Origin of the sequence: Mycobacterium sp. IS-1496 (assembly GCF_001499995.1) — a bacterium.
In the GTDB taxonomy this organism is placed as follows: Bacteria; Actinomycetota; Actinomycetes; order Mycobacteriales; family Mycobacteriaceae; genus Mycobacterium.
This window is the reverse complement of record NZ_LQIU01000005.1, coordinates 1-56,746: the sequence shown is the minus strand read 5'-3', so window position 1 is coordinate 56,746 and position 56,746 is coordinate 1. Positions and strand designations below refer to the sequence as shown.

Below are 56,746 nucleotides of genomic sequence, written 5' to 3'. Positions count from 1 at the left end.
CTGCGCTCGCCCCGACATCGAATATCACGTCGAGCAGCGGCTTTTCGAGGACGTCGGCGACGGCGGCCGCGCACCGCCTCATCGTTTCGGCGAACACCGGCTCGGTGTCGAACAGCTCCCGGGCCATCCCCGGGTACTGGCTGCCCTGTCCGGTGAACAGCCACGCCGTCTTCGGGGTGTCGTAGGACTCGCCCCGAACCAGGCCGGGCGCGGGCCGATCGTCGGCGAGCGCGCCGAGCAGGTCGACGGCCGATTCCCTGGAATCGACCACCAATGCCGCCCGGTGCTCCAGGTGGGCGCGCCCCACGCCCGCGGTGTGGCAGACGTCGGCCAGGGTGGCCTCCGGATGCGCAGCCAACCACGTGCGGTACCGATCGGCGATCTGCACGAGAGCCGCTGGTGTCCGCGCCGACAGCGGAAGCAGGCGCAACCTCTCACCGGTCTGCGCGGAGGCGGCCGGCGCGACGGTCGGCTCGGGAGCCTCTTCGAGGATGACGTGCGCGTTGGTGCCTGCGAACCCGAACGAGCTCACCCCGGCGATGCGGGGCGCCCCGTTGCGCTCCCAGGGGGTGGTCTCCTTCACGACCTCGACCGGGAGCCGTTCCCAGGGGATGTGTGGGGAGGGGTTGGTGAAGTTGAGGTGCTTCGGCAGCGTCTCGTGTTCGAGCGAGAGGATCACCTTGATGACGCCGGCGATGCCCGCGGCCGCCTCCAGGTGTCCGATGTTCGTCTTCGCTGAGCCGAGCAACAGCGGACGGTTCGGATCGCGTCCGGCGCCGAGCGCCTCACCTGCGGCCTGGGCCTCGATCGGGTCGCCCAGCGATGTTCCGGTGCCGTGGGCCTCCAGGTATCCGACGTCGGCGGGCCGGACACCGGCGCGCTTCAGGGCGTCGGCGATAACCCTTTGCTGGGCAACACCGTTGGGCACGGTCAAGCCGCCCGACGCACCGTCCTGGTTGATTGCGCTGCCGCGGATGACCGCCCGGATCCGGTCACCGTCGCGCAGCGCGTCCTCGAGCCGCTTGATGACGACGACGCCGCAACCCTCACCGCGTACATAACCGTCCGCGGCCGCGTCGAACGTCTTGCACCGGCCGTCGGGCGCGAGCATGTGCGCGTTGGAGAACGTGATCATGGTGGCCGGGGTGAGCAGCACGTTCGCCCCACCGGCCAGCGCGAGGTCGCATTCACCCAACTGCAGCGCCTGGCACGCCTGATGGATGGCCACCAGCGACGAGCTGCAAGCGGTGTCGACGGCGACCGCCGGCCCCTGCAGCCCCATCCGGTAGCTGATCCGGCCGGCCGCCGCCGCGTTCGACGTGCCGATGGCCATGTAGGCCTCGATCTCGGGGTAGGTGAGCTCGTCCGATGCCATTCCCAGGTAGTCGTGGGTGGCGAGGCCGACGAACACGCCGGTGTTGCTGTCGGCCAGATCCGTTGGCGCGGTGCCCGAATGTTCCACGGCGCGCCATGCCGTCTCCAGCAACAACCGGTGCTGCGGGTCCATCAATCTGACCTCGCGCGTCGACATCCCGAAGAACGGCGCGTCGAACCCGGTCACGTCATCGACGAAACCCGCACGACGGGTCACGACCTTGCCGGGCGCCCCCGGTTCCGGGTCGAAGAAGTCGTCGGCGTTCCAGCGGTCCTGAGGCACTTCCGAAATCGCCTCGCGGCCTTCTCGCAAAAGGTCCCAGAACTGGTTCGCGTCCTGTGCGCCGGGAAATCGCGCCGCGTAGCCGACGATGGCAAATCGGTTGGCCGGTTCGTTCGGGTGTGCGGCAGATTCCATGCCGTTCTAGTCCTCCCTTGCGTCGCGGTGTGAGACGACCCCCTGCGTGACATCCGCTGTCGCAACGCAAAAATCAACTTCCGGGACGCACACTAGGCCATGTTCGGGCCACATGTGCGCGGTGCGGCGGTCCGATTGTCCGGTCGGCATGGGCCGCTGCGGTCGATGCGAGGGTATGTTGATCCGGCGACGGCTCATGCCGGATCCGAAAACCGGCTTGAACCGGCCGAAGCGGGAGGAAAACGCTTTGCGCATAGGCAAGATCACAATTGGCGGCCTCGATGAATGGGCGCTCAAACCTGGCTCCGTCACGTCCTGGCATCCGACCGCGGCGGCCGTCGAAAAGGCGGGACGAGCGCCGGTCAGTTCCGTGCCGATCAGTTACATGCAGCGCCAACATCTTCGGAATTACCGCGAGCGGACGGCCGCGGGGTTGAACTTCTCCCGGCAGATCATCGCGAGTTGTGAAGTGGCCGGCGAGTGTGAGATCGCCGCGATGGACCACGCCGTGAACAACTATCTACGGCGGCACGACACTTTCCGCAGCTGGTTCGAGGACACCGGCGACGGTGAGTTCGTCAGGCATGCGCTCGAGGATCCGGCCGACATCGAATTCGTGCCCGTCGATCACGGCGACATGACGGTCGACGAGATACTGGCCCATGTCGTGGGCATTCCGAATCCACTGGAGTGGGCCTGCTTCACATTCGGAATCATCCAGAACGACGGCCATTTCACCTTTTTCGCCGCCATGGATCATGTTCACGGGGACGCGACATTGATCGGCACGACAATGCTGGAAGCCAATGGGATGTATTCGGCGCTCAGTGGTGGCGGCGAAGCGCTCACGCTGCCCGAGGCCGGTAGCTTCGACGAGTTCTGCGTGCGCGAGCGCGAGCGCACGGCGGAACTGACCGTGCATGACAAGGATGTGCAGGCCTGGATCGACTTCGCCGACAGCAACGGCGGTGGCTTCCCGGAATTCCCGCTTCCGCTGGGCAATCCGCAGGAATCGACCAGAAGCAGCATGGCCACCGAGGTCCTGATGGACGTTGCTCAAACGGAGCGCTTCGACGCCGCGTGTTCGGCCGCGGGCGCGCGTTTCGTCGGCGGTCTGTTTGCCTGTCTCGCGCAGGTGGAGCATGAGCTGACGGGTGCGCTCACGTATTACGGCCTCACGCCGAGGGATTCGCGCAGCGCCACCGACAATTTCATGACCCAGGGCTGGTTCACCGGTCTGATTCCGATTACCGTGCCGATCGGCGCGGGTTCGTTCGCGGATGCCGCGTGGTCGGCGCAGACTTCTTTCGACACGAATTTGAATATGGCAAGAGTTCCGTACTACCGGGTGCTCGAATTGGCGCCGGGGTTGAACTGGCCGCAGGCCAATTTCCCCGTGTCGAACTTCTTCCACGCCGGTGCCGCACCGCTCAACGCCGTTCTGGCCGCGGCGGATATGGGTCTTGCGGACAACATCGGGATCTACCCGGACGGCCGGTTCTCCTATCAGCTCACGATTTACATATTCCGATACGGCGAGGGCACGGTGATGGCGATCATGCATCCCGACAATCCGGTCGCCGAGAAATCGGTCATCCGATATATGCAGGCGATGAAGTCCGTTTCGGCAATGGTCGCCGACAGCGGGCACTGGGGACGCGTCGCATAGCGTGAGGCGGCGAGGGTGAGGGCGATATGCGGCGGTTAGCCGACTTTGTGGTGCGGTGGCCCTGGGCGGTGATCGGGGTCTGGGTGGCGTTGGCCGTCGCCCTGCCGTTGTCGTTCCCCTCCCTCGGCCAGATGGCCGAGAAGCACCCGCTGGCCATCCTGCCCGCCGACGCGCCGTCGAGTGTGACCGCGCGGAACATGGCGGAGGCGTTCCAGCAGTCGGAGTCGGACAACCTGCTCGTCGTCGCCTTCATCAACGAGTCCGGGCTCGAACCCGCCGACGAGGAGACCTACCGCGAGGTGGTCGACGCCCTGCGCGACGACGTCGCCGACGTCGTGTCGGTGCAGGATTTCGTCAGTACGCCGCAGCTGCGCCAGTTCCTGACCAGCGAGGACAAGACGACCTGGGTGTTGCCGGTCAGCCTGCAGGGCGAGCTGGGCACCCCGCGGGCCTTCGACTCGTTCAACCGGGTGTCCGACATCGTCGAACACAACGTCCCCGATGGCCGTTCGGGCGACGGACTCGACGTCTACCTGACCGGCCCGGCCGCCACCGTGGCCGACCTGACTGTCGCCGGTGAACAGGATCGCCTGCCCATCGAGATCGCGATAGCCGTCCTGGTGCTCGGGGTGCTTCTGCTCGTGTACCGCAGCGCGGTGACCATGCTGCTGCCGTTGGTGACGATCGGGTCGTCGCTGATGATCGCGCAGGGTTTGGTGGCGGGCTACTCGCACCTGACCGGCGCGGGCGTCTCGAACCAGTCCATCGTGTTCCTGAGCGCGATCATGGCCGGCGCCGGGACGGACTACGCGGTCTTCCTGATCAGCCGCTACCACGACTATCTGCGGTCCGGTGCCGGATTCGACCGGGCCGTGCGGTCGGCGATGATCTCGATCGGCAAGGTGATCACCGCATCCGCCGTCACCGTCGGACTCACGTTCCTCGTCATGAACTTCGCCCAGATGGGGGTGTTCAAGACCATCGGGGTGTCCGCGGCGATCGGCATCGGCGTGGCCTACCTGGCCGGGATGACGCTGCTGCCCGCGATCCTCGTGCTCGCCGGGCCCCGCGGGTGGGTGAAGCCCAGGCGGGAACTGACCGCGCGGTTCTGGCGGCGGTCGGGGATCCGCATCGTGCGCAGGCCGGTGCCCCATCTGATCGCCAGCGTGCTGGTCCTGCTGCTGCTGGGCGGCGCTGCGGGGTTCGCGCGGTTCAACTACGACGATCGCGAGGTCGTCTCCGATTCGGCGCCCAGCTCGATCGGCTACGCCGCGCTGGAACAGCACTTCCCGATCAGCCAGTCGGTCCCGCAGTACATCCTCGTGCAGTCGCCGCGTGATCTGCGCACCCCGCAGGCGCTCGCGGATCTGGAGCAGATGGCGTCGCGGATCGCGCAGATGCCCGATGTCGCGCGGGTCGCCGGGGTGACCAGACCGCTCGGTGAGGTGCCGCCGGAGTTCCGCGCCACGTTCCAGGCGGGCATCGTCGGCGACCGGCTGGCCGCCGGATCCGCGCAGATCGGTGAGCGCTCCGGTGACCTCGACCAACTGGCGGCCGGGGCGACCACGCTCGCCGACACGCTCGGCGACGTGCGCGCCCAGGTCAACGAGGTCGCCCCGAGCCTGCAGACGCTGCTGGACGCCGTCACGAAGGTGCGGGTTGAGTACGGCGGCGAGCGGCTGGTGCGCGACGTCGACACCGCCGCCAAGCTCGTCAAGAGCGTCAACGAACTTGGCCTGTCGATGGGCATCAACTTCGCCGCGGTCCGGGACATGTTCGGGTGGATCGGTCCGGTCCTGATGGCGTTGAACGGCAACGCGGTCTGCGACGCGAATCCGTCCTGCGTCAACACCCGGATGCAGTTCGAGCGGCTGATGGACGCGCGCGAGGACGGGCGGCTGGAGCGGATCAACACCCTCGCCGGGGAGTTGGAGGGCCTCGACGACCGGCAGTCGCTCAACACGACGGTCAAGACGCTCAACGCGGCGATGACCAACATCGTCAAGGCGGTCGACGAGCTGGGCCTGGACTCCCCGAGCGAGGCGCAGCAGGGCCTGCGAGAGGTCCGGCAGGGCGCCGACCGGCTGGCCAGTGGAAGCCGGCAGGTGGCCGGCGGTGTCGGCGAGGTCGTCGAGCAGATCAAGGTGATGGCCGACGGCCTCGACCAGGCGTCGGCGTTCCTGTTGACGATGCGCAAGGACGCGGCGGGTTCGTCGATGGCCGGGTTCAACATCCCGGCCGAAGTGCTCAGGGCCGTGGAGTTCCAGAAGGCCGCCGAGACCTTCATCTCGCCGGACGGCCACTCGGCGCGGTATCTGGTGCAGACCGAACTCAATCCGTTCAGCCCCGAGGCGATGGATCAGGTGAACGCGATCAGCGACGTCGCCAGGGGCGCCCAGCCGAACACCACCCTGGCCGACGCCTCGATCTCGATGGGTGGGTTCCCCGCCTCGCTGCGCGACACCCGCGACTATTACGAGCGCGACATCCGCTTCATCATCGTCGTCACCCTCATCGTCGTGCTGTTGACCCTGGCCGTGCTGCTGCGGTCGCTCATCGCCCCGCTCTATCTCGTCGGTTCGGTGGTGCTGTCGTATTTCGCGGCGATCGGTATCGGGGTGTTGACGTTCCAGGTGTTACTCGACCAGGAGTTGCACTGGAGCGTGCCCCCGCTGGCGTTCGTGGTGCTCGTCGCGGTGGGCGCCGACTACAACATGCTGTTCGTCTCCCGATTACGGGACGAATCGCCACACAGCGTGCGGTACGGCGTGATCCGCACGTTGAGCTCGACGGGCGGGGTGATCACCGCGGCCGGTCTGATCTTCGCGGCCTCGATGGCCGGTCTGTTGTTCGCCAGCATCGGCATCGTCGTACAGGGCGGTTTCGTGATCGGGGTGGGGATCCTGTTGGACACGTTCGTCGTACGCACCATCACGGTGCCCGCCATCGCCGCGCTGGTCGGGCGGGCGAACTGGTGGCCGTCACGCGTCGCCACGCCGCCGCGCACCGAGCAGATCGGCGCGCACACGTGATGGCGGCGACATCGGAGTCGTCGATCCTGTCGATGCTGCACGGGCGTGCCAGCATGCGCCCCGACGAGGTCGCCTTCACCTTCACCCACTACGACCGCGACCCGGCGGGCGTCGTCGAGAACCTGACGTGGGCGCAGCTGGCCCGGCGGACGATGAGTGTGGCGCGCGAGATCCGGCGGCACGGGGCCGTCGGCGACAGGGCGGTGATCCTGGCCCCGCAGGGGCTGGAATACGTCCTGGCGTTCCTGGGGTCCATGCAGGCCGGGCTCGTCGCGGTGCCGTTGCCGCTGCCCCACCCCGGCTCGGGTCACGACCGGGTGAGCGCGGTTCTCGCCGACACCGAACCCTCGGTGGTGCTCACCACGTCGTCGGTCGCGGCCGACGTCGGGGACTTCGTGGCCCGGTCCGGTTCATCCGCCGCGCCGACGGTCCTCGAGATCGATGCGGTCGATCCATACGCCCAGGGCGCGAGCGGGTTCGAGCTGACCGAGCTGCCGAGCATCGCCTACCTGCAGTACAGCTCGGGCTCGACCAGGGCGCCGACCGGGGTGATGGTCTCGCACCGCAACCTCACGGTGAACTTCGAGCAGTTGATGCGCAGCTTCTTCGCCAGATCCCCGTTGCCGCCGGACGCCACGCTCGTGTCCTGGCTGCCCTTCTACCACGACATGGGGCTGGTCCTGGGAGTGTGCGCGCCGATCCTGTGCGGCCGGCGGGCCGACCTGACCAGTCCGGTGGCGTTCCTGGAGAAGCCGGCCCGCTGGATGCGGTCGCTGGCCCGCAACCCTCACGCCTGGTCGTCGGCGCCCAATTTCGCGTTCGACCTGGCTGCCCGCAAGACCACCGACGACGACCTCGCCGGCCTCGACCTCGGTCAGGTGGTGGGCATCATCAGCGGCGCCGAACGGGTCGAGCCGGCCACCCTGCACCGGTTCGTCGACCGGTTCGCCCACTTCAACTTTCGCGACCACATGATGCGCCCCGCGTACGGCATGGCGGAGGCGACGGTCTTCGTCGCGACGGGCACCTGGGACGAGTCGGCGCCGGCGTCCTACTTCGACGCCGACGAACTCGGGGCAGGCCGGGTCCGGGCCTGCGCCGCGGGGAAGGGCACGGCGCTGGTCAAGTACCGCCTGCCGCAGTCCCCGGCGCTACGGATCGTCGACGGCGACACCGGACGCGAATGCCCGCAGGACGTGGTCGGCGAGATCTGGGTGCACGGCGAGAACGTCGCCGAGGGCTATTGGCGCAAACCGCCCGACGAGCAGACCTGTTTCGGCGCAACACTTCTCGACCCGGCACCGGGTACACCGGAGGGGCCGTGGCTGCGCACCGGCGACCTCGGGTTCGTCTGCGACGACGAGCTGTTCATCGTCGGCCGCATCAAGGACCTGTTGATCATCCGGGGCCGTAACCACTACCCGGAGGACATCGAGGCGACGGTCGGGGAGGTCACCCGCGGCCGGGTCGCGGCGATAGCCGTACCGGTGGACAGCACCGAGCGGCTGGTCGCCGTCATCGAGCTGAAGAAGCCCGGCGGCTCCGACGAGGACGCCACGCGCCGGCTCGAGGCGGTCAAAAGCGATGTCACCGCGGCGATCTCCACCGCACACGGCCTGAGCGCCGAGGACCTCGTGCTGGTACCGCCGGGGTCGATTCCCACGACGACCAGCGGCAAGATCCGGCGCGCCGCATGCGCCGAGCAGTACCGGCAGGACGGGTTCACCCGATTGGACGCCGGGAAGGGGCAGCACGGTGCCGTGGCGGGGTAAGGTCGGGTCCGGTGCGGCCGAGCACGGCGGGAAGGTGCGCGAAACGGTATGAGACGACTTCTCGCGTTCGGTTCTGCGCTGACGATCATCGGCGCCGCAGGCGGATTCGGCTTCGGCAGTGCATCCGCCGACGAGCCGCCGGTGCCGCCGCCACCGCCCACCCACCCGGCCGACGGTCCGCCGCCGCTGGGCACACCGGGCAGGGCGTATGCCCTCGGCGGCGCGCACGTGCTGGGCATCCCCTACGACGAATACATCATGCGCACCGGCGCAGACTGGTTCCCGGGACTGGACCGGCAGATCGTCGACTACCCCGCCGGCCAGGTACAGGGGCACACCCTGGAGCGGCTCTTCCCCGGCATCGGACGGTTGGACGACTCCTTCCCCGGCCTGGGGATCGACGGCCCCAGCGTCGGCGAGTCGGTCGACGTCGGGACGCCGAACGTCATCAACGCGGTCCGTGAGGGCGGCCGCGGCACCGCGATCGGGCTGTCCGAGGGTGCGATGGTGCTCAACGACGTACAGGCGAAGCTGGCCTACGACCCGGCCGCGCCGCCGCCGAGCGAGTTGAGTTTCGCGATGTACGGCGACCCGGTGGCGCGGCACGCCTTCGGCGAGAGCTTCCTGACCCAGGTGTTCCCGGTGGGCAGCGTCGTCCCGTCGCTGGACTATCGCATCCCGCCGCCGGTGGAGAGCCAGTACGACACCTACCAGTTCGTGTCCGCCTACGACAGCATCGCCGACTGGCCGGACCGGCCGGACAACTGGATCTCCGTCGCCAACGCGATCGTGGGTCTGGCGACCGGTCACACCGCGGTCGCCTTCACCAAACCGAGCATGGTGCCGCCGCAGAACATCCGGACCACCGTCAACTCCCGCGGCGCCAAGACCACCACGTTCATGATCCCCGAGGAGCACCTCCCGCTGGTGCTGCCCTTCAAATACCTCGGGGTGGACAAGGGCACGCTGATGGAACTCGACGCGGTCCTCAAGCCCTACGTGGACGCCGGCTACTCCCGGCACGACGATCCGCTGACCGCCCCGATCACCGTGGACCCGGTGAACGGCTACGACCCGGCCGAGGTCACCGCGCCGGCCACCCAGGCCGCCTTCGGCGGCGCCGCCGATCCGGTGTCGCAGCTGCTGTCCGGGCTCCAGTACGTGCTGAACAACCCTCCGTAACCCGCCCGCGGGCCGGCTCTACAAGCCCGCGAGCCCGGCGGCGAGCAGCACGAAGCCGATCACGGCCAGCAGCGCGCCGAGCCCGCGCCGGCCCTGCGCGCGCAACCACTCGTACAGCGCCGACAGTGCCGCGCGGGTGCGTTCGGGCGCGACCAGGTAGCACAGCAGCGGGATCTCCACGAGCGCGAACGCGACCACGTTGAACACGACCAGCGCCCCGAGTTGGACGGTGGTCGCGGCGCCGGACGCGACGATGAGCGCCAGCGCCGCCAGGTAGTCGACGGACGGCAGTGCGATGCCGAGGCCCGCGATCCCGGCCGTCCACGGGGAGCCGCCGTTGAGCAGCTGCCGCGCGCGCGTCGCGAGCGGTCCGAACCTGGTCTGCGACAGGTTCGCAGCGTCGCGACCGCGCCCCCACACGCCGGTGGCCACCAGCGCGGCGTTGACGAGCACCACGGCGCCGACGACGATCTGCACCATCGGGAGAGTGAGCCGTGCCGAACCCAGCGCGGGTCTGAGCACGAACAGGGCGACCACGCCGACGGTCAGGCCCATCGCGAAGCCGCCGGCGAGCAGGGCCACCAGTTGCCTGCGCGGCTGGGGGCGGTTGATCATCAGGACCGTCATCCCGACCCGGAACGGCTCCAGGCTGACCGCGACGGCCATCGCCAGGAGCGGGATCCACATGATGAGCGTCAGGCTACCGCCCCGGCGGTCCGCACCGGGCTTCCGCTCACCGGGAGCGGGACCATGGCCGCGGGTCGGCGCGCGTGTGAAGATGGACGGCGATGAGCGCAATTGATCTGAACCCGGCGACGCTGCGCGAGGCCTTCGGGCACTTCCCGACGGGCGTCATCGCGATCGCGGCGGAGGCCGACGGCGTCCGCGTCGGCCTGGCCGCGAGCACGTTCGTCCCGGTGTCGCTGGACCCACCTCTGGTGTCGTTCTGCGTGCAGAACACCTCGACGACGTGGCCGAAGCTCAAGAACCTGCCCCGCCTGGGTATCAGCGTGCTCGGGGAGTCACACGACGCTGCCGCGCGCACGCTGGCGGCCAAGGCCGGTGACCGGTTCGCCGGGTTGGAGACGACGTCGACCGACGACGGCGCCGTGTTCATCCACGGCACCAGCGTATGGCTGGACAGTTCGATCCACGACCTCGTCGAGGCGGGCGATCACACGATCGTGATCCTGCGCGTCGAGGACATCACCGTGCACCCGGACGTCGCGCCGATCGTGTTCCACCGCAGCACTTTCCGCCGTCTCGGCGGGTGAGGGCGAACGGTCAGGGACGCGTGGCCAGTTCGTCGCGGTAACCCTGGATCCGCCGCTCGATCTCGGCGGCATCCCCGCTGCGGCCCTCTTTGCGGGCCAGGTCGGCGCGCGTGGACAACTCCCGGATCGCCGTGCGGATGTCGTTGAGGCTGTGCGTGTGACTGAGGGTCATCAGGCTGCCTTTCGTCGTTGATTGGCCGCTTGACACGAGGCTACCCGACACCTGTGACGTGGCTCACCCTCGGTGGAAGATCACTTCCGCCGGAACAACTTGTTGCCCAGCCACACCACCGGGTCGTACTTCTGGTCGGCCACGCGTTCCTTCATCGGGATCAGCGCGTTGTCGGTGATCTTGATGTGCTCGGGGCAGACCTCGGTGCAGCACTTGGTGATGTTGCAGTAGCCGAGGCCGTGCACTTCCTGGGAGTCCTCGGCGCGACGCTCGTGCACGTCGAGCGGATGCATGTCCAGTTCGGCCATCCGCATCAGGTAGCGGGGACCGGCGAACTCCTTCTTGTTCTCCTCGTGGTCGCGGACCACGTGGCAGGTGTTCTGGCACAGGAAGCACTCGATGCACTTGCGGAACTCCTGTGACCGGTTCACGTCCTCCTGCGCCATCCGGTACTCACCGGGCTGCAGATCCTTCGGCGGGGTGAACGACGGGATCTCGCGGGCCTTCTCGTAATTGAAGGACACGTCGGTGACGAGGTCGCGGATGACGGGGAACGCACGCAGCGGCGTGACCGTGATCGTCTCGTTCTCGCCGAACGTCGACATCCGGGTCATGCACAGCAGCCGCGGACGGCCGTTGATCTCCGCCGAACACGATCCGCACTTGCCGGCCTTGCAGTTCCAGCGCACCGCCAGGTCACCGGTCTGGGTCTGCTGCAGGCGGTGGATGATGTCGAGGACGACCTCGCCCTCGTTGACCTCGACGGTGTAGTCCTGCAGGGCGCCGCCCTCGTCGTCGCCGCGCCACACCCGCATGTTCGCCTGGTAGGTCATGAGCCCCTCCTTGCCGGGTGGTTGGCGAGTTCCTCGTCGGTGAAGTACTTCTCGAGTTCTTCGATGTCCAGCAACTCGAGCAGGTCGTCGCGCATCGGCACCTGGTCCTCCCGGGTGACGGTGACGCTCGGGACGACGACGTCGTCGTCCTGCGCGCGGCACACCAGCAGCGTCTTGCGCCAGCCGGCCTCCATCGACGGGTAGTCGTCACGGGTGTGCCCGCCTCGGCTCTCCGTGCGCTCGAGTGCCGCCTTGGCCACGCACTCGCTGACCAGGAGCATGTTGCGCAGGTCGATCGCCAGGTGCCAGCCCGGGTTGAAGTGCCTGCCGCCCTCGACCTTCATGCGCTTGAACCGCTCCCGCAGTTCGGTGAGTTTGCCCTGCGCCTCGGTGACCTCGTCGGCCGTGCGGATGATCCCGACCAGCTCGTTCATCGTGTCCTGCAGGTCGAGCTGCATGGTGTACGGATTCTCCGGTTCGCCCTCGCTCGGCCCGTCGAACGGCGCGAGCGCGAGCTTGCGGGCCGCCTCGACCGCCTCGTCGGACACGGCGGGCCGACTGTCGAGCGCCCGCACGTAGTCCGAGGCGCCCAGCCCGGCCCGGCGGCCGAACACCAGCAGGTCCGACAGCGAGTTGCCGCCCAGCCGGTTCGATCCGTGCATACCGCCCGCGCACTCCCCGGCGGCGAACAGGCCCGCGGTCTTGGCGGCGCCGGTGTCCGGGTCGACCTCGATGCCCCCCATCACGTAATGGCAGGTGGGCCCCACCTCCATCTCGTCGGTGGTGATGTCGACCTCGGCGAGTTCCATGAACTGGTGGTACATCGACGGCAGCCGGCGCTTGATCTCCTCGGAGCTCATGCGCGAGGCGATGTCGAGGTAGACACCGCCGTGCGGGGTGCCGCGGCCCTCCTTCACCTCGGTGTTGATCGCGCGCGCAACCTCGTCGCGGGGCAGCAGGTCCGGCGTGCGGCGGGCGGAGTCGTTGTCCTTGAGCCACTGATCGGCCTCGTCCTCGGACTCGGCGTACTGCCCTTTGAACACGTCGGGGATGTAGTCGAACATGAACCGCTTGCCGTCGGAGTTCTTCAGCACACCGCCGTCGCCGCGCACACCCTCGGTGACGAGGATGCCTTTCACGCTGGGCGGCCACACCATCCCGGTGGGGTGGAACTGGATGAACTCCATGTTGATCAGCGTCGCGCCGGCCCGGAGCGCCAGCGCGTGCCCGTCACCGGTGTACTCCCACGAGTTCGAGGTGACCTTGTAGGACTTGCCGATTCCGCCCGTGGCGAGCACCACCGCAGGCGCCTCGAAGAGGATGAAGTCGCCGCTCTCGCGCCAGTAGCCGAACGCGCCGGCGATCCGGTCGCCGTCGAGGATGAGGTCGGTGACCGTGCATTCGGCGAACACCCGGATGCGGGCCTCGTAGTCACCGAGCTCCTCTTTGTCCTCCTGCTGCAGCGAGACGATCTTCTGCTGCATGGTGCGGATGATCTCGAGGCCGGTGCGGTCACCGACGTGGGCCAGCCGCGAGTAGGTGTGGCCGCCGAAGTTGCGCTGGCTGATCCGGCCGTCCTTGGTGCGGTCGAACAGCGCGCCGTAGGTCTCGAGCTCCCACACCCGGTCGGGTGCCTCCTTGGCGTGCAGCTCGGCCATCCGCCAGTTGTTGAGGAACTTGCCGCCGCGCATGGTGTCGCCGAAGTGGACCTGCCAGTTGTCCTTCGGGTTCGTGTTGCCCATCGACGCGGCGCAGCCACCCTCGGCCATCACCGTGTGCGCCTTGCCGAACAGCGATTTGCACACCACGGCGACCTTCAGGCCCCGCTCCCGCGCCTCGATCACCGCTCGCAGACCCGCGCCGCCGGCACCGATCACGACGACGTCGTACTGGTGCCGTTCGAGCGGCGTCGAGCCGCTTGCGCGAAGAGCATCGAGCTCAGCCATCTATGTGGATCCTCACTTGCCTGTTCGGTAATGGAGTTGTCGTGTCAGCCGATGAATCTCAGGTCCGAGATGGTGCCGCTGGCGACCAGCATGACGTAGAAGTCGGTCAACACCAGCGTCCCGAGGGTGATCCAGGCGAACTGCATGTGCCGGGTGTTGAGCTTGCTGACCTGTGTCCAGATCCAGTAGCGGATCGGATGTTTCGAGAAGTGCTTGAGGCGGCCACCGGTGACGTGGCGGCAGGAGTGGCACGAGACCGTATAGGTCCACAGCAGGATCACGTTGACGACGAGGATCACGTTGCCGAGGCCGAACCCGAAACCGCTGGGGGAGTGGAACGCCAGGATCGCGTCCCAGGTGTTGATCAGCGAGATGAGCACCGCGATGTAGAAGAAGTAGCGGTGCAGGTTCTGCATGATCAGGGGCAGCTTGGTCTCCCCGGTGTACTTCGAATGCGGCTCGGCCACAGCGCATCCCGGCGGGGACTGCCACACCGACCGGTAGTAGGCCTTGCGGTAGTAGTAGCAGGTCAGCCGGAACAGCAGCAGGAACGGCAGCGAGAACGCCGCGTACGGCAACCACCAGACGTCGGGCAGGACCTGGCCGAAGTGGCTGGCCTCCGGGATGCACCCCTTGCTCACACACGGTGAGTAGAACGGCGTCAGGTAGTGGTAGTCGGCCACCCAGTAGGCGCTGCCCCAGAACGCCCGGACCGTCGCGTAGACGACGAACGCGGCGAGTCCGAGGTTGGTCAACAGCGATGGCACCCACCAGCGGTCGGTGCGCAAGGTCCGTTCGGGGATCTTGGCGCGTCCGGCGGAGTGGACGCCGGTGCCCTCGCGGTCTGCGGTCGGTGCGCTCACGGTTGCCTTTCGTGAATGGGTGGGGCGGGCATGCGGTCACCCGCGGTCGGCGCTCTCACGCCGGTGGCGGTGCGGGCGGCGGTACCGCCCGCGACCGGTCAGCGGGTGCCGCCGAGGCCCTCGTCGTCGACACCGCGCCAGAACTCGGTGTCGTACTGGGTGTCGGGGATCGGGATCTTCTCGCCGACATGGTGATGTCTGGTCAACCCGCGGCCGAGTTCGAGTTCCTCGGCGTCGATGTCGAGACGGTCGATGTCGTTGAGGATGCGTTCGGCGTCGTTGACGATGCGGCGCATCCCGGGGGAGTCGCCGTACTGGGACGCCAGCGCGGTGACGCAGCGTCGTAGGCCGCCGATGAGTTCGTGCAGTTCGGCGAGACCGGTCGTGGTGGACAAGTGACCTCCTTGGGCTGAAGGGTGTCGTGAATCACAGTACGCAACCGATGCTAGCCACATCACACAGTTAAGAGTGAGACAGATCACGTCTGAGGCGGCAGGATGATCCCGTGTCCAACCACGATTCGAAGCAACTCGCCGATGCTCTGCTCGCCCTGCACCAGCCCGGTGACCCCGTGGTCCTGCCCACCGTCTGGGATGCGTGGTCGGCCAACCTCGCCGTCGGCGCGGGGTTCGCGGCGCTCACCGTCGGCAGCCACCCCGTCGCGGATTCGGTCGGGCGCGCCGACAACGAGGGCATGACGTTCGACGAGTTGCTCACCCGCGTCGCGCAGATCACCGACGCCGTCGACGTGCCGGTGTCGGTGGACATCGAATCCGGGTACGGCGAGGCGCCGGCCCGGCTGATCGAGGGACTCCTGGGCGTCGGCGCGGTGGGGCTCAACATCGAGGACACCGTGCACAGCGAGGGGGGCCGGTTGCGGTCGTCCGGTGAACACGCCGAACTCGTCGGGGCGCTGCGGGCCGCCGCCGACGAGTCCGGGGTCCACGTGGTGGTCAACGCCCGCACGGATCTGTTTCTGCGCAAGGACGGTGACGAGGCCGACCGGGTGGACCGGGCCATCGCGCGCTTGACGGAGGCCGCCGAGGCGGGCGCCGACGTGCTGTACCCGGTGGGGCGCCACGATCCGGACACGCAGCGCCGCCTGACCTCCGAGCTGCCGCTCCCGGTCAACGCGATCGGGCTGCCGGATCAGGACGACCCGGCGTCGTTCGGCCCGCTGGGTGTCGCGCGGATCAGTTTCGGCCCGTTCCTGCAGGCGGCGCTGGCCACCAGGGCGAACGAACTGCTCGCCCGCTGGAAGTAGCGACTTCTGCGCCCTAACGAACATTTGGGCGCAGAAGTCCGAGAGCGCGCCGCCATTTCGTCGATCTCGGCGGCTACACCGCGAGGTGCTACTTGTTCTCGATCGCGATGCGCTGCGGCTGGGCACCGGCGTAGGCGCCGGCCACCCGGACGGTCAGCACACCGGCGTCGTAGGACGCCGAGACGGCGTCACCGGTGACGTGCTGCGGAAGCCGGAACGACCGCCGGAACGATCCGTACCGCATCTCGCGGAGCGTCCGGCCGTCCTTCTCCTCAGTGCGTTCGTCGCGCCGCTCACCGTGGATGACCAGTTGGCCGCTGTCGACCTCCACGGCGACGTCCTTGTCGACGTCCACGCCGGGCAGTTCGACCCGTACCACGGCGTCGTCACCGTCCTTGGCGATCTCGGCGGCCGGGTGGAACCCCGGGGCCGGACCGGCGAATCCGTCGTCGGCGGCTGACGGGCCGAAGAAGTCCCGGATCCAGCGATCCAGATCCCACGCGGGTCGCACCCGCAAGGCCACGTTGCTCATGTTCTGCTCCTCGTCTGCCTGTGACCGGCCCTGTACCGGTCCGCTGCCCTGTAGAACTTGAGTCCACCACGCTCATGTTCCGGGCGCCCGTTCGCCGGCGGCGAACGGTCTCACAAGCAGTCGGGCAACCACGTGAGCACACCGTGATGGGGCCTTCACACAAGGCGACATCGCGGCAATATCGACTTCCTAGCCTTGCGCCCATGCCGTCAACGAAGAACGTCGTGGTCGTGGGCCACGGCATGGTCGGGCACCGGTTCGTCGAAGCGCTGCGCGCGCGCGACGATGCGGGCGCCTGGCGGATCACCGTGCTCGCCGAGGAAACCGACGCCGCCTACGACCGGGTGGGTCTGACCGGATACACCGAGCACTGGGACCGCGCACTGCTGGCGCTCGCCGGCAACGACTACGCCGGCGACGACCTGGTGGACCTGCGCCTGGGCCAGCGCGTCACCTCCATCGACCGCGACAACCGCACGGTGAGCACCGCCGACGGCACGACGGTCGGCTACGACGCGTTGGTGCTGGCCACCGGTTCGTACGCCTTCGTGCCACCGGTGCCCGGCCGCGACCTGCCCGCCTGCCACGTCTACCGCACGTTCGACGACCTCGACGCGATCGCCGCCGACGCGGCGCGAGCCCGCGAGGCCGGGCGCGCGCCGGTGGGTGTCGTCATCGGGGGTGGTCTGCTCGGTCTGGAGGCCGCGAACGCGCTGCGCGGGTTCGGACTGACCGCCCACGTGGTGGAGCGGTCACCGCGCCTGATGTCCCAGCAGCTCGACGACGCGGGCGGCGCGCTGCTCGGCCGGATGATCACCGACCTCGGCATCGAGGTCCACCTCGACGTCAGCACCGAGGCGATCAGACCGGCTCAGCGCAACAAGCCGCTGAAGCGCTCGGAAGACGACGACTCGCTGCGGGTGATGCTGGGCGACGGGTCGTTCATCGACGCGGGCCTCGTGGTCTTCGCCGCCGGGGTCCGGCCGCGTGACGAGCTGGCCCGCGAGGCGGGACTGCAGACCGCCGAACGCGGTGGCGTGCTCACCGACTTGGGTTGTGTGACAAGCGATCCCCACGTCTACGCGATCGGCGAGGTCGCCGCGATCGAGGGCCGTTGCTACGGTCTGGTGGGTCCGGGTTACACCAGCGCCGAGGTGGTGGCGGACCGGCTCCTCGGCGGGGCCGCGGAGTTCCCAGAGGCCGATATGTCGACCAAGCTCAAACTGCTCGGCGTGGACGTGGCGAGCTTCGGCGACGCGATGGGACGCACCCCCAACTCCCTCGAGGTGGTGGTCAACGACCCGGTCAACCAGACCTACGCCAAGCTGGTGCTCTCCGATGACGCCACGACGCTGCTCGGCGGAGTCCTGGTGGGTGACGCTTCGGCGTACGGCGTGCTGCGGCCGATGGTCGGTGAGCAACTGCCGGGCGACCCCATGGCGTTGATCGCGCCCGCCGGATCCGGCGGCGCGGACGGCGGACTCGGCGTCGGCGCGCTGCCGGCGGCAGCGCAGATCTGCTCGTGCAACAACGTCACGAAGGGTGACGTCACCGACGCGATCGCGGGCGGCTGCTGCGACGTCGCGGGTCTCAAGGCGTGCACGAAGGCCGGCACCTCCTGCGGGTCCTGTGTGCCGCTGCTCAAACAGCTGCTCGAAGCCGAGGGCGTCGAACAGTCGAAGGCGTTGTGCGAGCACTTCTCCCATTCACGCGCCGAACTGTTCGAGATCGTCTCGGCCACCGAGATCCGCACGTTCTCCGGACTGCTCGAGCGCTTCGGCACCGGGAAGGGTTGCGACATCTGCAAACCCACCGTCGCCTCGATCCTCGCCTCCACCAGTTCCGAGCACATCCTCGACGGCGAACAGGCCGCGCTGCAGGACTCCAACGATCACTTCCTGGCCAACATCCAACGCAACGGCAGCTATTCGGTGGTGCCGAGGGTGCCGGGCGGTGACATCACCCCCGAACAGCTGATCCTGATCGGCGAGATCGCCCGTGACTTCGACCTCTACACGAAGATCACCGGCGGCCAGCGGATCGACCTGTTCGGCGCCCGCGTCGACCAACTCCCGGAGATCTGGCGCCGGCTGGTCGAGGGCGGGATGGAGTCGGGCCACGCCTACGGCAAGGCCCTGCGCACCGTGAAGAGCTGTGTCGGCAGCGACTGGTGCCGCTACGGCCAACAGGATTCGGTGCAGATGGCGATCAACCTGGAATTGCGCTACCGGGGACTGCGCGCCCCGCACAAGATCAAGATGGGTGTCTCGGGCTGTGCCCGCGAATGCGCCGAGGCGCGCGGGAAGGACGTCGGCGTCATCGCCACCGAGCACGGCTGGAACCTCTACGTCGGCGGCAACGGCGGGATGACCCCCAAACACGCCCAGCTGCTGGCGGGCGACCTCGACGACGAGACGCTGATCCGCTACATCGACCGGTTCCTGATGTTCTACATCCGCACCGCCGATCGCCTCCAGCGCACCGCGCCGTGGGTCGAACAGCTCGGACTGGACCACCTGCGGGAAGTGGTCTGTGACGACTCCCTCGGTCTGGCAGACGAATTCGAGACGGCGATGGCGCGCCACGTCGAGGGCTACTCGTGCGAGTGGAAGGGCGTGCTCGAAGACCCGGACAAGCTGTCACGGTTCGTGTCCTTCGTCAACGCACCCGATGTGCCCGATCCGACCGTCGCCTTCACCGAGAACGCCGGCCGCAAGGTACCGGTGCAGATCGGGATGCCCACCGTCCGACCGCTCCAGGAGACATCGTGACCCTGCTCGACGACCGCCATGAGCTCAACGGGCCGCCGGCTACGAGATGGACGGTGGCCTGCCGTTACGACCACCTGATCCCGTGTCGCGGTGTCGGGGTGCTGCTGCCCGACGGCGCACAGGCCGCCTTGTTCCGCCTCGACGACGGCAGCCTGCACGCGATCGGCAACATCGACCCGTTCTCGGGCGCGGCGGTGATGTCGCGCGGCATCACCGGCGACCGGGGCGGCCGCGCCATCGTGCAGTCCCCGATCAAGAAGCAGGCCTTCGCCTTCGACGACGGCAGCTGCCTCGACGACCCGTCGGTGTCGCTGCCGGTGTACCGGACACGGCGGACCGCCGACGGTGTCGTCGAGATCGAGGGGTAGCGCTCTCAGGCGGCGCGCCGGTATTCGACCGGGCTGCGGTGGGTGACGGCCCGCACGGGCTGCCAGCGGAACATCCCGGCCCCCTGCGCGTAGGACAGGTGGCCGCCGAGCGCGCCGCCGACACTGATCGCGCCCAGGCCGAGCAGGCTGTACACCCGCGCGGCGCGCACCTTGTCCTTGCGGTAGGCGCGGTAGGCCAGGCCGAAGAACGTCACCCCGGCCGCGTTGGACACCGCGTGCACCAGGCCGACCCGCTGCTGCCGTTTGTTGAGCAGGACGTAGTCCGCCCAGCCGGCCAGCACGGTGGGTGGTGTCGCGGCCAGGCCGACCCCGATGAGGCGACGCGCCGTGGCGACGTCTTTGAACACGACGTCGAAGACCACCGACGTCATCCAGGTGCCGATGGGCAGGGTGATCAACAGCGGGTGGACGGGGTGGCCCAGCCAGGAGCCGCGCAGGACGCGGCCGAGGTGGGCACCGTCGACCACCTGACTCGCGATGCGGGCGCCTGCGCCGGCCGGCGCGTCGAGCGACTTCACCTCTTCGACGCGGGCGAGGATGCGATGGATGTTCATTGTGTGCAGATACCCTCTCCGCGCCCGCCGAATCGGCGTTTGACGTGGCGCGATTGGGGTAAGAAGGAACAATGACGGCGGGCGTCGAGCGCCTCGACGAGGTTCTCGAGCACTGCCTGCGCCACTCGAGCCGACGGGCGCAGGCGGATCTGCCGGGTGTGCTGGCCGGGCTCACGGCACTGGCGGTGTCCCACGTTCCCGGCGTCGACCACGCGAGCGTCACGTTCCTGGCCGAGGACATCGCCATCCGGTGTCTGGCCGCCACGGACGGGCACCCCCTGGTGCTCGACAATCTCCAGCGCGGCTTCCGGCAGGGCCCTTGCTTCGATGCCGCGACCGAGCACCGCGTGGTCCGCGTCGACGATCTCACCGACGAGTCCCGGTGGCCCGCCTTCACCGCCAAGGCGGTGGCCGCCACACCGGTGCGCGCGATACTGGCCCTGCCGGTGTTCCGGGACGGCCGTTCCCCCGTGGCGCTGAACCTCTATGCGGACCGTCCGGGGGCGCTCGACGGCCACAGCGAGGCGTCCGGCGCGATCGTCGCCTCCCACGTCGCCGAGGCGATGACGGCGGCGCACCGTCCCAGGGCCCACGGCCGGTCGCCGCGGTCGACCGTCATCAACCAGGCCAAGACGCTGCTGATGCGCGACTTCGAGGTCGACGTCGCACAATCCTTCGCGCTGATGGTGAAATTGGCCAAGCAGCAACACGTCTCGATCGAGGCGGTCGCGCGCGCACTGGTGTCCGGCGACGGTTAGGCCGCGACCGGGATCCGGGCCCGCCGGAACCGGCTGGCGATCAGCCGCACGAGCCCGGGGTGCGTGCCCAGCGGGTCGGTGACGATGTCGGCGCCGGCGGCCCGCAACCGATCTTGGAACAGGCCTTCGGACAACAGATATGACGCCACCACCACGCGTCGGGCGCCGCGCCGTCGCGCCGCGGTGACCGCCTCGTCGATGCGCGGCAGGCCGGTGGCGGCGAACGCGAGGTCGACGCGCGCGCCGGTGACGGCGGACAGCGATGCGGCGGTGGTGTGCAGATCGCGCAGCGCGTGCGGATCCGAGGTGCCCGCCGCGGCAAGGATCACGGAATCGTCAGGTGCCCAGCCGGATTCGACGAGTCGGTCACCCAGTACCCGCGCCAGTTGGGGGTCGGGGCCCAGCGCGTCGGCGACCGTGACGTCCGGATGGCCGCTGGCCGCGACGTGTGCCGGGATGTCACTGCGGACGTGGTAGCCGCGCGACAGGAACGCGGGCACCACAACCGCCGGGCGGTCGCCGGTCGCGCCGAGCAGGTCGGCGGGGGACGGACCCAGCACGTCGACGAACGCGACGCCGACCGGCCTCCCGAGCGCCTCCGCGACGCGGTCGGCGATGTCGCCGATCAGCGCCACGCCGCTGGCCTTGCGCGTGCCGTGGGCGACCATGATGTGTTCCACAGGGCTCCTCACAACGCCTCCGCCAGGTCGTCGTCGACGGTGAGCCGGTAACCGCGCTTGACGACCGTCGACACGATCTGCTTGTCGCCCAGCGCCGTTCGCAGTCGCAGCACCGCGGTCTCCACGGCGTGGGTGTCGGTGCCGCTGCCGGGCAGGGCGCCGAGCAGGTCGGTGCGCGACACCACCGCGCCGGGCCGGTGGGCCAGCGCGCGGATCGTCGCCATCCCGGCCGGGGACAGCGACTTGACCACCCCGTCCACCAGCACGCAGGTCCCGCGGATCTCGAGCAGGTGACCGGCGACGCGGACGGTGCGGGCCTGCAACAGCGGCAGTTCGTCGGTGATGTGGCGGGCCAGCGCTCCCAACCGCATACGCTCCGGTGCCGACGTCGGGACCCCGAGCCGGACCAGCGGGCGGGCGGTGACCGGGCCGACGCACATCGCATGGACGTTGGTGCGCAGCGCCGTCAGCACCCGGTCGGTGACACCCATCTCGGTGGCCCGCATGAGCACCGACGCCACCGCGGGTGCGGAGGTGAAGCTGACGGCGTCGAACTTCTCCTCCGCGATGCCGGCGACCAGTTGGTCGAACTCGCCGTTGCGGGGCGCGGGCCGCCAGCGGTACACGCGGATGGGCACCACATCGGCGCCCGCTGCGCGCAGTTCGTCGAGGAATTCCGGGAAGGGATCCCAGTCGTCGGTGGCGCCGTGCAACTGGACCGCGATGCGCTGCCCGGCGATGCCGCCGTCGAGCAGGTACCGCAGCACCTCCCGGGACGACTCCGAATCCGGTGACCACTCCTCGGGCAGTCCGGCGGCCCGCAGGGCGCCGGTCGCCTTCGGCCCGCGGGACACGATGCGGGCCCGTTCGAGCGCCGCGGTCAGATCGGCGGCGACACCCCAGCCGTCGGCCGCGGCGATCCAGCCGCGCAACCCGATCCCGGTCGTCGCGACGACGATGTCGGGCGGGGTGTCGATCAGCGCCTCGGTGTTGGCGCGTAGTTCGTCGTCATCGGGCAGGGGCACCATCTCGATCGCGGCCGCGCTGGTCACGGTGGCGCCGCGCCGGCGCAGCAGTGCGCTGAGCTCGTCGGCGCGGCGGGCGGAGGTCACCGCCACCCGGAATCCGGTGAGCGGTGCCCAGTCAGGCTCACTCATGTGTTCTGTGTATGCAGGTCGTGTTTCGCATCTGTTTCCGGCCCGTTGCCGGGCCATTGCCATAGCCGTCGGTGTGGACAGGACGACGCCATTGTCGTCCTGTCCACGGATCCGGTGGTCACGTGCGTGCCAGGTCGGGCCGCGTTGCGCGGTCGACGGAGGCGTCGCCGCTCGGGCGCCGCACGTACATGACCCAGGTGACCGCGGAGGCCACCACGTAGAACACCGCGAAGATCCAGAACGCGGCGGTGGCCGAACCGCTCGACAGGTAGGACTGCCGCAGCGCGAGGTTGATGCCGACCCCGCCGAGGGCGCCGACGGCGCCGGCGAAGCCGATCAGCGCCCCGGACATGGCGCGCGACCAGGCGGCCCGCTGCTCCTCGGCGGCGTCCAGGGAGCGGCTGCGCGCCTCGAAGATCGACGGGATCATCTTGTACACCGAGCCGTTGCCGATACCCGACAGCAGGAACAGGGCGATGAAGCCGACGACGTAGCCGATCATCGTGGCGGCGGTGGCCGCGCCCGGGCTGCCGTCGTCGAGGGTGCTGACGGTGACCAGGACCCCGGCCGCCAGGATCATGCCGGCGAACACCGCCAGGGTGACGCGGCCGCCACCGATGCGGTCGGCCAGCTTGCCGCCGTAGACCCGCGACAACGAACCCAGCAGCGGGCCGACGAACGCGATCTGCGCGGCGTGCAGCGACGCCTCGGCGGGACTCTGCCCGCGGGCGGCGAAGTTGATCTGCAGCACCTGGCCGAACGCGAATGCGAATCCGATGAACGAGCCGAACGTGCCGATGTAGAGCAGCGAGATCACCCAGGTATCCCGTACGCGCAGAATGTCTTTCATCGCGGTGAAGTCGATCTTGTGCTGTTCGAGGTTGTCCATGTACAGCGCCGCGCCGATACCGGCGACGGCCAGGGCCACCAGGTAGACCGCGCACACCCAGTACGGCTGCCGGTTGCCCGCGGTGGCGATGACGAGCAGGCCGACCAGCTGGATCATCGGCACCCCGATGTTGCCGCCGCCCGCGTTGAGGCCCAGCGCCCACCCCTTGAGGCGCTGCGGGTAGAAGGCGTTGATGTTCGTCATCGACGAGGCGAAGTTGCCGCCACCGAAGCCGGCCAGCGCCGCGCACACCAGGTACGGCCACAGTGGCAGACCGGGATTGGCGAGCAACACCATGGTGCCCAGCGTCGGGATCAGCAGCACGAACGCCGAGAACACCGTCCAGTTGCGTCCGCCGAACCGCGCGGTGGCCAGGGTGTAGGGGATCCGCAGGCAGGCCCCGACCAGGGTGGCGGTGGCACCGAGCAGGAACTTGTCGCCCGCCGAGAACCCGTAGACGGCCTCGGGCATGAACAACACCATGACCGACCAGATGGACCAGACGGAGAAGCCGATGTGCTCGGCGGCCACCGACCAGATGAGGTTGCGGCGGGCGATGTGTTTGTTACCGGCCTCCCAGGCTGCCGTGTCCTCGGGATCCCAGTCGGTGATGCGGTGCGACATGGCGGCAACGGTAGGAAGCGTTCGTTACCCCGACGCTGCAGGCGATGACCCCGCCGTGAAATTCCGCTCACCACAGTCGGCGCAGCGGTGTGAGATCACCAGACGTCGCCGTGGCGCCAGTCGCAGGTCAGTTCGGCGGTGGTGTCGAGCTCTGTGCCCCCGAGAGCCGAGCGGACCGGGTAGACGAACACCGATCCGTCGTCGTCGGGAGTGCGCACCCGACCGTCCGGGGACAGGACCGACGTCGGCCCCAGCCACGGTTGCCATCCGCGGGCGCGGTACATCGGCCGCGCCATGGCCGACGTCGACAGCGCGCCGAGTTGGTAGGCGCCGCGCACCACCTGCTCGCAGGCGTCCATGATGGCGCGGCCCAGACCCTGTCCGCGACGGTCTTCGCGGACCGCGACGGCCTCGAGGTATCCGCAGCGCAGCGCCGCGTCCCCGTAGAGCAGCCGCCGTTGCACCACTGCCGCGTGGGCGATCAGTACGCCGTGGTCCCAGATCAGCGCATGCATTCCGCCGAGCGCGTGCTCCCAGTCGTCGTCGGCGAAATCGCCGCCGAACGCGGCCACCACCATGCGCCGGGCGCCTTCGCGGGTCTCGTTGTCGAGATCCGACGTGTGGATCAGCCGCGCGGTGTGGATGACCCCGTGGACGCGAGCCTCACTGACATGCAGGGGAAGCACACCTTGGTTGTACCAGTGCGGCGCTCATGCCACAACGCACGATCGGGTAACGCTCGGTCACGTGATCGACCAGAACTCGAGCAGCGTCCGGATGGTCGCCACCAGCGGCAGTGGTTGGTCCAGCATCGGATGGTGTCCTGCCTGCGCCAGTTCGACGAAGGGTCCGCGCAGCTGCAGGATGTCGCGGATCCGTTCGGCCATCGGCGGCGGAACGAGCCCGTTCTCGCACCGCAGATATCCGACCCGGCAGGGGATCCGGGTGAAGGTGTCCTCGACGATCTCCCGTTCGGCCGGGGTCTGTTCGAGCAGCTCACCGCCGAAGATCTCGGGGTCGAACTTCCACACCCACCCGGTGTCGGTGTGGCGGACCGACTGCCTGGCGATGTGGTCGGCGATGTGGGGCAGCGTCACGTCTTGTGCGGGAACCGCTTTGAAGCGGGCGAGGATCTCCTCCTCGGTGCGGTAGCCCGGACTGTCACGCCTGCGGTTGCGCAGCCGGTTCTCCTCGGGAGCCCGCTCACGCAAGGGCGAGTCGACGACCAGCACGCTGTCGATCTGCGCGCCGTACCGGGTGGCCGCGGCGGCGGTGACCCAGCCGCCCATGCTGTGGCCGACGATCGTCGGCCATGCCGACGATCCCGAGACTTCCGCGGCGGCGAGTACCTCCCGGGCCCAGACCGACACTGCGTAGCTCGCGCGGGTGCCGCTGTCGCCGTGGCCGCTCAGGTCGGGTGCGACCACCGTGTGGGTGCGGGTGAAGAACGGTGCGATGTGATCCCACCACCCGGAGTGGGCGCCGCCGCCGTGGACGAGGACCAGCGGCGGCTTTCCCGGCTCGCCCCAGGCGCGCACCCGGATGGGGCAGCCCTCGACCTCGATCGTGTGATGGTTCGGCTGCTGCCGCAACGCCGCGGTGAACCAGGCGGGCACGTCCGTCGACGGAGGTGAGGGCGAGGACTCTCCGCGGCGGAACAGGCGATTCACCTCGCCATTCTGCAACAGCCCGTTACGCGAAGGGCTTCCGCGGCCGCGACCAGTGCAGCCGCACGGTCTGACCCGGGCGGGCCTGGGAGGCCCGGTCGATGTCGTCGTCGACCACGACACCGATCACCGGGTATCCGCCGGTGACCGGATGGTCCGGACCGAGGATGACCGGTAACCCGTTGAGCGGCACCTGGATCGCCCCGCGAGTGGCGCCTTCGCTGGGCAGCTGCCGGTCGGGCCACCGGTAGTCCATCGGCATGCCGACCAACCGCGTACCGACGCGGTCGCTGCGGGTGGTGACCTGCCAGTTGGTGCGCACCAGGATGTCCGGGTCGGCGAACCAGTCGTCGCGGGGCCCGGGCACCACCATGAGTTCGAGGACGTCGTCGTCGATCGCCGCCACCGGCGCCTGGTCGAGTTCGGGGAAGTCCTCGGTGTGGTGGCCGACGGGCAGCACGTCGCCGGGTTTGAGCGGTTGCGGTCCGATCGCCGACATCACGTCGTAGCTGCGTGACCCGAGCACCGGCGCCACGTCGAACCCGCCCCGCACCGCCAGGTAGCTGCGCAGGCCGGAGTACGGGACCCCCAGCGATATCACGTCGCCGTCGTGGGCGTAGTGAATGCTGTTGGTGCCGAACGGCTTTCCGTTGACAGCCGGGTCGGCGTCCGCGCCGGTGACGGCGACCGCGACGTCACCGCCCCGGACCCGGGCGGTGAAGCCACCGAACATCACCTCGACCGTCGCCCGGTCACCGGGGTTGGCGACCAGCCGGTTGGCCAGCGCGTGCGCGCGGCGGTCCGCCGCGCCCGAGCGGGTGACGCCCATGTGCGCGAGCCCCGGCCGGCCGAGGTCTTCGACCAGCGCGAGCGGCCCGGGCTTCAGAACCTCCAGAGTGGTCATCATCGCCTCCTCATCCGACGGCGCGGAACTCGACCCACATGCCGGGGGTGAGCAGCGCGGGGTTCTCGCGGTCGACGTCCCACAGCGCGGCGTCGGTGTGTCCGATCAACTGCCACCCGCCGGGCGATTCGCGGGGGTACACCCCGCTGAACTCGCCGGCGAGCCCGACCGAACCGGCGGGCACCTTCGTTCGCGGTTCGGCACGCCGCGGGACGTGCAGCCGTTCGTCACCACCGACGAGGTAGGCGAAACCTGGTGCGAAACCCCCGAATCCGACCCGCCACCACGTGCCGGTGTGGGCGGCCACCACCTGATCGGCGTCCATCCCGGTCAAGCTTGCGACCTCGGCGAGGTCGGCGCCGTCGTCGACGACGTCGAGCACGGCGTCGGCGCGGTCCGGTGGGGTCGCGGATTCCGCCGCGGCGCGGCGGTCGACGCGCAGGGCGGCCAGCCGTTGCCGGGTCGGCGCCTGGTATCGCGGCCCGTCGACCTTGACCAGGACGGTGCGGGAGGCGGGCACGATGTCGACGACGCCGGGCAGCCCGGCCTCGCGGACGGCGTCGGTCCACACCAATACTTCGGCGGTGCTGTCGAACTCGAGGAGCAGTGCCCGGTCGCCGTAGTCGAGCACTGTGTCCAGAACCATCGAGGCCATCACATCCGGTGCTGCGGTCATACCCAAAGCTACCGCTGGGTAACGTCGGCGTCCGCTCCCTGAGAAGGTTTCCCAGAGGTGTTTTAGGGAGCGCTCAGACCGCGGGTTCGTACGTGGGTTCGCGGCGCTTGATGGTGGCGATCACCCGGTAGGTCACGGGCAGCATCGCCGCCTCGATCACCGTCTTGTAGATCCAGCCGAGTGCCGCGTAGACGGCGAAGGAACCCATGTTGCCGAAGCCGATGATCGGCGCGGCGATCGCGCAGAAGACGAGCGTGTCGGCGAACTGACCCACCACCGTCGACCCGAGAAGCCGCGCCCAGAGGTGCTGTTCTTTGGTGCGCTGTTTGATCCGGACGACCACCCAGGCGTTGACGAGCTGACCGACCAGGAAGCCGGACAGCCCCGCGACGGCCAGCCCGGTGATCGCCGCGACCGTGGTGGCCAGCGCCTCCTGGTTCGCGTAGTCCGGCGCGCCGGGCAACCGCACGGTCGTCCACAGCACGAGCACGGCGAGCGCCTGCATGGCGAAGCCGATGACCACCGCCCGCCGCGCGGCGCGGAAGCCGTACACCTCGCTGAGCACGTCGCCGATGACGTAGGTGAGTGGGAAGACCAGGAAGCCGCCGTCGGTCAGCAGCGGTCCGAACGCCACCCCCTTGGTGGCCGCGACGTTGGAGATCAGCACCAGCCCGGTGAACACGGCGACCAGCGTCGGGTAGTAGGCGGAGCCCACCGTCGCGGAACCCCGGTGGGCGGTCTCGGTCACCGCGCCATTCTGGCAGGCACCGTCACGGTGCGATCACCTCAGGCCAGGATCTGCGCCAGCAGCGGCGGCAGCCGGTCGGCGACCAGCGGATAGGACAGCGGCGAGGCGAACGCGATCGCGCCGGCGAGTTCCTTGTCGGTGAAGATGGTGCGCCCACCCGCGACGGCCTTCAGTCCCGCGATGGCCGGGTCGGCGAGCAGCGCACCCTGTTCCTGTTCGCTCTCGGTGGTCCAGATGAGGACGTCGGCGGCGTCGAGCACCGCGGCCATCCGGTCGCGGGGGATCAGTGGGCCGCCCGGGTCGGCGACGGTGAACCCCATCTGGGTCAGGAAGTCGGTGCGCCAACCCGGGGGCACGGCCTGCACGCTGTCGCGGTGGAGCGGGCCACGCAGCAGCAGTGCCTTCTTGCCGGCGAACTGGGGATTGGCCGACGCCGCGTTCGTGAACCGCTCGTCGACGCGGGCGATGAGCGCCTGCATCTCGGCGGCCTTGAACACCGCCTGGCCGATCACCGTGGCCTGGTCCTTCCACGGCTCGAAGAAGGCGGCGGACCCGCTTTGGGCGACCGTCGGCGCAATCTGCGACAGGACCGCGTAGGTGTCGGCGTCGAGGCCCGCGTTGGTGGCGACGATCAGGTCCGGGTTCAGTCCCCGGATCTCTTCGACCTGGATGCCGTCGGCGAGGCTGAGCACGGTCGGCTGAGCCGGCCCGAGTTGGCCTCGCGCCCATGGCCATACGCCGAACGGTTCGCCGCCGAACCAGTCGGTGACCGCGATCGGCACCACCCCGACGGCCAGCAGGTCGTCCTGTTCGGTGAGTCCGGCGCTGACGACCCGGGTGGGCGGCCCGGGTATGCGGGTCTCGCCGAACGCGTGGGCGACGGTGACGGAGCCGTCCTTCGCGACGGTGCCCGTCTCGTCGCCCCCGCAGCCGGCGAGCGCCGTCGAACCGGCGAGCGTGGCGGTCATGGCCAGGAACGTGCGCCGCGACCAGGCAGAAGACACGCGGCGAGCGTAACCGCTAACCCACCTCGAAGCCGCTGAACAACACGAGCGCGAGACCGAGTGCCGCCACGATGTTGACGACGGTGGCCGAGGCGAACACCGCGACCGGACGCCAGCCCGCCTCGCGCAGACCGCGCAGCGAGAACTCGAGTCCGATCGCGACGAACGCGAAGATCAGAAACCACGTCCGCAGGTCGTTGACCGTGGTGATGGCGGCCTTGTCGCCGCCCCACTGCAGGTACAGGGTGCCGATGATCGACGCGGCGATGAAGCCGAGCACGAATTTGGGGAACCGTTCCCAGAACTGCCCGACCGTCGGCTTGGCCTCTTCGGCGCTGCGGCGCTCCACCTTCAGCGCGAAGTACGCGGTGAGGGCGATCGCGACGATGCCGATCAGCGCGTTCTGGGTGGTCTTGACGATGGTCGCGATCTGCAGGGCGTCCTCGCCGGCGAGCGCCCCGGAGGCCGCGACGGCGGCGGTGGTGTCGATGTTGCCGCCGATCCACGCGCCGGCCACGGCATCGGGCAGTCCGAACACCCGGGCCAGCCACGGCAGCAGAAAGATCGAGGGAAGTGCGAAGGCGATGACGAGCGACGCGGCGTAGGCGAGCTGCTCACGCTTGGCCTGCACCGCGCCGGCCGCGGCGATGGCCGCGCTCACCCCGCAGATGGAGACCGCCGAGGCGAGCAGCGCGCGCAGTTTGTCCTCGAGTCCGAGGCGGCCGCCGAGCCACCAGGTGAACCCGAAGACGATGGAGATCAGCAGCAGCGCCTGGACGATCGCCGGTCCGGCGGCGGTGACGAGGACCTTGAGGTTGATCGACGCACCGAGCAGCACCAGTCCGGTCTTGATGAAGAACTCGGTGCGGAAGCCGCCCGCCAGGGCGTCACGCAACGCGAGGCGGCTCAGCACCACGTTGCCGAGCAGGCCCAAAGCGATGGCGTAGACCGGGAATTCGATGGATTTGGCGACGCCCTCGAACGAGGTGCCGTCCGCCCACCGGGGCACCTGGGATTCGAGGAAGCGGGTGGCCGCGCCGAGCGCCAGCACCACCGCCACGCCGGCGACGGCGTAACCGATTCCGCCCGGGCCGCGCTCGTCGGTGCGCTCCTGGGGGCTCGTCCGCTCGGTCTGCTCCGTCATGGGATCACGCTGCCCGGGATGGCACCGACGAGCACGAGCGCGAGCAGGGTGAGGCCGACGATCACGGCCAGCCAATCCTCGTTCATGGGTGCGCAACGTACCGGCGCCCGCAGGCGCGGACACCGGTTGCGCTCACCGTGAGCCCAAAGTCAGGAGTGGGCGAGCTTCTTGTTGACCAGCCGGGTCAGCCAGGCCGGGGAGAAGCGGGCGCCGGTGGCGAGCACCTTGGACTGTGCGCCGACGGGGAAGTGCACCTGGTGCAGTGCGCGGCGCAGCGCCGGGGGTTCGACGGCGGCGACGATGGCGTCGGCGATGTCCTGTGCGGTCAGCCGGATGCCCAGCGAGTCGGTGGTGCCGGTCTTGATGTTGTCGGTCATCGCCGTCTGGACGTACAGCGGCCACATGGCGATCACCCGGATGCCGTACTGGCTCCATTCCAGGTCGAGGGCTTCGGTGACACCGCGGACGAAGAACTTGGTGGCGCTGTAGTTGGCGAGTTCGGCCTGACCGTAGATCGCGCTGGCCGAGGCGAGGTTGACGACGACCGACCCGGGTGTGTTGCGCAGGTGGGGAAACGCCGCGTAGAGACCGTTGACCACGCCCTTGGCGTTGATGTCGATCTCCTTGAAGTGCCCGGCGAGGTCGAGTTCCTCGAAACGGCCGGCCCGCAGGATCCCGGCATTGTTGATCAGGACGTCGAGGCGGCCATCGGTGGCCTGGGTGAACTCCTCGATGCGTTGGCTCATCTCGTCACTGTCGGTGACGTCGAGGTGACCGGTGACGACGGTGGTCTGCACCCGGTCGAGTTCTTCGGTGAGCGTTTTGAGTCCGACCTCGTCGATGTCGAACGCTCCGACGGTGTAGCCCTTGCGGGCGAAGGCGACTGCGGTCTTGCGGCCGATGCCGGCGGCGGCGCCGGTGATGAACACGGTCTTCGGGGTGCGCATAAGACATAGTCACCCATCCGCGAGATTCGCAAACGTGTCTCGGCCGCGTGGGCGCGTTGCCGAATTGACCAACGCAATAGCTGCCGACGTCATTATTTGCCGCGAATCGGCGCGACGAGCGCGGCGCAAGTGACTGATGTGACAACAGGGACATCGCTATGCCCACGAGAAGGGCATGAATGGCCTGGAACTCCCCCTTCGCGGCGCTAGGGAGAACGACCGCTCAGGAGAGCCCCAGGCCGCCTCACAGATTACGCCCGGGCTTCGCTGATGGACAGTGTTACCGGAAAATGTCATGAACGCATCGACATGGTCAGCCGAATGCCACGGCGAGACCGAGAATCACCATGGTGACCGCGATCAGCGCGTCGAGAACACGCCACGTCGACGGTGTGGTGAACAGGCCCGCCAGCCGCCGGGCGCCGAATGCGAGACCGGTGAACCACACGGCGCTCGCCGTGACGGCCCCGATGCCGAAGAGCCAGCGGTCGTCGCGGTGCTCGTTGGCCAGGGCGCCGAGCAACACGACCGTGTCGAGATAGACATGCGGGTTGAGCCAGGTGAGTGCGGCGCAGGTGACCAGGACGCCGACCAGCCGGGCCGGCCCGTCCTCCGATGGCGTGAGTGCCGACGGCCGCACGGCGCGCCGGGCGGCAAGCAGTCCGTACCCGATCAGGAACGCGGCGCCCCCGAACCGCGCGACGTCCAGCACGCCGGGGTGGGCGGTGACGAGGGCGCCGAAGCCCGCGATGCCCGCGCCGATCAGCAGCACATCGGACACCGTGCACACCGCGACGACGGCGGCGACGTGCTCGCCACGGACGCCCTGGCGGAGGACGAACGCGTTCTGCGCACCGATCGCGGCGATCAGCGTGAGCGCCGACAGGAAGCCGAAGACGACGGGAGAGGTCACGCCTCCGACGGTAGGAAGTGCCGACGGTTCAGTACAGCTAAAGATTCTGACGCGGGATTAGCGACGCTTATGCGTCACGTGTGGACGATCTCGTTGCCCTCCGGGTCGCGCTCCGGCAGTTGGTGGCCGTCGACCACGAGGTGCAGGCGGTTGCGCACGGTCTTGGGCTCGTCGACCCGGATGAACTCCACCCAGAACCGCGAATCCTGACGCAACGACGCGTACACCGGGTGCTCGCGGGTGACGGGCAGTCCGGTCGGTCCGGACCAGAACCGCGCCAGCGCGGACGGATCGCACGCGTCGAACACGACCGCCGCGATCGCACCGATGCCCTGGTACTCGTCGCGGGGTTCGAGCACACAGAATTCATTGCCGCCGGGATCGGAGAGCACCACCCACGGCACGTCACCCTGGCCGAGGTCGACAGTCGTCGCACCGAGCGCTCGAGCGCTGCGCACCAGTTCGGCCTGGTGGCCGGAGTATGTCGAGGCGAGGTCGAGGTGCAGGCGGTTCTTCACCCGCTTCGGCTCGTCGGTCACCGCGAAGCGTAGACGCACGCCGTCGTCGATGCGGACCGCGCCGTCGCCGAGCGGCGGCAGCTGCAACAGCTCCGACCAGAACGTCACCAGCGGTGCCGGATCCGTCGACTCGACCAGAATCTCCCGGATACGGCTCGTCATGGAGCACAACGTATTTCACGGACGCCGACGGCGTCCACCGCCGGCGCCCGGCGAGATCACCCGGGTGCGGCCGCCGCGCGTTGTCCCGATGGGCGGGACGGGAGATGTGCCCTCGCTCACTCGGATGCCAGTGTTGCCCCTCGAGTCGCCGTCGGCCCTGGTGCCGTGGTGGGTAGTGCAGGAGGAGTACTGGTGAGACGAACAGATCTGGATCGGCCTCTGGAGGCGGTCGGCGGTCTGTTCGGGATGACCGTCGACGCGGTGAGGTTCGCCTTCAAGCGGCCGTTCCAGGCCAGGGAGTTCCTCGAACAGTCGTGGTTCGTCGCCCGGGTGTCGCTCGCGCCGACGCTGCTGGTGGCGATCCCGTTCACGGTGCTGGTGAGCTTCACGCTGAACATCCTGCTTCGCGAACTCGGCGCCGCCGACCTGTCCGGCGCCGGCGCCGCATTCGGCGCGGTCACCCAGGTGGGCCCGCTCGTCACGGTGCTGATCGTCGCCGGCGCGGGCGCGACCGCGATGTGCGCCGACCTCGGGTCGCGCACCATCCGCGAGGAGATCGAGGCGATGGAGGTGCTGGGCATCAATCCCGTTGCGCGCCTGGTGACCCCGCGCATGCTGGCCTCGGGCCTGGTGGCGTTGCTGCTCAACAGCCTGGTCGTCATCATCGGCATCATCGGCGGCTACGCCTTCTCGGTGTTCGTCCAGGACGTCAACCCCGGCGCCTTCGCGGCGGGCATCACGCTGCTGACCGGTGTCGGCGAGGTCGTCATCTCCTGCGTGAAGGCCGCGCTGTTCGGGCTGATCGCCGGTCTGGTCGCGTGCTACCGCGGGTTGACGATCAACGGTGGCGGCGCCAAGGCCGTGGGCAACGCGGTGAACGAGACCGTGGTGTACGCCTTCATGGCGCTGTTCGTGATCAACGTGGTCGTGACCGCGATCGGCATCCGGATGACGACGGGCTAGCGGATGGGTGCACTCGGCACGCTCGGAGCGGCCTACCCCCGCGCCGTGCGGCAGTTCACGAAGCCGGCCTCGCTGGTCGGCCGCCTCGGTGACCACATCCTGTTCTACGGCCGCGCGCTGGCGGGCACCCCGCACGCGGCGATGAACTACCGCAAGGAGATCATCCGGCTGATCGCCGAGATCAGCATGGGTGCAGGCACTTTGGCGATGATCGGCGGCACCGTCGTCATCGTCGGGTTCCTCACGCTGGCCGCGGGCGGCACCCTGGCGGTGCAGGGGTACAGCTCGCTCGGCGACATCGGTATCGAGGCGCTCACCGGATTCCTCGCCGCGTTCATCAACGTGCGCATCTCCGCACCCGTGGTCGCCGGGATCGGCCTGGCCGCCACCTTCGGCGCCGGGGTGACCGCCCAACTCGGGGCCATGCGCATCAACGAAGAGGTCGACGCACTCGAGACCATGGGCATCCGCCCCATCGAGTACCTGGTGAGCACCCGCATCATCGCGGGGATGATCGCGATCACGCCGCTGTACTCGGTTGCGGTGATCCTGTCCTTCCTGGCTTCGCAGTTCACCACCGTGATGCTGTTCGGCCAGTCCGGCGGGCTCTACGAGCACTACTTCAACACCTTCCTCAATCCCGTCGACCTGCTGTGGTCGTTCCTGCAGGCGATCCTGATGGCGCTCACGGTGTTGTTCATCCACACCTACTTCGGCTATTTCGCCACCGGCGGCCCGGCCGGTGTCGGGGTGGCCGTCGGCAACGCGGTTCGCACCTCACTGGTCGTCGTCGTGGCGGTCACACTGCTGATCTCGCTCTCCGTGTACGGCTCCAACGGCAACTTCAACCTGTCCGGATAGGTGTGTGGTGGCGATGAAGTCGATCTCCGCACGGAACGTGGCGGGCACGCTCACGGTGGTGGGCATCGTCGCGATCGTCGCGCTGGCGGTGGGGCTGTTCAACGGGACGTTCACCAGAAGCGCGACGGTGACCGTCGTCTCCGAGCGCGTCGGCCTGGTGATGAACCCCGACGCCAAGGTCAAACTGCACGGCGCCCAGGTCGGCAAGGTGGCCGCCATCGAGGCGCTACCCGACGGCCGGGCGGCCATCCGGCTCGCGATGGATCCGTCCCAGCTCGAGATCATCCCGTCGAACGTCCTGGTCGACATCGGCTCGACCACCGTATTCGGTTCCAAGGCAGTGGAGTTGGTGCCGCCGGCCGATCCCTCACCCGAGCCGTTGCGCGCCGGCCAGGTCCTCGACGCCGGACACGTGACCGTCGAGATCAACACGGTATTCGAACAACTCGTGTCCGTGCTGGCGAAGGTCGAACCCGCCAAGCTCAACGAGACGCTCGGCGCGCTCTCGCAGGGACTCGCCGGACGCGGTGAGAAGTTCGGTCGGACTCTGGCCGACCTGGACACGATGCTCGCCGACCTCGACCCCAGCATGGACAACCTCAGCCGCGACATCGCCGTCGCGCCGCAGGTCCTCGGCGCCTACGCCGACGCCGCCCCGGACCTGCTCACCACCGCCGACAACGCCTCCCGGATCAGCGACACGCTGGTGGAGAAGCGAAGTGACCTCGACGCGCTGTTGGTCAGCGCCATCGGGCTCGCCGACATCGGCAACGACGTCGTGGCGACGAACCGGGGCGCGCTCACCGACGTCATGCGCCTGCTGGTGCCCACGACGGATCTGACCAACGAGTACCACACCGCGCTCAACTGCGGCCTGGCCGGCATGCTTCCGCTGGCCATGGCCCCGCCACCCCCGGTTCCCGGTGTGCTGCTGCTGGATTCGTTCGTGCTGGGCACCGAGCGCTACCGGTATCCACAGAATCTGCCGAAGGTGGCGGCACGCGGCGGTCCGCAGTGTGTGGGTCTGCCCGACGTGGGCTACGAGACCCGCGCGCCGTACGTCGTCTCCGACATCGACGCCAACCCGGCGCAATACGGCAACCAGGGCATTCTGCTCAACTCCGAAGGACTCAAGCAGATGCTGTTCGGACCCCTCGACGGACCGCCCCGCAACACCTCGCAGATCGGCCAGCCGGGATGAGGCGGCTGGGCCCCACACTGATCAAGTTCGGCGTGTTCGCCGCGGTGATGGTGCTGTTCACCGCAGCGTTGTTCGCGATCTTCGGGCAGTACCGCGCCGGGTCGGCCCACACCTACTCCGCGGTGTTCACCGACGCGTCGAGTGTGAAACCCGGTGACTCCGTGCGTATCGCGGGGATCCGGGTCGGCACGGTCAACGGTGTCTCACTGCAACCGGACACCACGGTGGTGGTGGAGTTCGACGCCGGTGACGACGTCGTGCTGACCACCGGGACCAAGGTGGCCGTCCGCTACCTCAACCTCGTCGGTGACCGTTACCTGGAACTCGTCGACGGGCCCGGATCGACGAAGATCCAACCCGCCGGATCGCGCATCCCCCAGGACCGCACCGAACCCGCACTCGACCTGGACCTGCTGCTGGGCGGCCTCAAACCGGTCATCAGGGGGCTCGACCCCGAAGACGTCAACGCGCTGACCCACTCGCTGATCCAGATCCTGCAGGGCAACAGCAATGACGTCGAGTCCCTGTTCGCCAAGACCTCGTCGTTCAGCAACTCGATCGCCGCCAACGGCGAGACGGTCCGGCAGATGATCGACAATCTCAACACCGTGGTCGCGACGATGTCGCGGGACGGCGACGAGTTCTCCGGCGCCGTCGCGCGTCTCGAGGAACTCGTCACCGGGCTGGCCCAGGACCGCGATCCGATCGGTGCCGCCATCGAATCCCTCGACAACGGCACCGCGTCGCTGGCCGATCTCATGACCGAGGCCCGGCCCCCGCTGGCGGGATCGATCGATCAGCTCAACCGCGTCGCGCCGCTGCTCGAGAAGGACAAGGAGCTGCTCGACATCTCCCTGCAGAAGGCCCCGGCCAACTACCGCAAGCTGGTCCGCCTCGGCGCCTACGGCAGCTGGCTCAACCAGTACCTCTGCGGTCTGTCCGTACGGGTCACCGATCTGCAGGGGCGCACCGCGTACTTCCCCTGGATCAAGCAAGACACCGGAAGGTGCGCCGAGCCCTGATGCTGAAATATCGTGGATCATCGCTCATCCGTACCGGTCTCATCGGTCTGGTGCTCATCGTGCTGGTCATCGTGGTCGGGCTGCAGCCACAGCAGCTGTGGTCGATGGCGACCTCGGTGAAGTACCGGGCGGTCTTCGCCGAGGCGGGCGGACTGGCCGCGGGCAACGACGTCAAGGTCTCCGGCGTCACCGTCGGAACGGTGTCCGACGTGGCGCTCGACAACGGCAAGGCGCTGGTGACCTTCTCGCTCGACGGGACGGTGCGGCTCGGTTCTGATTCGACCGCCCACATCCGCACCGGCACACTGCTCGGCGAGCGGATGCTGACGGTGGAACCCAGAGGGTCACGACCGCTGAGATCGCTGGAGGCGATACCGCTGTCGCGGACGTCGTCGCCCTACTCGCTGACCGAGGCGGTCAGTGAGTTCACCGCCAACACCGCCGAGACCGACACCGCGACGCTGAACCAGTCGCTGGACACCCTGTCCGAGACGATCGACCGGCTGGCTCCCCAGCTGGGCCCGACCTTCGAGGGGCTGACCGAGCTCTCCCGGTCCCTCAACGACCGCGACGAGACGCTGGGTGACCTGCTCGCCGGCGCCGCCGACGTCACGGGAATCCTGTCCGAACGCAGCCAGCAGGTGAACACACTGCTGCTGTCCGCCAACGACCTACTGGCCGTGCTCGAACAGCGCCGGTACGCGATCGTCAACCTGCTCGCCAACACCTCCGCGATGTCCCAGCAGCTGACCGGGCTGGTGCGGGACAACGAACAGGAGCTGGCGCCGACGCTGGAGAAACTCAACTCCGTGTCGGAGATGCTGGAGCGCAACCGGGACAACATCGCCAAAGCCCTCAACGGCCTGGCCAAGTACCAGGTGACCCAGGGCGAGGCGGTCAACAACGGGTTCTACTACAACGCGTTCATCGGCAACCTGATACCCGGTGGGGCGCTGCAGCCGTTCCTCGACTACGCGCTCGGATACCGCCGCGGCGTCAACGCCGGTCAACCGCCCGACAACGCCGGTCCGCGCGCCGAGTTCCCCTTCCCCTACAACGGTATTCCGGGTGGTTCGCGATGATCGGCCGCACCAGACTCGCCAAGGTCCTCACGGTCGCGTTGGTGGCGTTGCTAGTCGCCGGTGTCGCCGTCGTCGTGCGGCAGGCGTTCTTCGCGCCGCGGACCATCACCGCCTACTTCGCCTCCGCGACGTCGATCTACCCCGGCGACGAGGTGCGCGTCGTCGGAGTCCGGGTCGGCAGGATCGAATCCATCGAACCGGCGGGCGAGCAGGCGCGGTTCACCCTCGCGGTCGATCGGGGCGTGCCGATCCCGGCCGACGCGAAGGCGATCATCGTGGCGCCGAACCTGATCGCGGCGCGCTACGTCCAACTCACCCCGGCGTACGAGTCGAACGGTCCGGTGTTGCCCGACGACGCCGTCATCGGCGTGGAACGCACCGCGATACCGGTCGAGTGGGATGAGGTCAAGGAGCAGTTGGCCCGGCTGGCAGGTGAACTCGGCCCGGCAGGCGGAGTGTCCGACACCTCGGTGAGCCGGTTCATCGACAGCGCGGCCAAGGCGATGGACGGCAACGGGGAGAAGCTGCGCGAGACCATCGCCCAACTCTCCGGGGTGGGGCGCATCCTCGCCGACGGCAGCGGGAACATCGTCGACGTCATCAAGAACCTGCAGGTCTTCGTGACCGCGCTGCGGGACAGCAACGTGCAGATCGTCCAGTTCCAGGACCGTCTCGCCACCGTGAGCAGCGTGGTCGACGGCAGCCGGGCGGAGATGGACTCCGCGTTGACCAACCTTGCCGAGGCCGTCGGGGAGGTGCAGCGGTTCATCGCCGGCAGCCGCGACCAGACCGCCGAGCAGATCCAGCGTCTGGCCGCCGTGACGCAGAACGTCGCGGACAACCGCGTCACCCTCGAGAACGTCCTGCACGTCGCACCCAACGCGATCGGCAACGGGTACAACATCTATCACCCGGACACCGGCACGATGCTCGGCGGCTTCGCGATGGGCAACTTCGCCAACCCGGTGCAGCTCATCTGTTCGGCGATCGGGGCGGTCCGCAACGCGACGGCGCCCGAGACGTCGAGGATCTGCGCGGAGTACCTGGGGCCGGCGCTGCGCCTGCTGAACTTCAACTACCTTCCCCTGCCGATCAACGCCTACCTCAAGAAGTCGCCGAGTCCCGAGAACCTGGTCTACTCGGATCCGGCACTGGCGCCCGGTGGGGCCGGGGGCAGTCCGACACCGCCCGAGACCCCGCCCGCGGTGTCCGCCTACACCGGCGCCGGGGACGTCCCGCCCCCGGCGGGCTGGGGGACACCACCGGGTCCGCCGGGCGCGTACGCACCGAATGGACTGCCCGCCAATCCGACTCCGGCGCTGTTCCCGGGTGCACCCGTACCGCCGGGTCCGCCTGCGGCGCCGCCGCCCGCCCCGGCCACGCTGCCCGAGATGTTGCTCCCGGCCGAGACACCTCAGCAAGGGCCACCAGAATGATCGGCCGCCGTTCGACCCGCCGCATGGCGGCGGTCCTCACGTGCGCCACGGTGGTCGCCTCCGGATGCACCTTCGACGGCCTCAACTCGATCCCGCTGCCCGGCACCGTGGGTACCGGTTCCGGCGCGACGACGTACCGCGTGCAGCTCGCCAACGTCGGTTCGCTGGAATCGAATTCACCGGTGATGGTCAGCGACGTCGTGGTCGGCACCGTGGGCAGGATGACCCTGCGCGGCTGGCACGCCGACGTGGAGGTCACGGTGGAGCCCGGTGCCGTGATACCGGCCAACGCGGTCGCCACCGTCGGGCAGACCAGCCTGCTCGGGTCCATGCATCTGGCACTGGATCCGCCGGTGGGTGCCTCGCCCACCGGTCGCCTGCAACCGGGGGCCACCCTCGGGCTCGACAGGTCCTCGACCTATCCGTCGACGGAGCAGACCTTGTCGTCGCTGTCGGTCGTCGTCAACGGCGGCGGGCTCGGCCAGGTCGGCGACATCATCCGGGAGTTCAACGCCACCCTCGGCGGCCGTGAGGACCGGTTACGCGACCTGCTGGTGCGGCTCAACGATTTCATCGGCATGCTCGACCGGCAGCGCGACGACATCAACGCCTCGATCGCCGCCCTGAACCGGCTCGCAGGCACCCTGGCCGGACAGCGCGAGGTCATCTCCTCGGCGCTGCAACGCATCCCGCCCGCACTCGACGTGCTGATCGCGGAACGGCCCAGGCTGACGGCCGCGCTGGACAAGCTGCGGATCTTCAGCGATACGGCCACCGCGCTGGTCGAGGACACCCAGGCCGACCTCGTGCGCAACCTCCAGAACCTGGAGCCGACGCTGAAGGCGCTCGCCGACGTCGGCCCGAACCTGGGCACCGCGCTGGCGTACGCCCCGACGTTCCCCTACACCCAGGGCTTCATCGACCGGGCCATCCGCGGCGACTACATGAACCAGTTCATCATCTTCGACTTCACGATCCCGCGGCTCAAACGCGGCCTGTTCCTCGGCACCCGCTGGGGAGAGGAGGGCACACCGATGGTGCCCGCGCCCGGGGATCCCTGGTATCTCAACTACACGCTCGATCCGCTCAACGCCCCGGTGACGCCGCCGGCCGAGGTGGCGCCGGTGCCCGAGCTGACCGAGACGGCCGACGGGATCGACACCGTGGACCCGTCGTCCGCGGATCCCTCGGCGAGCGCAGGGGGTAACTGATGCTCACGCGTTTCGTGCGCACCCAGTTGGTCGTCTTCACCGTCACCGCCGTGGTGGCGATGGGGGTGATGGTCTTCGGGTATCTGCAGGCTCCGACCCTGCTCGGGATCGGACGGATGACCGTGACCGTCGAACTGCCGGGCACCGGTGGGCTGTACCGGTTCTCGAACGTCACCTACCGCGGCGTCGAGGTCGGCAAGGTCACCGACGTCCGCGCCACCCGGGAGGGTGCGGTGGCCACCCTGTCGGTGTCCACCGGCACCGAGATCCCCGCCGACCTGCACGCCGCCGTGCGCAGCGTGTCGGCGGTCGGCGAGCAGTACGTCGATCTTCAGCCGCGCACCGAATCCGGTCCGTATCTGCGCGACGGGTCGGTGATCCCGGTCGAAGACACGTCGATCCCCCAGGCGGTCGGGCCGATGCTCGACCAGGTCAGCGCGCTGATCGACAGTGTGCCCAAGGACAAGATCAGCGGCCTGCTCGACGAATCGGCCAAGGCGCTCAACGGCTCCGGATACGATCTGGGATCCATGCTCGACTCGTCGTCGACCGTGATCGGCGACGCGAAAGGCGTGACCGGCGAGATGCGCTCGCTCATCGACGACAGCGGACCACTGCTCGAGGGTCAGGCGCAGACGGCCGACCGGCTCCGCACCTGGGCCCGCGGTATGGCCGGGGTCACCGGTCAGCTCGCGGACAACGACGCGCAGGTGCGGACCCTGCTCGACACCGGGCCGGGGGCCGCCGACGAGGCGTCCAGGCTCTTCAACGCCGTCAAACCCACACTGCCGGTGCTGCTCGCCAACCTCACCACCATCGGCCAGGTGGCGGTCACCTACCACGCGTCGATCGAACAGCTCCTCGTGCTGCTTCCGCCGTACGTCGCCGCGACCCAGACCGTGGGCGTCTCGCGGAACAATCCGACGGGAATGTCGTTGGGCGACTTCACGCTCAACCTCAACGATCCCCCCGCCTGCACCGTGGGATTCCTGCCGCCGTCGTCGTGGCGCTCACCCGACGACGAGAGCGACATCGACACACCGGACGGCCTGTACTGCAAACTGCCGCAGGACTCCCCGATCGGTGTGCGCGGCGCGCGCAACTATCCGTGCATGGCCCAACCGGGCAAGCGGGCCGCCACCGTCGAGCAGTGCGCGAGCGACAAGCCGTTCGAGCCACTGGCGATGCGCCAGCACGTGCTCGGCCCCTATCCGTTCGATCCGTCACTGGTCGCGCAGGGGATTCCGCCGGATGACCGCGTGGATTCCGACGAGCAGCTCCACGGTCCGGTGGGCGGCACCCCGATGCCGCCACCTGCGCCCGCGCCGCCCGCCGGCCCGAACGTCGCCCCGAGCGCGTTCGGTGCGGGTGGCTCCGATGGACCGTCGGTGGCGATCGCCACCTACGATCCGCAGACCGGCAAGTACGCCACACCCGACGGCAAGGTGTTCACCCAGCCGGCTCTCGCCACGAATGCCGTTGCAGGTCAGGACAAGAGGTGGCAGGACATGCTGCCGACCGGGGCGTGAGTCAGCCCAGCTTGACGAGTTTGAACGGCATCGTGATGAACAGGGGCCTGCTGACGCCGCAGGCGCCGCTGGGCCCGGTCGTCTGGTCCTCTCCGACCAGCATGGTGGAGGCCGGGTCGGTCATGCTGCCGTCGGGCACCGTCGGCACGAACCGGAACACCTGGAGGCCGTCGGCCGCCGTGCCGTCCGGACAGGGCGCCCACCGCGGCACGGTGTGTTTGACGTACCAGATGCCGCCCTTCTTGTAGATCGGCGCCTCCCAGCCCTGGTCACTGCGGACGGTGCCGGTGCATTCGGTGGGGTAGCTGCAGACGGTGTCGATCGTCCAGGTGGCGCGGACGGTGGCCTCGTCGCGGAAGACCTCGTTCTTCTTGGCCCATTCGCCGTTGGACGTGGCGGAGTAGGTGCCGTCGAGCCCCCACTCCGGGTCCGCCGATGCGGTCGCCGGATGTGCCAGGCTCGCAACAGCAGCCAGCGCGCCGGCAGTGGTGACCACGCTCAGAACCCGCAACGCTTCCTCCTCAGCACTCGCCGATGCGCGACGCTAACAGCGCCGCCACCGAGCGCGCCGCCGCATCGGCCGCTGAGCGGGACGATCGGCGCGCGCACGTCGACACGAGTGCCACAGTGGGCCCGTGCGCACGACCGTCTTCGCCGTTCCCCTCGCGGTGACCGCCGCCGTCCTCACCGCAGCACCGGTCGGCGCGGACCCGCTCGGATGCGAGGAGCCCGCCTGCGTTCCGGGTATCGCAGGCAACGTCGCGCTCGGCGCATCGTGCGCCGACACCAGCCATTACGTGTTCGGCACCACGGAATGGGGGCGGCTGGTGTTCTGCGGCTCACCGCGCCGGTACGCGCCGAGGTACTTCCGCTCACCGCCCATGGAGGGCATCCGGGTGGAGAACACCAACTGCACCGGTTTCGAGAACTCGGTGGCGCAAGCACCCGACGGGTTGTTCCTCAGCTGCGTGGCCGCCAGCGGTGAGAGTCTCTGGGTGCGCGGAGTCAACGCGTGACGCGCACGGCCGCTGCGCTGACGGCCGCGATCGCCGCCCTGATCCTCGGTGCGGCGCCGCCGGCGTTGGCGCAGGGGCCGGCGCCCCACCACATCCGCTACGTGGTCACCGTCGATCAACCGGCGAAGGCCGACATCTACTACCGCGACGCCGATCCGCCGACGTGGGCCGACTACAGCCACAATCCCTACCGGTTCAGCCCGAAGGCGGAGGTCGTTCTCGACCCGGGCCGGCCGTGGGTGCTCGAGGCCGCTCTCGTGGATCCGACCCGCTGGGCGATGGTCACGGCGAGCAGCGGCATCGGTCCCGACCGGCCGAACTTCCGGTGTGAACTCGCCGTCGACGGGGTGGTCGTCGCCACCCATTCGGGGCCCAGAGGGGCCCTCTGCTCGTTGAGGAGTTGGTGACCCGTGACAGACACCATCGAAGCTCGCGCCCTCGCCGAAGAGGCGGAAGCCGAAGCGGCCGAGGCGCTGGCGGCCGCCGCGCACGCCCGCGCGGAGCGCCTACGCGCCGACGCCGCCGAGTCGGGGCGCACGCACCGCAGTGTGCGCCGTCCGCGCTGGAGCACCGTCGTCGTCATCCTTGCCGTGGTCGTCACCGGCGTGTCGCTTGCGGCGAGCGGCTACGTGACGTGGCATCACCGGGAGGCGGTTCGTCAGCAGCAGCAGTCGGCCGAATTCGCCGCCGCGGCACGGCAGATCGCGTACACGCTCATGTCGATCGACGCGGCCAGGGCCGAGGACAGCGTCAAGCAGATCCTCGACAGCTCGACGGGGCAGTTCCACGACGAGTTCAAGGCCGCCTCCGAGGATTTCGTCCGGCTGGCGCAGGACGGCAAGGTCGTCACCGACGTGCAGGTCAAGGCCGCCGCCGTCGAATCCATGACGAGGGAATCGGCGACCGTCCTGGTCACCACGACCTCGACGGTCACCAACGCCGCAGGCGCCGACAAACAACCACGGGCCTGGCGCCTGAGCGTCGACATCGTCAGGGAGGCAGGGCGACTCAAGATGTCGAAGATGGAGTTCGTGGCGTGAGCGGCCGCATGCGGAAACTGTGGGCGCGCTGGCCGCTGATGCTGACCGTCCTGGTCGCCATCGCGTCCGCCGGCCTGGCTGTCGTCCTGTACCTCACGCAGTACCGGACCGACGTGCGGACCGACGACGCCGCGGCAACGGCAGCGATCCGCGCGGCCTCCGACGGCACCGTCGCCCTGCTGTCCTACCAACCCGACAGCGTCGACACCGACCTGGCGGCCGCCAAGACTCATCTGACGGGCGAATTCCTCGACTACTACGGCAAATTCAGTGACGAGATCCTGCTGCCTGCGGCCAAGCAGAGAGCGGTGAGCACGGAGGCGTCGGTCGTGCGGGCCGCGGAAGCCGAGATCGGCCAGGACACCGCGAAGGTGCTGCTCTTCGTGAACCAGACGACGTCGAGCCGGGAGCGGCCGGACCCTGCGCAGACGGCGAGCAGCGTCATGGTCAGCCTGACGAAAGTCGATGACCGCTGGCTGATTTCGGCGTTCGACCCGATCTAGTCGACGCGGCGGCCGTCTCTGGGCCGGATGAACACGCCTTGAGCCTCCACGGTGGTCCGACCGGCGCACAGTATTCGGCCGCGGGCGTAGGTCTTGCGTCCGTCCTCGTGCTCCACCCAGGCCTCGGCCCGCAGCGGGCCCAGCGGCGTGGGACGCACGTACCGCAACTGCAGGGTGCCGGTGAAGGCGGGCCGGCTCGGCCGGTGTGCGGTGGCCCCGAGCAGGTGGTCGAGGATCAGCGAGCACACCCCGCCGTGGACGTGACCGACGGGGCCCTCATATGCCGCGCCGAGGTCCACCTCCGTACTGACCAGGCCGTCGGCATCGCGATGCACGGTCAGCGGCGGGGCGATCGGGTTCCGCTGACCGATGAGGACGTTGCCGCGCGGCGCGCTGTGCCCATCGGCGCCGGCGCGGACACCGTACGACCCCGCCATGAGCTGTTCGCCCAGGATGTCGAGCGCCGCAGTGACGTGGGCGTGCGCGGCGGCCAGCCGGTCGGGGTCGACCTCGGTGCGGATGACGGCGTCGATCAACGACCGAACCGACCGCGTCAACGGTTCGTGCTCGTCGCTCACCGCGGTTCCGCGCCCGCCATGTCCAGCGCGGCGAGGTGGCTGAACAGCAGCGAGGCGCCGATCGGGTTGCCGCCGCCGGGATAGGTCGTGCCGCTGACCGCGGCCATGGTGTTCCCCGCGGCGTACAGACCGCGGATCGGACGGCCCGCGGTGTCCAGGACCCGTGCGCGGGTATCGGTGCGCAGTCCGCCCTTGGTGCCGAGGTCCGACACCCCGAAGGCCGCGGCGTGGAAGGGCGGCCGGTCGATCGGCACCATCGGTGACCGGCCGCCGGAGAACGCGCGGTCATATGGTTCGTCACCGCGGCCGAAGTCGGTGTCGCGCCCGTCGGCGACCATGTCGTTGTAGCGGGCGACGGTGGCGGTCAACGCGTCCGCCGGCACGCCGATCAGATCCGCCAGCGCGTCGAGGGTGTCGGCGGTGTGCCACAGGCCGGCGTCCCGGTACCGCTCGGCCTCGACCATCGAGACATTGGTGGCCTTGACCGGCGGGACCGGACCCTCGCGGTCGTCGTAGACCATCCAGTACGGCACCGTCATCGCGCCCGAATCGATTTCGTCGAGTACGGCGCGGCCCAACCGGTCGTACGGCGCCGATTCGTTGACGAACCGCTCGCCGCGGTCGTTGACGAAGATGCCGCCGGTGAACCAGAGCGCGAACGCCGAACGGCCGTCCGGGTGGGTCAATCCCGGCGACCACCAGGCCTGGTCCATGAGATCGGTGGCGGCGCCGAGCCGGATCGCCGCGCGATGTGGGGCACCGGTGTTCCCGGGACACCCCATGCTGTCCTCGGACCGCCCGGGCACACCGCAGGATTCGCGCATCCGGGGGTTCTGCTCGAAGCCGCCCGCGGCAAGGAGCACACCCCGGCGGGCGCGGACCCTGACGTCCTTGCCGTCGCGGTTGATCACCGCCCCGGCGACCGCGCCGTCGACCTCGATGAGGTCGGCCAGCGGCGCGTTGAGAAAGGTTCGCGCATGCGGGAATTCAGCAAGGGCAGCAAGGAAGCGGCCGATCAGCGCACGGCCGCCGGTCAGCTGTGCGGGGGCCGGATGCCCGAGGCGCTCGGTGTCCAGTGGCCCGCGGATCAGCGCGGCCAGCGGTCCGGCATCCGCGGCGCGCAGCGGCACCGGCACGATGTGGCGGCGTCCGTCGGCGCGGGCGTGTTCGACCGCCCCGTAGTAGTCCGGCCAGGGCAGTTCGGCGAACTGGAAGTGCCCGTCCGCTTCGAGGTATTCGATGAGGCGCGGGCCGCCCAGCACGTAGGTTCGCTGCAGCTCGAAGGGCGTCCGGTCACCGACGACGTGGTGGAAGTATGCGAGCGCGTCCTCGGGGCTGTCGTCGACGCCCGCCCGCAACGCCACGGGATTGCACGGGAACCACATCCCGCCGCCACCTGAGTACGCGGTGGTTCCGCCGAAGCGATCGGTCGCCTCCACGAGCGCGACGGACAGGCCCTCGCGCGCCGCGGTGTAGGCGCCGGCGACGCCGCCGCCGGACCCGACCACGACGACGTCGACCTCCTCGTCGAATGCAGACATGGATCCCACCTTTCCGGGTGGCAGCAGCGATCGGCAAGTCCCGGTCCCGGTCAGTGGATCGCGCGAAGGCGCTGGTCACGGCGCGTTGCTACCCTGGATGGGTGAAATCCGCCGACGGCCCGAACGTGACCGCAACAGGTTGGGCCCTGCTCGGCGTGCTGTCGTACCAGGACGAGCTGACCGGCTACGACATCAAGAAATGGACCGAGTGGAGTCTGCGGTTCTTCTACGGCAGCCCGGCCTACAGCCAGATCTACACCGAGCTCAAGAAACTCGAGAACATCGGGCTGGTGACGTCGAGGGTCGAAACCGACGGCGGCGCCCGCAGTAAACGGCTCTACAAGATCACCAAGGCGGGTCTGGACGCGCTGAGCGACTGGGCGGATCGGGCGCCGGTGGATCCGCCGCAGCTCAAGCACAACCCGTTGTTGAGGGTGACGTTCGGGCATCTGACGAACCCCCGTCGGCTCAAGGAGATCATGCAGGACCACGTCGCCTACGCCGACCGCATGCAGCGCGAGGCCGCGACGGAGGCTCGGTGGGCCGAGGCGGAACCCGCGTGGGCCTACGGCCGGGTGGCACTGCAATGGGCCGAACGGTATTACGCCGCCGAACGCGAGCTCGCCCAGAGCGTCATCAAGGATCTCGATGCGGCCGAGGAGGCGTTCGCCGAGTCGGCCAAGTCCAGCGAGGACGGCAAGCCGTCGCTGGCGAAGGACTACTGGTACGAGATCGAACGCCGGGTCAGGGCTGAAGAAGGCCGTTAGCCTCCTGGCGCTGTTCCGGTGAGCGGACGGACGGTCCGCCGTACCCGCACTCCGCTGTTAGAACCGGAGCATGAGGCGTGAGGTGACGGTGCCCGAACCGGGGGTCGACCCGCTACAGCCGGCGACGCTCGGCCCGGTCCGGCTGCGGAACCGCGTCATCAAGGCGGCGACGTCGGAGGGACGGTCACCGGACGGTCTGGTCACCGACGAGCTGATCGCCTTCCACAAGCGCTTCGCCGACGGCGGCGTCGGGATGACCACCGTCGCGTACTGCACCGTGGCGCAGGACGGGGCCAGCGCGCCGGGCCAGATCCTGATGAGCGCCCGTGCGGTGCCGGGTCTGCGCAAGCTCGCCGACACCGTCCACGAGGCGGGTGCGGCGGTGTCCGCGCAGCTCGGCCACGGCGGCGTCGTCGCGACGCGCAAGGTCAACAAGGTCACTCCCAAGGCGCCGAGCCGCTTCGTCAATCCCCAGTCGTTCGACTACTGCCGCCCGATCAGCCGAGACGAGATCCTTACGGTCGTCGACCAATTCGGGGCCGCCGCGCAGGTGGCCGTCGACGCCGGGTTCGACGCGGTCGAGCTGCACCTCGGGCACCTCTATCTGCCGAGTTCGTTCCTGAGCCCGCTGATGAACCGGCGCAAGGACGAATACGGCGGCAGCCTCGAGAACCGGTCCCGGTTCGCCCGCCAGATCGCCCGACGCGTCCGCGAGGTCGTCGGGAACCGCATCGCGGTCATCGCGAAGCTCAGCATGGAGGACGGTAAACGGGGCGGGATCGCGCTGAGCGAATCCCTACGGGTGGTGCAGTTGCTCGACGCGGACCGCAACCTCGACGCCATCGAACTGACCCAGGGCTCTTCGGTGTTCAAGCCGATGTACCTGTTCCGCGGGGACACCCCGGTCGACGAGTTCGCGGCCGTCATGCCGCCGCCGATGAACCTCGGGGTGCGCATGGTCGGCAAGCGGGTGCTCGGAACCTTCCCCTACCAGGATCTGTACATGCTCGAGTCGGCACGCCAGTTCGTCCCGGCCGTCGAGCACACACCGTTGATCCTGCTCGGCGGTATCACCACCCGCGAACACATGCAGATCGCGATGGACGAAGGGTTCGGGTTCGTCGCCATGGGGCGCGCGCTGCTGCGAGAACCCGATCTTGTGAACCAGATTCGCGAACAGCCGTCGAAACGCAGCCTGTGCAACCACAACAACAAGTGCATGGTGACGGTGTTCGGCAAGACGCACTGCGTGCTCGACCCCGACCAGCGGTACGGACCGCCGACGGTGAGTCACGCGTGAAGAGTGCAGTGCTGGGCGTCGCGCTGGTGCTGGCCTCGGTGCTGTCGCCACCGACCGCGCAGGCCGAGACGCCGTACGGCAACTTCGAGATGCAGATCCAGGGCAGGTACGACTTCCACACCTGGCTGTGGGCGGTGTCGCGGTGCCCCGGCGAATGCCTGCGCGTCCAGGCGATCGCGCAGCCCGTGGCGAAGGCCTTCCCGTTCCGGGCGGATGCGCACCCGGTCGACGGACGCTACACCATGACCGTCGACGTCCCGGACGGATTACGCTGCGGCAACGTGTATTACGGCCCGGTGATTCCCACCCGTGACGTGTACACCTGGGATGACGCCACGCGGTCGGGGACCCTGTCCTCGTCGTTCGCCGCCGGATGTGACGGCGCACCGGGTGGCACGTTCACCTACCCGTTCCGGCTGGTTCGCCTGTAGAAAGCTCTGCATGCGCATCGGTGTGTCCACGCCCGTGGTCGTCCAGGTGCCCGGCGTGGCCTCGGACTGGGAGCGCGACGCCGGGATCGAGGATCTGCGGGCCATCGCCCAGACGGCGGATTCCCTCGGCTTCGACTACCTGACCTGCTCCGAGCATGTCGCCGTGCCCGCCGCCGACGCCGCGACGCGGGGCGCCGTGTACTGGGACCCGCTCGCCACACTAAGCTTCCTGGCGGCGTGTACGTCGCGCATCCGGTTGGCGACGTCGGTGGTCGTGCTCGGCTACCACCATCCGCTGGAGATCGCCAAACGGTACGGCACCCTCGACCGGGTCAGCGGCGGCCGGCTGACCCTGGGCGTCGGCGTGGGGTCGCTGGCCGCCGAGTTCGAGCTTCTCGGCGCGGAGTTCGGTGACCGTGGCCGGCGCGCCGACGACGCGCTGCGGGCGCTGCGCGCCTCCTTGTCGACGACTCGGCCGGCCTACGACGGCGAGTTCTACCGCTACGGCTCCGTGGCCGTCGAACCGTGCGCGGCGCAGCCCCGGGTACCGATCTGGGTGGGTGGGCGCACCCGGCGATCACTGCGGCGAGCGGTGGAACTGGCCGACGGTTGGATGCCGTTCGGGCTGCGGGGCCCCGAACTCGCGCAGATGCTGTCGGCGGTCGACGTTCCGGTGGGCTTCGAGGTCGTCCTGCCGGTCGGTCCGCTCGACCCGTCGGCGGATCCGGATCAGGCCGCGCGGCGGCTCCGCGCGCTCGGCGACCTCGGGGCAACGGCCGTCACGTGCACGCTCGCGGCGACCTCGGCCGGACACTACTGCCGCCAGCTGGAGGCCCTGCGCGCCGTGGCCGACGACGTCTAGCGTCGCGTCACATGTGGGTGCCGCCGTCGACCCGCACCTCGGTGCCGGTGACGAAGAACGCGTCGGCGGACCCGAGCATCGCCACCACGGACGCGACGGCGGACGGGTCCGCGAACATCGCACCGCCCTCGATGGCCAGCATCGGCTGCAGCCTCGGGAACAGCGAGTAGTCGGCGTCGTCGGGCAGGCCCGGGCCCACGCTCTGCCTGGCCTGACCCGTGCCGTCCGTCATCCCCGACGAGATCGACCCGGGCTGAACGCAATTGAAGCGGATGCCGTCTTTCGCGAACTCCAGCGCCAGCGTGTGGGTCATCGACAGGATGCCTCCCTTGGAGGCGGCGTAGGCCGACATGTACGGGTGGGCGAAATGCGCCGACGTGGAGCTGAAATTGACCACGGCGGGGCCGTTCCCGGCGCGCAACGCCGGGATCGCCTCCCGCGTGACCAGGAAGGTGCCGACGAGGTTGACCCGCAGCACCTGTTCGAAGTCGGCCAGCGTGGTGTGTTCCAGGCGCGCCGAGCGCAGTATCCCCGCAACGTTGACCAGTGTGTCGAGGCCGCCGAGCACGCCGGTCGCCTCGGCCACCCCGGCCTTGACCGAGTCCTCGTCGCCGACGTCCATCACGAACGTCGACAGCCGGTCGGACTGCGCCTTGCCCACGGTGTCCTGCAGCCCGGCCTCGCTGATGTCGGTGGCGACCACCCGGCCGCCCTCGTCGAGGATGCGCAGCACGCACGCCTGTCCGATGCCCGACCCGCCGCCGGTGATCAGCACGCGACGATCGGTGTAGCGCGAGAGACTCATGGGGGCTCCTGATTCCGTCGACGGGTGCCGCGACCCAGCATCGCAGGCCGGTTAGCCGCGCGGGCCCGACTCGGCTACTTCGCATTGCGCGGCGTCCTGCGCGGCGATGTAGCCGTACACCAGGCCCTGGGCGATGGTCGCGCCGGCTCCGGGGTAGGTGGCGCCGAAGGCGTTGGCGGCGGTGTTGCCGATCGCGTACAGACCACCGATCGGCGTACCGTCCTCGCGTATGACGCGGGCACGCTCGTCGGCGCGCAGGCCGCCGCAGGTGCCGAGGTCGCTGAGCGTCATCTTCACGGCGTAGAAGGGTCCACGGTCGAGCGCGCGCAGGTTCGGGTTGGGGGTGTTGGTCAGGTCCCCGTAGTAGCGGTCGTATGCGCTGCGGCCGCGCTCGAAGTCCGAATCCTGCCCGGCATGCGCCATTTCGTTGAAGCGCTCGACGGTGGCGACGAACCGCGGCTCCGGCACGCCCATCTTGCGGCCGAGGTCCTCGAGGCTCTCGGAGCGGTGGGCGATGCCGGCGTCGTACCAGGTCTTGGGAATCGGCATGCGCGGGAAAAGCTCCGCCGCGAAGACGTAGCTGTTGCGGTACTGCTGGTCGAACACGATCCACATGGATTCGACGGGGTTGCCTGCGCGCTCCCGTTCGAGAACCCGCTGCCCGAAGGACATGTAGTCGCACGATTCGTTGACGAACCGGTCACCGGTCTGGTCGACGATGATCGACCCCGGTAGGGACCGTTCGGCCAGCATGACCTTCGGATCGCCGTTCGGCAGCGCGGCCACCGCCGGGAACCACCATGACTGATCCATCAGATCGATTGCGGCACCCAGGTCTTGGGCGACCCGGATGGCGTCGCCGGTGTTGGTCTCCGCGCCCAGGCTCGCGTGTTCACCGAGCCTCTCGGACTGGAACTTCCAGCGCATGTCCATGTGGTGGTCGAAACCTCCGGCGGCGAGCACGACACCTCGCCGCGCGGTCACGGTGACCTCCTGACCCAGGTGGTCGACGACCGCACCGGTGACCCGCGCACCCTCGGTGACGAGATGCCGCAGTGAGGTCTCGGTCCAGATCGGGATTCCGGCGCGCAGCACACCGGCGAACAGGCCGGCCGCCAGGCCCTGCCCGCCTGCGGCGTACCGGCGGCCCAGCAGCAGACCGCCGACACCCTGCCCGAGTCGTTTGGCCACCAACGGGATTCCCTTGCGCGGCACCCGCGACATGAGGTTCAGCCAACGGTAATCCGCCCCGGTCGTGGGCATGGGGATCTTCACCTCCATCACACCCGGCCGGAGCTTCGGCAGGTACTGACCGAGCACCGCGATGTCGAGGGGGCGGCACTCGCAGGTGCGGCCCGCGGCCGACCCGCCCGGGCGCTCGGGGTGGTAGTCGGAGTACTCCCTGGCCCAGAACAGCCGCAGCGGGGTCGTGCGGCGCAGCAGGTCGACGGTGGCGTCGACGTGGTCGAGGAAGGCGGTGGACCGCGAAGCGGGTGCCGTGCCGTCGACCACCGCGTCGAGGTAGGTCGCAGCGCGCTGTGCGGTGTCCCCGCCGCCGTCGCCCTTGATCACGTCGCTGGCGGGGAGCCACAGCGCGCCTCCGGAACGCGCCATCGAGCCGCCGACGTATTCCGACTTCTCCACGATCAGCACGGACAGGCCCCGCGCGTGCGCGGCCAGCGCCGCCGCCATCCCGGTGCCGGAGCCCACCACCAGGAGGTCGACGGTGGTGTCGTGGACCGGCAGTCCGCCGGGGATCGTCGCCGTACGCGCAGTCGTCACCGGCGTGACGCTAGGGCGTCGCGTGTCATCGCAGCACCGACGCGCCCGGTCAGCGGAACACCCGGACGCCTGAAAGTGGGCGCCGTGTTGAATCGCTCCTATGACCGACCTCGTGAAGTATGGGCCCTGGGCCGTCATCGCCGGTGGATCCGAGGGTGTCGGAGCGGAATTCGCCCGCTCACTCGCCCGGGACGGATTCAACCTCGTGCTGATCGCCCGCAAACCCGGACCGCTGGACGAGACCGCCGCATCCTGCCGCGAACTCGGTGCCGAGGTGCGCACCCTGTCGGTCGATCTGCTCGGCGCCGAGGCCACCTCACGCGTCGTCGAAGCGACCGCCGACATCGAGGTGGGTCTGCTGATCTACAACGCCGGCGCCAGTACGTGCAACGAGACGTTCCTCGATGCCGACCTGGCCGAGTGGGGCAGGATCATCGACCTCAACATGACCCGGATGCTCGAGCTGACGCAGCATTTCGGTCGCCGGATGGCAGGGCGGTCACGCGGCGGGATCATCCTCGTCGGATCGCTGTCGGGCTACATGGGCTCGGCACGGCATTCGGTGTACTCGGGGGTGAAGGCCTTCAGCCGGATGTTCGCCGAGAGCCTCTGGCTGGAGCTGCGTGACTACGGCGTCGACGTCCTGGAACTCGTGCTCGGCGTGACGCGCACACCCGCGATGGAGCGGGTCGGCCTGAAGTTCGACATCCCGGGATTCATCGTCAACGACCCCGCCGAGGTGGCTGAGGAGGGGTTGCGCCATCTCGGTGACGGGCCGGTCCACGTCGCCGGCGGCAACGCCGAACGGGCGGCGCTCAACAGCGGGCCGGACCGCGCGAAGATCGTGCTCGAGTCCCACACGGCGATCCAGCGGCTCATCGGAGCCCGGCCGTGAACCCCGAGCCCGCCGACGACCGGATCGCGACCCTGGAAGCGAGGCTGCGGCGGCTCGAGGACGAGCGTGACATCCAACGAGTCATCGCGAGCTACGGCCCATGTGTGGATGCCGCGAACGCCGCAGGCGCCGCCGACCTGTGGGCCGAGGACGGTAGCTACGACGTCGAGGGCTGGCGCATGACGAGCCGCGACGACGTTCGCGCGATGGTCGACTCAGAGGGCCACCGGGCGCTCGTCGCCGCCGGGTGCTGCCACTTCCTCGGCCCGTCGATCGTCACCGTCGACGGCGACGAGGCCGTCGCCCTGTGTGAATCCCTGGTACTGCGGGCAACGGGCGAGACGCCGGCCGGATACGCGGTCTGGCGGGCGGCGGCGAATCACTTCCACCTGCGACGGATCGCCGGCACCTGGCGGATCGCGGTGCGCACGACGCGTCTGCTCGACGGCAACGCGGATGCGCACCGGCTTCTGTCGGCCGGTGTCGCGGGGGAGCGGCTCGACCTGTCCTGTTGAGCGGAACATTCGCGCCTACGGAGCGCGGGTCAGCGGTACAACAGTCACATGACGTCCGACATCGACGAGGTTCGGCAGATCGAAGCCGACGCGGCACCGACCCGGTTCGCCCGCGGATGGCACTGCCTGGGGTTGACGCGCGACTTCGGAGACGGCACACCGCACACGGTCAACGCCTTCGGCCAGAAGCTGGTCGTGTTCCGCAGCGGCGACGGCAGGATCAACGTGCTCGACGGCTACTGCCGCCACATGGGCGGTGATCTGAGCCAGGGCGAGGTCAAGGGCAACGAGATCGCCTGCCCGTTCCACGACTGGCGCTGGGGCGGCGACGGCCGCTGCAAGCAGGTGCCCTACAGCAAGCGGGCGCCGCGGCTGGCCCGCACCGCGACGTGGGCCACGCTCGAACAGGACGGCATGCTGTTCGTGTGGAACGACCCCGAGCGCAAACCGCCGCCAGAAGGCGTGACGATTCCCCGCATCGAGGGTGCGACCAGCGACGAGTGGACCGACTGGCACTGGTACACCACGGTGGTCGACACCAACTGCCGTGAAGTCATCGACAACGTCGTCGACATGGCGCACTTCTTCTACATCCATGGATCGTTGCCGACGCACTTCAAGAACATCTTCGAAGGGCATGTCGCCACCCAGTACATGAACAGTGCGGGGCGCGCCGACCTGCAGCCGCCGGAGGGCCCGAAGATGCTGGGCACCACCTCGGTGGCCTCCTACCACGGCCCGTCGTTCATGATCGACGACCTGACCTATCACTACGAGCAGGCCGATCACCACACTGTGCTGATCAACTGTCACTACCCGATCGACGCGAATTCCTTTGTGCTGCAGTACGGAATCATCGTCAAGAAGTCCGAGGCGCTGCCCGACGACCTGGCCATGCAGACCGCGGTCTCCCTGGGCGACTTCGTCAAGATGGGGTTCGAGCAGGACGTCGAGATCTGGAAGAACAAGGCCCGCATCGACAATCCGCTCCTCTGTGAGGAGGACGGGCCGGTCTACCAATTGCGGCGCTGGTATGAGCAGTTCTACGTCGACGCCGCCGACGTCACCCCCGACATGGTCGACCGCTTCGAGTACGAAATCGACACCACCCGCCCACGGGAGGAGTGGATGAAGATCGTCGAGGCCAACCTCACTGCGCGGGCGTCGGCGACGAGTGCGGGATGAGCGTTCGGCCCGACAACCGGCTCGACGACGCCCCGATGGCGCCGGTGACCTGCCGGGCCTGCGGTGCGGAGGTGCTGGCGCGTAAGAGCAGCTGGCAGCAGACCAGTGTGCAGTGGAGTGCCGAAGCGGCGCAACGCTGCCCGCAGCGACGCGACAGTGAGGCGCTCGCCGGACACGGCCGCAGGACGGTGTTCCTGTCCTGTTCGGAGCTGTCCGAGTCGATCGTCGACGCGGTCCGCGAGGGCCGGTTGGCCATCGTCGACGAGACGGTGGACGCCACACCGTAGTCTCGCCTCGTGACCGAACACACCGACCCGCCGGTGGCCGTCGTGACCGGTGCCAGCCGCGGCGCCGGCCGGGGGATCGCGCGGGCGCTGCTCGCTTCTGGCTGGCGGGTGTACCTGACCGGGCGGACGGTCGACAGCCTCGGCGAGGGTTCGGTCGCGGTGCCGCTAGACCACCGCGACGACGAGGCAGTGGCCGCGTTCTTCGCGCGCGTGGAGGACGAGAGCGGCGGACTCGACCTGCTGGTCAACAACGCCGCCGCGGTGCACGATGCGCTGACGGGCCGGGACCCGTTCTGGCAGAAGCCGGTCGACCTGGGCGACATCCTCGACGTCGGGTTGCGGTCGGCGTATGTGGCGTCGTGGCATGCGGCGCCGCTGCTGCTGCGTGGACCCCGGGGACTGATCGCGTTCACGTCCTCACCGGGGTCGGTCTGCTACATGCACGGCCCGGCGTACGGCGCGCAGAAAGCCGGCGTCGACAAGATGGCGGCCGATATGGCCGTCGACTTCGGCGGCACACCCGTGCACACCGTCTCGATCTGGATGGGCATCCTGCTGACCGAGAAGCTGCGCGGGGCGTTCGACGGCAATCCCGAGGGGCTGGCCGCGATGGCCGAGCACGCGGAGACGCCGGAGTTCACCGGATACGTGATCGACGCGCTCTACCGCGACCCGGCGCGCGAATCTCTGAGCGGGCACACGCTGATCGGGGCGGAACTCGCTGTGCGGTACGGAATCACCGACGAGGGCGGCCGGCAGCCGGTGTCGCACCGCGACATGCTCGGTGCGCCGCGGATCCCGAGCGACGTGGTGGTGCGCTGAATGCGCGCGTGGCGCCGAACGTGAGCTCGTGTGCGAGTCCTGGGCCTTGGGTTCAAGGCGTCTATGCAACAGCGGGTGGATTGAGTGGGTCGCACAGTAGCGCGTCGAGTGTTTCGGCGGGTGTTTTCCAGCCGAGGGTCTTGCGGGGTCGGTTGTTGAGCTTGGTTGCGACGTAGTCGAGGTAGTCGGCCGGAAATATCGAGAGATCAGTGCCTTTGGCAAAGTACTGACGCAGCAGTCCATTGGTGTTTTCGTTGGTGCCGCGTTGCCACGGGG

At 69.0% G+C, this 56,746-nt stretch carries 58 protein-coding genes (1 of these 58 cut by a window edge); 30 read left to right on the top strand and 28 right to left on the bottom strand.

The window, feature by feature from the left end; translation table 11 throughout:
- Positions 1–1,792: the 5' end (the start) of a type I polyketide synthase gene (locus AU195_RS04080; protein ID WP_059157786.1), read on the bottom strand. The gene continues 9,233 nt to the left of window position 1, outside the view; 1,792 of the gene's 11,025 nt are visible here — the first part of the coding sequence; its start codon is at positions 1,790–1,792; the stop codon falls past the left edge of the window.
- Between the two features lie 247 nt (positions 1,793–2,039).
- Here AU195_RS04080 and AU195_RS04075 point away from each other — a divergent pair, with 247 nt between their 5' ends.
- Genes AU195_RS04075 through pe form a run of 4 tightly spaced genes read left to right on the top strand, consistent with a single transcriptional unit; the run spans position 2,040 to position 9,447 of the window.
- Positions 2,040–3,461, top strand: coding sequence for a condensation domain-containing protein (locus AU195_RS04075; RefSeq protein WP_059157823.1), 1,422 nt, complete (start codon positions 2,040–2,042; stop codon positions 3,459–3,461).
- Between the two features lie 26 nt (positions 3,462–3,487).
- Positions 3,488–6,493 (top strand): MMPL/RND family transporter, encoded by a 3,006-nt coding sequence (locus tag AU195_RS04070; RefSeq protein WP_059157785.1) that lies wholly within the window; start codon positions 3,488–3,490, stop codon positions 6,491–6,493.
- Entirely contained in the window at positions 6,493–8,265 is a 1,773-nt protein-coding gene (locus AU195_RS04065) for an AMP-binding protein (RefSeq protein WP_082702960.1), read from the top strand. The genes AU195_RS04070 and AU195_RS04065 overlap by 1 nt, the downstream gene beginning before the upstream one ends.
- Positions 8,266–8,313: 48 nt before the next feature.
- On the top strand, positions 8,314–9,447 hold the full coding sequence (gene pe / locus AU195_RS04060; RefSeq protein WP_059157784.1) for an acyltransferase PE: 1,134 nt from the start codon (positions 8,314–8,316) through the stop codon (positions 9,445–9,447).
- Between the two features lie 18 nt (positions 9,448–9,465).
- On the opposite strand, the gene AU195_RS04055 is transcribed toward pe, so the two are convergent.
- Positions 9,466–10,134, bottom strand: a complete 669-nt coding sequence (locus tag AU195_RS04055; protein ID WP_059157783.1) for a GAP family protein — start codon at positions 10,132–10,134, stop codon at positions 9,466–9,468.
- A 101-nt stretch (positions 10,135–10,235) separates the two neighbouring features.
- Between AU195_RS04055 and AU195_RS04050 the strand changes: the two genes are divergently transcribed.
- Positions 10,236–10,721: a flavin reductase family protein gene (locus AU195_RS04050; RefSeq protein WP_059157782.1), complete on the top strand. Its 486-nt coding sequence runs from the start codon at positions 10,236–10,238 to the stop codon at positions 10,719–10,721.
- A 10-nt stretch (positions 10,722–10,731) separates the two neighbouring features.
- On the opposite strand, the gene AU195_RS25895 is transcribed toward AU195_RS04050, so the two are convergent.
- From AU195_RS25895 to AU195_RS04030, 5 genes are all read right to left on the bottom strand, one after another.
- A complete protein-coding gene (locus AU195_RS25895; RefSeq protein ID WP_172800466.1) occupies positions 10,732–10,893 on the bottom strand; it encodes a hypothetical protein in 162 nt (53 codons plus the stop codon).
- Positions 10,894–10,973: 80 nt separating this feature from the next.
- Positions 10,974–11,726, bottom strand: coding sequence for a succinate dehydrogenase/fumarate reductase iron-sulfur subunit (locus tag AU195_RS04045; protein ID WP_059157781.1), 753 nt, complete (start codon positions 11,724–11,726; stop codon positions 10,974–10,976).
- Entirely contained in the window at positions 11,723–13,672 is a 1,950-nt protein-coding gene (locus AU195_RS04040; RefSeq protein ID WP_059157780.1) for a fumarate reductase/succinate dehydrogenase flavoprotein subunit, read from the bottom strand. The genes AU195_RS04045 and AU195_RS04040 overlap by 4 nt, the downstream gene beginning before the upstream one ends.
- A gap of 44 nt (positions 13,673–13,716) precedes the next feature.
- A complete protein-coding gene (gene sdhC, locus AU195_RS04035) occupies positions 13,717–14,535 on the bottom strand; it encodes a succinate dehydrogenase subunit SdhC (RefSeq protein ID WP_059157779.1) in 819 nt (272 codons plus the stop codon).
- A 98-nt stretch (positions 14,536–14,633) separates the two neighbouring features.
- Positions 14,634–14,930 (bottom strand): Rv0250c family protein, encoded by a 297-nt coding sequence (locus AU195_RS04030; protein ID WP_059157778.1) that lies wholly within the window; start codon positions 14,928–14,930, stop codon positions 14,634–14,636.
- Positions 14,931–15,040: 110 nt separating this feature from the next.
- On the opposite strand from AU195_RS04030, the gene AU195_RS04025 reads away from it, so the two are divergent.
- On the top strand, positions 15,041–15,799 hold the full coding sequence (locus tag AU195_RS04025) for an isocitrate lyase/PEP mutase family protein (protein WP_059157777.1): 759 nt from the start codon (positions 15,041–15,043) through the stop codon (positions 15,797–15,799).
- 88 nt (positions 15,800–15,887) lie between these two features.
- Here AU195_RS04025 and AU195_RS04020 read toward each other — a convergent pair whose 3' ends face one another.
- Positions 15,888–16,331, bottom strand: a complete 444-nt coding sequence (locus tag AU195_RS04020) for an Hsp20/alpha crystallin family protein (protein ID WP_059157776.1) — start codon at positions 16,329–16,331, stop codon at positions 15,888–15,890.
- Between the two features lie 203 nt (positions 16,332–16,534).
- Here AU195_RS04020 and nirB point away from each other — a divergent pair, with 203 nt between their 5' ends.
- Both nirB and nirD read left to right on the top strand, forming a co-directional pair.
- Entirely contained in the window at positions 16,535–19,102 is a 2,568-nt protein-coding gene (nirB, locus tag AU195_RS04015) for a nitrite reductase large subunit NirB (RefSeq protein WP_059157775.1), read from the top strand.
- Positions 19,099–19,470, top strand: a complete 372-nt coding sequence (gene nirD / locus AU195_RS04010) for a nitrite reductase small subunit NirD (RefSeq protein ID WP_059157774.1) — start codon at positions 19,099–19,101, stop codon at positions 19,468–19,470. Before nirB ends, nirD begins: the two co-directional genes overlap by 4 nt.
- Before the next feature lie 5 nt (positions 19,471–19,475).
- Here nirD and AU195_RS04005 read toward each other — a convergent pair whose 3' ends face one another.
- Positions 19,476–20,045: a DUF2231 domain-containing protein gene (locus AU195_RS04005; protein ID WP_059157773.1), complete on the bottom strand. Its 570-nt coding sequence runs from the start codon at positions 20,043–20,045 to the stop codon at positions 19,476–19,478.
- A 71-nt stretch (positions 20,046–20,116) separates the two neighbouring features.
- Here AU195_RS04005 and AU195_RS04000 point away from each other — a divergent pair, with 71 nt between their 5' ends.
- Positions 20,117–20,803, top strand: coding sequence for a GAF and ANTAR domain-containing protein (locus AU195_RS04000; protein WP_059157772.1), 687 nt, complete (start codon positions 20,117–20,119; stop codon positions 20,801–20,803).
- Here the strand turns inward: AU195_RS04000 and AU195_RS03995 are convergent.
- From AU195_RS03995 to AU195_RS26440, 13 genes are all read right to left on the bottom strand, one after another.
- Entirely contained in the window at positions 20,800–21,471 is a 672-nt protein-coding gene (locus AU195_RS03995; RefSeq protein ID WP_157531022.1) for a sirohydrochlorin chelatase, read from the bottom strand. The genes AU195_RS04000 and AU195_RS03995 overlap by 4 nt on opposite strands.
- Before the next feature lie 20 nt (positions 21,472–21,491).
- The gene (locus AU195_RS03990) at positions 21,492–22,640 is read right to left on the bottom strand and encodes a uroporphyrinogen-III synthase (protein ID WP_059157770.1); all 1,149 of its coding nucleotides are present in this window, start codon (positions 22,638–22,640) and stop codon (positions 21,492–21,494) included.
- 118 nt (positions 22,641–22,758) lie between these two features.
- Complete coding sequence (locus AU195_RS03985; protein ID WP_059157769.1) at positions 22,759–24,153, bottom strand: nitrate/nitrite transporter; 1,395 nt, start codon at positions 24,151–24,153, stop codon at positions 22,759–22,761.
- A 95-nt stretch (positions 24,154–24,248) separates the two neighbouring features.
- Positions 24,249–24,839 (bottom strand): GNAT family N-acetyltransferase, encoded by a 591-nt coding sequence (locus AU195_RS03980; RefSeq protein WP_059157768.1) that lies wholly within the window; start codon positions 24,837–24,839, stop codon positions 24,249–24,251.
- Between the two features lie 57 nt (positions 24,840–24,896).
- Complete coding sequence (locus AU195_RS03975) at positions 24,897–25,838, bottom strand: alpha/beta fold hydrolase (protein ID WP_059157767.1); 942 nt, start codon at positions 25,836–25,838, stop codon at positions 24,897–24,899.
- Between the two features lie 7 nt (positions 25,839–25,845).
- Positions 25,846–26,724, bottom strand: a complete 879-nt coding sequence (locus AU195_RS03970; protein ID WP_172800465.1) for a 5-oxoprolinase/urea amidolyase family protein — start codon at positions 26,722–26,724, stop codon at positions 25,846–25,848.
- 10 nt (positions 26,725–26,734) lie between these two features.
- Positions 26,735–27,400 (bottom strand): 5-oxoprolinase subunit B family protein, encoded by a 666-nt coding sequence (locus tag AU195_RS03965; protein WP_059157765.1) that lies wholly within the window; start codon positions 27,398–27,400, stop codon positions 26,735–26,737.
- Positions 27,401–27,473: 73 nt separating this feature from the next.
- Positions 27,474–28,148 carry a queuosine precursor transporter gene (locus AU195_RS03960; protein ID WP_059157764.1) on the bottom strand — a complete coding sequence of 225 codons (675 nt, stop codon included), beginning with the start codon at positions 28,146–28,148 and terminating at the stop codon, positions 27,474–27,476.
- A gap of 38 nt (positions 28,149–28,186) precedes the next feature.
- The gene (locus tag AU195_RS03955) at positions 28,187–29,152 is read right to left on the bottom strand and encodes an ABC transporter substrate-binding protein (RefSeq protein ID WP_059157763.1); all 966 of its coding nucleotides are present in this window, start codon (positions 29,150–29,152) and stop codon (positions 28,187–28,189) included.
- A gap of 16 nt (positions 29,153–29,168) precedes the next feature.
- Positions 29,169–30,296, bottom strand: coding sequence for a YeiH family protein (locus tag AU195_RS03950; RefSeq protein ID WP_059157762.1), 1,128 nt, complete (start codon positions 30,294–30,296; stop codon positions 29,169–29,171).
- A gap of 149 nt (positions 30,297–30,445) precedes the next feature.
- Complete coding sequence (locus tag AU195_RS03945) at positions 30,446–31,243, bottom strand: SDR family oxidoreductase (RefSeq protein WP_059157761.1); 798 nt, start codon at positions 31,241–31,243, stop codon at positions 30,446–30,448.
- A gap of 313 nt (positions 31,244–31,556) precedes the next feature.
- Complete coding sequence (gene lysE / locus AU195_RS03940) at positions 31,557–32,156, bottom strand: L-lysine exporter (protein WP_059157760.1); 600 nt, start codon at positions 32,154–32,156, stop codon at positions 31,557–31,559.
- Between the two features lie 74 nt (positions 32,157–32,230).
- On the bottom strand, positions 32,231–32,836 hold the full coding sequence (locus AU195_RS26440; RefSeq protein ID WP_059157759.1) for a VOC family protein: 606 nt from the start codon (positions 32,834–32,836) through the stop codon (positions 32,231–32,233).
- A 246-nt stretch (positions 32,837–33,082) separates the two neighbouring features.
- Here AU195_RS26440 and AU195_RS03930 point away from each other — a divergent pair, with 246 nt between their 5' ends.
- Genes AU195_RS03930 through AU195_RS03895 form a run of 8 tightly spaced genes read left to right on the top strand, consistent with a single transcriptional unit; the run spans position 33,083 to position 42,141 of the window.
- Positions 33,083–33,799: an MlaE family ABC transporter permease gene (locus AU195_RS03930; RefSeq protein WP_286149122.1), complete on the top strand. Its 717-nt coding sequence runs from the start codon at positions 33,083–33,085 to the stop codon at positions 33,797–33,799.
- 3 nt (positions 33,800–33,802) lie between these two features.
- Positions 33,803–34,660, top strand: a complete 858-nt coding sequence (locus AU195_RS03925; RefSeq protein WP_059157757.1) for an MlaE family ABC transporter permease — start codon at positions 33,803–33,805, stop codon at positions 34,658–34,660.
- A 13-nt stretch (positions 34,661–34,673) separates the two neighbouring features.
- Positions 34,674–35,861 carry an MCE family protein gene (locus AU195_RS03920; protein WP_059157821.1) on the top strand — a complete coding sequence of 396 codons (1,188 nt, stop codon included), beginning with the start codon at positions 34,674–34,676 and terminating at the stop codon, positions 35,859–35,861.
- Positions 35,858–36,883, top strand: a complete 1,026-nt coding sequence (locus AU195_RS03915; RefSeq protein ID WP_059157756.1) for an MCE family protein — start codon at positions 35,858–35,860, stop codon at positions 36,881–36,883. Before AU195_RS03920 ends, AU195_RS03915 begins: the two co-directional genes overlap by 4 nt.
- A complete protein-coding gene (locus AU195_RS03910; RefSeq protein WP_059157820.1) occupies positions 36,883–37,965 on the top strand; it encodes an MCE family protein in 1,083 nt (360 codons plus the stop codon). Before AU195_RS03915 ends, AU195_RS03910 begins: the two co-directional genes overlap by 1 nt.
- On the top strand, positions 37,962–39,401 hold the full coding sequence (locus tag AU195_RS03905; RefSeq protein WP_059157755.1) for an MCE family protein: 1,440 nt from the start codon (positions 37,962–37,964) through the stop codon (positions 39,399–39,401). The genes AU195_RS03910 and AU195_RS03905 overlap by 4 nt, the downstream gene beginning before the upstream one ends.
- Positions 39,398–40,612 carry an MCE family protein gene (locus AU195_RS03900; RefSeq protein WP_059157754.1) on the top strand — a complete coding sequence of 405 codons (1,215 nt, stop codon included), beginning with the start codon at positions 39,398–39,400 and terminating at the stop codon, positions 40,610–40,612. Before AU195_RS03905 ends, AU195_RS03900 begins: the two co-directional genes overlap by 4 nt.
- Entirely contained in the window at positions 40,612–42,141 is a 1,530-nt protein-coding gene (locus AU195_RS03895) for an MCE family protein (RefSeq protein ID WP_059157753.1), read from the top strand. The genes AU195_RS03900 and AU195_RS03895 overlap by 1 nt, the downstream gene beginning before the upstream one ends.
- 1 nt (position 42,142) lies before the next feature.
- Here AU195_RS03895 and AU195_RS03890 read toward each other — a convergent pair whose 3' ends face one another.
- Entirely contained in the window at positions 42,143–42,652 is a 510-nt protein-coding gene (locus AU195_RS03890) for an Rv2253/PknI dimerization domain-containing protein (protein ID WP_502687311.1), read from the bottom strand.
- Positions 42,653–42,776: 124 nt separating this feature from the next.
- Here AU195_RS03890 and AU195_RS03885 point away from each other — a divergent pair, with 124 nt between their 5' ends.
- The 4 genes from AU195_RS03885 to AU195_RS03870 are packed head-to-tail and all read left to right on the top strand — an operon-like array spanning position 42,777 to position 44,700.
- A complete protein-coding gene (locus tag AU195_RS03885; RefSeq protein WP_059157751.1) occupies positions 42,777–43,157 on the top strand; it encodes a hypothetical protein in 381 nt (126 codons plus the stop codon).
- The gene (locus AU195_RS03880; protein WP_059157750.1) at positions 43,154–43,564 is read left to right on the top strand and encodes an Rv2576c family protein; all 411 of its coding nucleotides are present in this window, start codon (positions 43,154–43,156) and stop codon (positions 43,562–43,564) included. The genes AU195_RS03885 and AU195_RS03880 overlap by 4 nt, the downstream gene beginning before the upstream one ends.
- Positions 43,565–43,567: 3 nt before the next feature.
- Positions 43,568–44,197, top strand: coding sequence for an Rv1363c family protein (locus AU195_RS03875; protein ID WP_059157749.1), 630 nt, complete (start codon positions 43,568–43,570; stop codon positions 44,195–44,197).
- Positions 44,194–44,700, top strand: coding sequence for a twin-arginine translocation pathway signal (locus AU195_RS03870; protein WP_286149117.1), 507 nt, complete (start codon positions 44,194–44,196; stop codon positions 44,698–44,700). Before AU195_RS03875 ends, AU195_RS03870 begins: the two co-directional genes overlap by 4 nt.
- Here AU195_RS03870 and AU195_RS03865 read toward each other — a convergent pair.
- Positions 44,697–45,278, bottom strand: coding sequence for a PaaI family thioesterase (locus AU195_RS03865; protein WP_059157748.1), 582 nt, complete (start codon positions 45,276–45,278; stop codon positions 44,697–44,699). The genes AU195_RS03870 and AU195_RS03865 overlap by 4 nt on opposite strands.
- Positions 45,275–46,819: an FAD-binding protein gene (locus AU195_RS03860; protein ID WP_059157747.1), complete on the bottom strand. Its 1,545-nt coding sequence runs from the start codon at positions 46,817–46,819 to the stop codon at positions 45,275–45,277. Before AU195_RS03860 ends, AU195_RS03865 begins: the two co-directional genes overlap by 4 nt.
- Here AU195_RS03860 and AU195_RS03855 point away from each other — a divergent pair.
- From AU195_RS03855 to AU195_RS03840, 4 genes are all read left to right on the top strand, one after another.
- Positions 46,810–47,586 (top strand): PadR family transcriptional regulator, encoded by a 777-nt coding sequence (locus AU195_RS03855; protein WP_082702956.1) that lies wholly within the window; start codon positions 46,810–46,812, stop codon positions 47,584–47,586. The two genes, AU195_RS03860 and AU195_RS03855, sit on opposite strands and share 10 nt — an antisense overlap.
- Before the next feature lie 70 nt (positions 47,587–47,656).
- Entirely contained in the window at positions 47,657–48,886 is a 1,230-nt protein-coding gene (locus AU195_RS03850) for an NADH:flavin oxidoreductase (RefSeq protein ID WP_059157746.1), read from the top strand.
- Between the two features lie 8 nt (positions 48,887–48,894).
- Complete coding sequence (locus tag AU195_RS03845; RefSeq protein ID WP_059157817.1) at positions 48,895–49,317, top strand: hypothetical protein; 423 nt, start codon at positions 48,895–48,897, stop codon at positions 49,315–49,317.
- Positions 49,318–49,327: 10 nt separating this feature from the next.
- Positions 49,328–50,179, top strand: coding sequence for an LLM class F420-dependent oxidoreductase (locus AU195_RS03840; RefSeq protein WP_059157745.1), 852 nt, complete (start codon positions 49,328–49,330; stop codon positions 50,177–50,179).
- 7 nt (positions 50,180–50,186) lie between these two features.
- Here AU195_RS03840 and AU195_RS03835 read toward each other — a convergent pair whose 3' ends face one another.
- Both AU195_RS03835 and AU195_RS03830 read right to left on the bottom strand, forming a co-directional pair.
- Entirely contained in the window at positions 50,187–50,984 is a 798-nt protein-coding gene (locus AU195_RS03835; RefSeq protein ID WP_059157744.1) for an SDR family NAD(P)-dependent oxidoreductase, read from the bottom strand.
- Between the two features lie 51 nt (positions 50,985–51,035).
- On the bottom strand, positions 51,036–52,766 hold the full coding sequence (locus tag AU195_RS03830) for a 3-ketosteroid-delta-1-dehydrogenase (RefSeq protein ID WP_059157743.1): 1,731 nt from the start codon (positions 52,764–52,766) through the stop codon (positions 51,036–51,038).
- A 100-nt stretch (positions 52,767–52,866) separates the two neighbouring features.
- On the opposite strand from AU195_RS03830, the gene AU195_RS03825 reads away from it, so the two are divergent.
- Genes AU195_RS03825 through AU195_RS03805 form a run of 5 tightly spaced genes read left to right on the top strand, consistent with a single transcriptional unit; the run spans position 52,867 to position 56,470 of the window.
- A complete protein-coding gene (locus AU195_RS03825) occupies positions 52,867–53,661 on the top strand; it encodes an SDR family NAD(P)-dependent oxidoreductase (RefSeq protein ID WP_059157742.1) in 795 nt (264 codons plus the stop codon).
- On the top strand, positions 53,658–54,176 hold the full coding sequence (locus AU195_RS03820) for a nuclear transport factor 2 family protein (RefSeq protein WP_059157741.1): 519 nt from the start codon (positions 53,658–53,660) through the stop codon (positions 54,174–54,176). The genes AU195_RS03825 and AU195_RS03820 overlap by 4 nt, the downstream gene beginning before the upstream one ends.
- Positions 54,177–54,224: 48 nt before the next feature.
- Positions 54,225–55,361, top strand: coding sequence for a 3-ketosteroid-9-alpha-monooxygenase, oxygenase component (locus tag AU195_RS03815; protein ID WP_059157740.1), 1,137 nt, complete (start codon positions 54,225–54,227; stop codon positions 55,359–55,361).
- Positions 55,358–55,648, top strand: a complete 291-nt coding sequence (locus AU195_RS03810) for a hypothetical protein (RefSeq protein WP_059157739.1) — start codon at positions 55,358–55,360, stop codon at positions 55,646–55,648. The genes AU195_RS03815 and AU195_RS03810 overlap by 4 nt, the downstream gene beginning before the upstream one ends.
- Positions 55,649–55,657: 9 nt before the next feature.
- Positions 55,658–56,470: an SDR family NAD(P)-dependent oxidoreductase gene (locus AU195_RS03805; protein ID WP_059157738.1), complete on the top strand. Its 813-nt coding sequence runs from the start codon at positions 55,658–55,660 to the stop codon at positions 56,468–56,470.
- Between the two features lie 61 nt (positions 56,471–56,531).
- On the opposite strand, the gene AU195_RS25040 is transcribed toward AU195_RS03805, so the two are convergent.
- A partial coding sequence (locus AU195_RS25040; RefSeq protein WP_172800464.1) for an IS30 family transposase occupies positions 56,532–56,746 on the bottom strand: 215 nt, incomplete at its 5' end.

Excerpts from the sequence above, each read along its gene's own strand:
- AU195_RS04070 (WP_059157785.1), top strand. The coding sequence starts at position 3,488 with ATGCGGCGGTTAGCCGACTTTGTGGTGCGGTGGCCCTGGGCGGTGATC.
- AU195_RS04065 (WP_082702960.1), top strand. The coding sequence starts at position 6,493 with ATGGCGGCGACATCGGAGTCGTCGATCCTGTCGATGCTGCACGGGCGT.
- pe (WP_059157784.1), top strand. The coding sequence starts at position 8,314 with ATGAGACGACTTCTCGCGTTCGGTTCTGCGCTGACGATCATCGGCGCC.
- AU195_RS04055 (WP_059157783.1), bottom strand. The coding sequence starts at position 10,134 with ATGTGGATCCCGCTCCTGGCGATGGCCGTCGCGGTCAGCCTGGAGCCG.
- AU195_RS04050 (WP_059157782.1), top strand. The coding sequence starts at position 10,236 with ATGAGCGCAATTGATCTGAACCCGGCGACGCTGCGCGAGGCCTTCGGG.
- AU195_RS25895 (WP_172800466.1), bottom strand. The coding sequence starts at position 10,893 with ATGACCCTCAGTCACACGCACAGCCTCAACGACATCCGCACGGCGATC.
- AU195_RS04045 (WP_059157781.1), bottom strand. The coding sequence starts at position 11,726 with ATGACCTACCAGGCGAACATGCGGGTGTGGCGCGGCGACGACGAGGGC.
- AU195_RS04040 (WP_059157780.1), bottom strand. The coding sequence starts at position 13,672 with ATGGCTGAGCTCGATGCTCTTCGCGCAAGCGGCTCGACGCCGCTCGAA.
- AU195_RS04020 (WP_059157776.1), bottom strand. The coding sequence starts at position 16,331 with ATGAGCAACGTGGCCTTGCGGGTGCGACCCGCGTGGGATCTGGATCGC.
- nirB (WP_059157775.1), top strand. The coding sequence starts at position 16,535 with ATGCCGTCAACGAAGAACGTCGTGGTCGTGGGCCACGGCATGGTCGGG.
- AU195_RS04005 (WP_059157773.1), bottom strand. The coding sequence starts at position 20,045 with ATGAACATCCATCGCATCCTCGCCCGCGTCGAAGAGGTGAAGTCGCTC.
- AU195_RS04000 (WP_059157772.1), top strand. The coding sequence starts at position 20,117 with ATGACGGCGGGCGTCGAGCGCCTCGACGAGGTTCTCGAGCACTGCCTG.
- AU195_RS03995 (WP_157531022.1), bottom strand. The coding sequence starts at position 21,471 with ATGGTCGCCCACGGCACGCGCAAGGCCAGCGGCGTGGCGCTGATCGGC.
- AU195_RS03990 (WP_059157770.1), bottom strand. The coding sequence starts at position 22,640 with ATGAGTGAGCCTGACTGGGCACCGCTCACCGGATTCCGGGTGGCGGTG.
- AU195_RS03985 (WP_059157769.1), bottom strand. The coding sequence starts at position 24,153 with ATGTCGCACCGCATCACCGACTGGGATCCCGAGGACACGGCAGCCTGG.
- AU195_RS03970 (WP_172800465.1), bottom strand. The coding sequence starts at position 26,724 with ATGACCACTCTGGAGGTTCTGAAGCCCGGGCCGCTCGCGCTGGTCGAA.
- AU195_RS03965 (WP_059157765.1), bottom strand. The coding sequence starts at position 27,400 with ATGACCGCAGCACCGGATGTGATGGCCTCGATGGTTCTGGACACAGTG.
- AU195_RS03950 (WP_059157762.1), bottom strand. The coding sequence starts at position 30,296 with ATGACGGAGCAGACCGAGCGGACGAGCCCCCAGGAGCGCACCGACGAG.
- AU195_RS03945 (WP_059157761.1), bottom strand. The coding sequence starts at position 31,243 with ATGCGCACCCCGAAGACCGTGTTCATCACCGGCGCCGCCGCCGGCATC.
- AU195_RS26440 (WP_059157759.1), bottom strand. The coding sequence starts at position 32,836 with ATGACGAGCCGTATCCGGGAGATTCTGGTCGAGTCGACGGATCCGGCA.
- AU195_RS03930 (WP_286149122.1), top strand. The coding sequence starts at position 33,083 with ATGACCGTCGACGCGGTGAGGTTCGCCTTCAAGCGGCCGTTCCAGGCC.
- AU195_RS03925 (WP_059157757.1), top strand. The coding sequence starts at position 33,803 with ATGGGTGCACTCGGCACGCTCGGAGCGGCCTACCCCCGCGCCGTGCGG.
- AU195_RS03920 (WP_059157821.1), top strand. The coding sequence starts at position 34,674 with ATGAAGTCGATCTCCGCACGGAACGTGGCGGGCACGCTCACGGTGGTG.
- AU195_RS03915 (WP_059157756.1), top strand. The coding sequence starts at position 35,858 with ATGAGGCGGCTGGGCCCCACACTGATCAAGTTCGGCGTGTTCGCCGCG.
- AU195_RS03910 (WP_059157820.1), top strand. The coding sequence starts at position 36,883 with ATGCTGAAATATCGTGGATCATCGCTCATCCGTACCGGTCTCATCGGT.
- AU195_RS03905 (WP_059157755.1), top strand. The coding sequence starts at position 37,962 with ATGATCGGCCGCACCAGACTCGCCAAGGTCCTCACGGTCGCGTTGGTG.
- AU195_RS03900 (WP_059157754.1), top strand. The coding sequence starts at position 39,398 with ATGATCGGCCGCCGTTCGACCCGCCGCATGGCGGCGGTCCTCACGTGC.
- AU195_RS03895 (WP_059157753.1), top strand. The coding sequence starts at position 40,612 with ATGCTCACGCGTTTCGTGCGCACCCAGTTGGTCGTCTTCACCGTCACC.
- AU195_RS03855 (WP_082702956.1), top strand. The coding sequence starts at position 46,810 with ATGCAGACATGGATCCCACCTTTCCGGGTGGCAGCAGCGATCGGCAAG.
- AU195_RS03860 (WP_059157747.1), bottom strand. The coding sequence starts at position 46,819 with ATGTCTGCATTCGACGAGGAGGTCGACGTCGTCGTGGTCGGGTCCGGC.
- AU195_RS03850 (WP_059157746.1), top strand. The coding sequence starts at position 47,657 with ATGAGGCGTGAGGTGACGGTGCCCGAACCGGGGGTCGACCCGCTACAG.
- AU195_RS03840 (WP_059157745.1), top strand. The coding sequence starts at position 49,328 with ATGCGCATCGGTGTGTCCACGCCCGTGGTCGTCCAGGTGCCCGGCGTG.
- AU195_RS03835 (WP_059157744.1), bottom strand. The coding sequence starts at position 50,984 with ATGAGTCTCTCGCGCTACACCGATCGTCGCGTGCTGATCACCGGCGGC.
- AU195_RS03825 (WP_059157742.1), top strand. The coding sequence starts at position 52,867 with ATGACCGACCTCGTGAAGTATGGGCCCTGGGCCGTCATCGCCGGTGGA.
- AU195_RS03815 (WP_059157740.1), top strand. The coding sequence starts at position 54,225 with ATGACGTCCGACATCGACGAGGTTCGGCAGATCGAAGCCGACGCGGCA.
- AU195_RS03810 (WP_059157739.1), top strand. The coding sequence starts at position 55,358 with ATGAGCGTTCGGCCCGACAACCGGCTCGACGACGCCCCGATGGCGCCG.